Raw genomic sequence first — 53391 nt, forward strand, 5'->3', positions numbered from 1 at the left:
CACTGCCCCCACCCCCACAGCCGTTAATGTCGCATTGAGGGACTTCAAGTCCCTCAATGCGACATTCACGGACTTTCGCGGTTCAGCGGCGGCGCTTGATCAGCGTGTCGACGGCGTAGCGGCCCGGGCCGATCGCCGCGAACAGCAGGAAGATCCACGAGTAGACGGCGGCGGGCTCGCCCATGTTCTGCAGCGGCAGCAGGCCCATCGGCGCGTGCACGGTGAAGTAGGCGTAGGCCATCACGCCGGACAGCAGCAGCGCGGCGGCCCGGCTGGCGAGCCCGAACAGCAGCAGCACGGCGCCGGCGAGTTCGAGCACGCTGCCCCACCAGCCGGGGAACGAGCCGAACGGGACGCCGCCGCCCTGGCCGTCGATGCCACCGAAGAAGCCGAATCCCTGCAGGCCGTGGAAGCCGAACAGGAACGAGATCACGATCCGGCTCGCGGAGACGACGACACCGGTGACCGGGTTGGTCCTGGCCTGAGCGGTGGTGGCGGTGGTCTTGGGCGCGGTGGTGGTGGTCATCGTGGGGGTTCCTTCCCTGGGTTCCTTGCCTTCTGCCTACGCGTCGACCGGGCCCCGGCCGGATCGACACCCTCGCGAAAAAATCTTGGCCGGGTTTCGGCAGACTGGGTGGATGGCGGGTGAACATGGCGGGTAAACATGGCGGGTAAGCGCAGTGCCGGGCTCCTGGTCCACCGCGGGCGGGGCGACGCCGTCGAAGTGCTGCTCGGGCACATGGGCGGGCCGTTCTGGGCGAAGAAGGACGCGGCCGCGTGGTCGCTGCCGAAGGGCGAGCTCGATCCGGACGAGCCGCCGGAGCGGGCGGCGCGGCGCGAGTTCGAGGAGGAACTGGGCCTGCCCGCGCCCGACGGCGAGTACGTCTCCCTCGGCGAAGTGAAGCAGTCGGGCGGCAAGGTCGTCACGGCGTGGGCGGTCGAGGCGGACCTCGACCCGGCCGCGGTGGTGCCCGGGACGTTTTCGATGGAGTGGCCGCCGCGCTCGGGGAAGCTGCAGGAGTTCCCCGAGGTGGACCGCGTCGAGTGGTTCGATCTGGCCACCGCGCGGGAGAAGCTGGTGAAGGGCCAGCTGCCGTTCCTGGACCGGCTGCTGGCGCTGGTCAGCGGCTGAGCAGCGCTTCCAGCGGCTTCGCGGTGAACGACGGCAGCACGACGTCCGCCTGGCCGAAGTCGAGGCTTTCGGTGATCGCGTTGGGCACGGCGACGCAGGTCAGCCCGGCGGCCTTGGCGGCGGTGACGCCGTGCGGGGTGTCCTCGAAGGCGATGGCCTCGCCCGCGTCGGCGCCCAGCGCATCGAGTGCGGCGAGGTAGAGGTCCGGGTCCGGCTTGGCCCGGTGCCGGTCCCCGGTGAGGACGGCGTCGAAGTAGCCGTCGATGCCGAGCCGTTCGAGGTGCGGGTTCACCCAGGCCCCGGACGAACTGGAGGCGACGGCCAGCTTGAGGCCGTGCCCGGCCGCGGCCTCGAGGTAGCCGAGGACGCCTTCGCGGGGACCGAGGGCGACGAGGAGCTCCATGACCCGGGCTTTCGTGACCGGGCGCAGCGCCTCGGGGTCGATGCCCGGGGCGTACTCGGCGAGCAGCGCGAACATCGCGGGCGTGGTGTGCTGCGTGCCGATGACGGCGTACCAAGCTTCCAACGGCAGTTCGGCGCCGTGTTCGCGGAAGGTCTCCTGCCAGCACCGCAGGACGGCGGACTCGGTGTCGGCGAGCGTGCCGTCGAAGTCGAAGACCAGGGCGCGGGTGGGCACAACTGCACCCTGCCCGCTAGGTGATCGTTCAGGCAAGGGAGTTGTGACGAGCCCGAAAGGCCCGCATGGCGTCTTCGCCGCGTAGGGCGAAGACGACCTCTTCGATCGTGCCAGGTTCGGCTTCGGCGACGGCGGTGAGCGCGATCTCGGCAGCCGACTCCAGGGGCCAGCGGTAGATCCCGGTGGAGATGGCGGGGAAGGCGACGGTCCTGGCACCGAGCTCCCTGGCGACTTTCAAGGCGTTGCGGTGGCAGTCGGCCAGGAGCCCGGAGCGGTCCTCGGTCGTCGACCACACCGGGCCCACGGTGTGCACGACCCATCGGGCGGGCAGCTTCCCGGCAGTGGTGGCGACGGCTTGGCCGGTCTTCAGTCCTCGCCCGTAGTGCCCGGCCCGCAGCTTCCGGCAATCGGCGAGGATCTCGGGGCCACCCTTGCGGTGGATGGCCCCGTCGACCCCGCCCCCACCGAGCAGCGAGGAGGTGGCGGCGTTTACGACGACGTCGACCTCGAGGGTGGTGATGTCGGCGTCGACGATCCGGATGCGCATAGAACCGATGCTGCCGGAGATACTGGCTCGGTGCTGCTGGATTTCATCGCGGAGCTGGCGACCGAGGAATATCTCCTGGCACCGGCGGACCCGGGCGCCCAAGCGCGGCAGAACACCTGGCACCTCGGGTGGAATCGGCGCGACGGGCCGAAGTGACGACCGAACAGGTCGTCGCCGCCTTCGAAGCCGTCGCGCAGGCCCTCGACGTGCGCCTGCGCCCGGCCGGACCCGCGACTTTCTACGTCTGGCACGACGAGCAGGTCGGCGCCCTCAAGTCCTCGCTCTCGTCGCTCCGGCCCGACGAGTTGCTCTTCGGGGTCGGATACGAGCCGACCGGTGATCTGGCGTCGATCGTCGAGGCGTTCCTCGCCGATCCGAGCCCCGGCTTCGTGCCGTGGACCGCGCTCGAGCCGGTCGCGGCCTCCGAGCCCGAACCGCCGCCGCCGCGGCCCTTTCCCGTCTGGGTGCGGACGATCGCCGCCTAGCCGAGGAAGAACTCCGTCAGCACCGGGGCCAGCGCCGGCGCCTTCACGATGTGCGTCTGATCCGGCAGTGTCCGGTACTCCGCCGCGGGCAGGACCTTGGCCAGCGACGCCACGCTGTTGCGCATCCAGTCCGGGCTCCGGCCGCCGTCGATCGCCAGTGCCGGGATCTTGACCTCCGGCCAGGCGGCCGGCAGGGGACGGCCCGACTGGTGGTCGCCCATCACCGTCGTGTCGTACGGGATCGTGTGGGCCACCCGCTTGAGCTTCGCCCAGAACGGCATGAGCCGCATCATCGCCACCGTCGCCTTGCCCAGGCCGACGCCTTCGGTCATGAACATCTTGACCGCCTGGCCGCGTTTTCCTTGCTTCAGCGCCTCATTGAGCCGGGCCGGGTAGTCGGCCGGGACGCGGGGGCGGGTGTCGTCGACGATGAACGGCGGTTCGTACAGCGCCAGCTTCGTCACCGGGAGGCCATGGTTGACCGCTTCGAGCGCCAGCGCGGCACCCGAGGAGATGCCGAACAGGAACACCTCCCCGCCCGCTTCCTTGATGAGCGCGGCGAGGTCTTCGACCTCGCGCCCGACCGTGTACGGCCCGGTGTCGGTGCTTTCGCCGCGCCCACGGCGGTCGTAGGTGTAGACGGTGAAGTGCGTGGCGAGTTCCTTCGCCAGCGCGTCGTTGATCGACGAGCCGCGGTAGGACATCGCGCCGTCGACGAGGACGAGCGGGGGGCCGGACCCGATGCTGGTGTAGGCGATCTTCGTGCCGTCGGCGGAAATCATGGTGCTCATGGGAGTTCTCCTAATCAGGCGACGGCGCGCCGCGTCAGGTGGGCGGACGTCGTGGCGAGCCACGTCCAGGCGATCGCCACGGCCGCCCAGAAGCCGAGGGTGACGGCCGGGCTCGTCGATCCGGACGCTACGCCCGCGAAGCCCGCGAGGAACAGCAACGCGCTGATCCGCGAGTACCACGCCCGCGCGGGTGTCAGGTGCGAACCGATCGCGAAGCAGGCCGCGATCAAAGCCGCGAAACCGATGCCCCCGCAGACGAAGTGCAGCGTGCCGTGCCAGGTCACCGACGCCGGCGGCCCGGCGGGTGTGCCGAGAGGGAAGCCGTCCTGCGGGTCGGCGCGGAACACGCCCGCGCCGAGCAGGCTGAGGCCGTAGACGGCGAGCAGTCTCGGCCCCCACCGGCCGGGCAGCACCCGCCGGATCCCGGCCGCGGCGGCGATCGTGAGCAGGCCGGGGACCACGAAGTTCGTGATCTGGAGCCAGCCGAGGTCGCCGTTCGACAGGACGCTCGCGGGGTGCCGGGTGAAGTCGTAGCCGTCGCGGGTCAGGCCCTGGAGGACGCCGGTGAGGACGAAGCCGGGACCGGCGAGGATCCCGCAGGTCAGCAGGGTTCGGGTGGACGAGGTGGCGGGAGCGGGAAGCACGGTCGCGGTCATGCGGACAGCCTGACACCCGATGGTCAAAACTGTCAAGACAAAAAAATTTGTCGGTGGCTGGACCTCAGGAACGGCGCAGGGTGAGGAGCGTGATCTCGCTGGGCGCGAAGATCCGGAAGGGCGGGCCCCAGAACCCCGTGCCACGGCTGTTGTACAGCTGGGTCGGGCCGTGCCGGGTCAGGCCGGACAGCGTCGGCTGGTCGAACCGCACCAGGAAGTGGAACGGCCAGATCTGCCCGCCGTGCGTGTGACCGGAGATCTGCAGGTCGACGCCCGCCTCGCGGGCTTGGGTCACCTGCTTCGGCTGGTGCGCCAGCAGCACCACCGGGACGTCGGCGGGAGCGCCGTCCAGCGCGCGAGCCAGGTCGGGGCCGTGGCCGGGCAGGCCGGACGCGGTGCCGGTCGGGTCGTCGATGCCGGCGAAGAGGATGCGGTCGCCGCCGCGTTCGAGCAGCGTCGAGCGGTTGTGCAGGGTGTCCCAGCCGAGCGCGGCCATGTGGTCGAGCCAGGCCTGCGCCTCGCCGAAGTATTCGTGGTTGCCGGTGATGTAGAACCGCCCGAGCCCGGCCTGGACGCCGCCGAGCGGGTCGACCTGCTTGCGGCGCCGCGCCACCGAGCCGTCGGCGAGGTCGCCGGCGTGGCAGACGACGTCCGCCTCCAGGGCGTTCACCGCCGCGACGACGTTCTCCGACCACTTCGTCCGGTCGATCGGCCCGAAGTGGGTGTCGGTCAGCACGGCGACGCGCAGGCCGTCGAGGCCGGGGCCGAGGCGCGGGATGACGACGTCGACCGCCTTCACCGGCGGCACGCGCATGGCGACGCGGTTGCCGTGCACGAGCAGCGAGACGGCGACGAGCGCGGCCGCGCCCGCGACGATCCGCGACCGCGCCGGGTCGTCGACGCCGAGCAGCGCGACCCGGAGCACCAGGCTCAGCACGGACCAGCTGAACAGCACCCAGATCACGGCGAGGAGCGAGTCGCCGAGGCGCGCGGCGCCGTCGCGCTGGCGCTTCCCGTGGCCGCGGACCATGGCGACCGGCATGGCCACCAGGCCCAGCGCGAACAGCGCGGTGCCGGCGATCGTGCCCGCGACGCCCCAGTCCGGCGCGAGCACGAGCGTCCACCAGGGGACGGCGAACAGCAGGAGCAGCGCCAGGATCGGCACGACGACTAGTTGACCTCTCATCGAACCAGGTTACAGCCCATCGGGCTGTTACTGCGCCGTTCGTTACTGACCCGACCACAGCAGCAGCAGGAGTCCGGGAGCTCGCTGTTCGCCGGCTGCCTGCCGATGCTGCGGCAGCTGCCGTCGCGGCGGAACGGGCACTGCTACGGCGTGGCTCGTGAGCGGCGCCAATCCTCGACGGCCTCTTCGACGTCCACCAGCGCCACCGTGAGCGGCGGCCCGCCGAGGTGGGTGCGGTAGGCCAGGCGGATCCGCTCGTTGAGGTCCTCGACGAGCTCCCGCACCTGCCGTTCGGTGCGCTCCCCGGCGAGCCGTCCGGGCAGGTCCTGGACTTCGCGCTTGAGCGCGAGTGCCGGTGGCAGCAACTCCTTCGTGTCGTGGCCGCCGGCCCGGACCTGCCGGAGCACCCAGTCGGTCGCCGCGTCGTTGCCGGTGGGCTTCGGCAGCGGCTTCCCGGTGCCGGGCAGGTCGTCGAACTCGCCGCGGGCGCGGGCTTCGTCGATCTGCCGGTCGACCCACCAGCGGAAGGAGACCTTGGGCGGTTTGCGTCGGGTCATGCTTCCAGAGTGCCAGGTGGGGAGCCCTGTCCGGGTAGGATCGCCGGCGGAGGAGCGAGGGGAGCGCATGACCGTCGAACGCACTGGCGCCGAGGACGTCGACCGGACGCTCGCGTTGCTCTGGCGCGCCCGTGGCGGTTCCGCCGAACCGACGAGGGGCCGCCGGCCCACGCTGACGGTCGAGCGGATCGTCGCCGCGGCGATCGCGGTCGCGGACGCCGACGGGCTGGCCGCCGCGTCGATGCACCGCGTCGCGAAGGAACTCGGCGCCGGCACGATGACGCTCTACACCTACGTGCCCGGCAAGGCCGAGCTGGTGGATCTGATGGTCGACGACGTGCTCGTCTCCCGGCGGCTGCCCGGGCCGGGCGAGCCGCGGCCCGGGGACTGGCGCGAGCAGGTGGCGCTGTACGCCGAGCGGACCCGGGAGGCCTACCGTGCCCACCCGTGGCTGTGCGAGGTGTCGCGGGTCCGGCCGCCGCTCGGGCCCGGCCAGCTGGCCGGGCAGGAGTACCTGCTGTCCATCATGGACGATCTGGGGTTGCCGCCGCGGCAGGCGGTCGCGGCGGCCAACGGGATCGGCACGTACGTCGACGCGAACGCCGCGCTCGGCGCGGAGAACACCCGCCTCGAGCGCAGCACCGGCCAGTCGACCGACGCGTGGTGGCACCAGCGGTCTTCGTTCTGGGAGAAGTACTTCGTGGTCGACGCGCACCCGGCGATGAACCGGATCTGGCTCGGCGGCGGGTTCGACCAGAGCGCGAAGGCACAGGGTGACTCGGCGTACGAGTTCGGCCTGAACCGCATGCTCGACGGCATCCAGGCCATGGTCGGCTAGCGCCGCGTCGCAAGTTGTTCGACGTTCGGGCCGAGCGCCCCAATGTGGCGTTGGGTGCGTTGAGCGCACCCAATGTGGCGTTCGGTGCGTCAGACGCAACCAATGCCACATTGGGGCGCAACGTCGGGCCCTGTCAACGAACCTCGGACGCGCGCGACACTAGTGCCGGCTCCGCCACCGCGACCGGCGCCGCTCCTGCCTGGGCACCGACGGCACCGACGGTGCCGGCGGCTCGCCGCGCAGGATGTCCCGGCACACCGGGTCGAACCGGCCGGGCGCCTCGATCATCGGCGCCGCGAGCACCACGTGCCCGCACACCGCCCGGAACCGCCCGTCGTGCCGTCCCGCCGCGAACTCGTCCTCGGTGACGGCATGGGTGTAGCCGTCGGTGTCGCAGCGGATGTGCACCAGGAACGGCTCCACCGGGCTCACCCCGTCGGGCTGGTGGTCGTGGATTCGGTCGGGGAGTCCGTCGAGGCGGCGGGGGACGCCGCGGTCGACGTCGTGGCCGGCGGTGTGGTGCCGTCCGTGTTCGCCGGCGTCGTCGGGGTGGTCGGCGTCGTCGGAGTGGTCGGAGTGGTCGGAGTAGTCGGCTTGGTGGACGTCGTGGGCGTCGTGGAGCCCGGCGTCGACGGCGGTGTGGTGCTGCCCGGCGGCGTCGTCGTGCCCGGCAGCGAGCCCGGCGGCTGGACGACCACCGGCGGGGCCGGCGGTGCGGGCGGTGCGGGCGCGCCGACCGGGCCGCCCGCCGCGGCGGCGTCCGGGGCGTCGGGCGCGCCGATCGGCACCTCGCTGTCCGGCAGCTGGGCCACGCCGCCACGGTAGGCCGCGGCCCACGCCATCACGGTGTCCACATAGGACTGCGAGTTGTTGTAGCGGCGCACGGCGATGCGCTGGCCCGCGTCCGTCGAAAGGTCCAGTCCTCCCGAGCACAGGTAGCGCGCGGTGGCGAGTGCCTCGTCGTAGATGTTGTTCGGGTTCGACACGCCGTCGCCGTTGCCGTCGGAGGCGTAGCCACGCCATGTCGACGGGATGAACTGCGTCGGGCCGACCGCGCGGTCCCACCGGGTGTCACCGTCGTACTTGCCGCCGTCGGTGTCCGCGATCGCGGCGAACGCGCCGGCGCCGTTGAGCACCGGGCCGAGGATCGGCTCCAGGGTGTCGCCCGCCGCGTTGACGTAGCCGCCGCGCGCGTGGTTGGACTCGATCCGGCCGATGCTCGCGATCAGCGCCCAGTCGAGGTGGCAGTTCGGCTGCTCCTTGGCAATGATCTCGGCGGCGTTCTTGTACGCCCTGAGCATGCTCGCCGGGATGCCGAGCGGCCCGGAGATGCCCGCCGAGCCGGCCCGCCCGCCCGGCACGACCAGCGGCTGGGGCAGCGGCGGCTGGGGCAGGCTGCCGTCGACGGCGATCGGGGGCATGACGATGTTCGGCTGCTGCGCCGGAGCGGCTTGGTCGGGCAGGGCGGTCCCGGTCCCGGCGTCGGCGACGACGACCGGCGCGGGCAGGCCCGTGGTGGTCAGCGTGGGCAGCACGACGAGCGCCCCACCGGCGAGCGCGGCCGCCGTCCGGCGGACCGAACGCGTGCTCCTGCGACGTGGCCGATGTTTCGGCATGCTCGTCCCCGCTTCCCTCGATCTCCGCTGATCGCCTCACCCGATCGGCCTCACCCACCGGTACTGACCGGTAGGAGCAAGCTATCCGATGGAACCGAACTTTGGCGAATGGAACAGGGAAATCGAGGCGTGACGAAGAAGTTCATCCCAATGGCACAAAACCTTCGGTTGAATCTGTCACATTCACGAGGACTTGACGGTACGCTCAGCTCGCTTCGCCCAAGCGACGCCGGGGACGGCGATCCCCGCGGCGCGTCCCGTCCGGAGAATACCGCCGGACGAGCGGATCCGACGGCGTCGCGCTGAAAGTTTTGCCGGGACGCGGTCACGCGGGCCTTCGACGCCAAGGCGATCGGGCCGCTGACGCCTGCCGAGCACCTCGGCCCGTGGTGGCCGGCTCGGTTGACGGTGGTGAACGAGCCTTTACACGAACCTGAACGATTCCTATGATCTGCCGACCGGACGCGCCGCCGACGTCCGGTCGGCCCAAGGTGGAGGGTTTGATGGCACGTACGGCTCCGCGCCGAGAGCAAGTCACCGTCGCCGAGCTGCTGGGCCGGTCGGCCGCGCCGCGCGACCGTTTCGGCTCGGAGGACACGCTGGTGCTCCCGCGGGCGCGGCACCGGGAGAAACCGCAGGTCCTCCGTTCTCTGGCCCGGCTGCGGGTGATCTCCGTGGTCGCCGGCGCGCTGGCACTGACCGGCGGGGTCAGCGCGGCGGTGTCGATGCCGGTGGAGCGGAGCGCGGGCCCGGCCCGGCCGCCGGCGGGTCTGGAACCCCTGCCGGTCGCGCTGGTGCCGTTGCCGGCGGACGTCGTCATCCCGCCGGCCAAGGTGACTCCGGAATCCGTAGCGCCGTCCGCCGAACCGCCCGTTATTACCCCGGCCGTCGTAGATCCGGAAACGAATTCCGGAAGTTCCCCGGGTCGTCGCGGGAAACTCGCGAGGGCGGTCCAGGTCGTGGGCAAGGCCAAGGCGATGGCGAAACCGAAGCCGCCGCGTGCCGCGGCGCCTTCGGTGCGGCACGAGATCCCGGAGGTCCCGATGTGGTCGCGCGGGCGTCCTGCCGTCCCGGACCACCAGATGACCTTTTCGGGCCGCCGCCCGGCCGGGTTTCCGGGCGGTGGGCACCACGGCTGTGGCGGTGGCCGTCACCGCCGCTGAGGCTACGACTCGAGCGGGATCTGGTACTGCATGAACCCCTTGTCGAGCGCGACCTGGTCGTAGAGGCGCCGCGCGGTGGTGTTCGACGTCTGCGTGTGCCAGTAGACGCGAACGCATCCCCGCGCCCGCGCCCAGTCGGCGACGGCTTCGATCAGGGCCCGGCCGACGCCCTGTCCGCGAGCCTTGGTGTCGGTGAAGAGGTCCTGCAGGTAGCAGACGTCGGCGGAGGTGGTGCTGACGTGGGTGAAGAAGTGGACGATGCCGACGAGTTCGCCGTCGAGCCGCGCGCCCAGCGCGTGCATCCGCTCGCCGCTCCCGAACTCCCGCCACGCGCGGTCCATCCACTCCGGTGCGAGCGTCCTGCCGTAGAACGTGTTGTAGCCGGCGAACAGGTTTTCCCAGGCCGCGCGGTCTTCTGTGACGAGGCCCCCAATAGTGATCACGCGACGAGGCTAACGTGCGGGTTGACCGGTTCGATGGACAGACCGGACACAACTGGCCAGTAAGGGTGACGAACCCGAATCCGATTCATAGGATCGAGGTCCCGGCCGGCCGAAACACGTGGAGGTTCCCGATGGCGCGCACGGCGCACCGTGCCAGTGGCAGGCCCGTCACGGTGGGGGAGCTGATGCTCCGGCCGGATGTCCACGGCAGGCGCCGTCCCGAGGACCTCGAGGTGCTCGAACTCGCCTATCGGATGCGCCGCCGGATCGGCCCGGAGCCGGCTGCCGCGCGCGTCCCGTCACCGCGTGCCCGCGCGTTGGCCGTGGTCACCGGGCTTTGGCGGCGCAAGCACCGGTAGGCCCGTCGACTTACCCCGAACGAGAAGAGCGGCAGGAAACCGGAATCGGCGCTGCCGACCACGACCACAAGCAATCACAGCGGCACCGATTCCCCACACCGCGGCGAAGCCGAATCTTTGCACCCAGCGGAAACTCAGCGATGAATGGCGACCGCGAGTGCGGTGGCCAGCGCTCGATGCCCAGCAGCGGTGGGATGAACATCGCAGCCACCACCAGGCAGCTTGATCAGCAGCCCGGCCGCGCACGGGTCACCACCAGCGCGCAGCGAAGCCAGCCAGAAAGCGGTGAAGCCGTCGGCGACAGTGCCGCGGTAACGACGCGTCACCCCGGCCACCGCGGCATCGATCGCCTTCACCCGGGTGACCTGCGCGGGATCGCGGTAGTCGAGCGAGTAGTAAGACACGAGTACCAGTTCACCGCGGTAGTGCGCGCGTTCGCGCACCGCGCCGAGGATCGCGGCGAGGTTCCGGCTCACCTGGCCGAGCGCGGCCTGGAAGTCCGGCCCGGTGCAGTGGTCCGGCGTGGTGTTCTGGCACAGGAACATGTCATTGGCGCCGATGGTCAGCGTGACCAGCCGGGTGTCGGGGTGCGCGCGCAGGTACTGCACGGCGTAGTCGATTTGCGTGCCCGCGTAGGCGACGTGCAAGGGGAACAACGTGCGGTACCCGCTCGGGGAGCCGAGGGAGTTCTCGCAGCCGTTGCTCTGCGCGCCGGCGGTCAGCATGCTCGCCGTCGTCTCGCCGGGGCAGGACGCGTTCGCGAGCCGAAGCTTGCGTAGCGCCGCGTACTTCTCCGCGTAGCCGCTGAAGTTGGCCGCGTTCAGGTAGTCCGAAGGAGGTGTGACGGCGCCGGGGCGGTAACCGAACGCGACGGAATCGCCGAGCGCGAGGTACCGGCCGTGATAGGCGGTCGCCTCCGCGGGCGCCGTCAGCAGGGTGCTCACCGCGACGGCTACCGCCGCGCCGGCCAGGAATCGGCGGAAAGTCCTGTGCCTGAACCGCATGTCCGGATCCCCTTCCCCGCACCGTCGCGTGGCCGAAACCGATTGTGCCCCAGGCACCCCGGTTCCGGCCACGCTTTCGGGCGTCAGAAGCCGATCGTCGACGGCGGTTTCGGTCCGGCGATCCGGGCCTGCGGAGTGCCCGGCTCGACCGCGGCGCAGTGCGTGCCCTTGGCCGGGAGCTTGCCGCTGATCAGGTAGTCGTCGGTCGCCTTGGTCACGCACTGGCTGTTCTTGAAGTACGCGCCGTGGCCCCAGCCGTCGTAGGTGAGCAGCGTGCTGCCGCTCTGCCGGGCCGCCGCCTGCGACCACGCGTACGGCGTCGCCGGGTCGTGGCGGCTGCTCACCATCAGCAGCGGCGGTGCGCCGTGCACCTGGAGCGGGTGCTGCGGGTTGCTGGTCCGGTTCGGCCAGCCGATGCAGCCGGTGACCGCCGCCCAGCCCAGCGAGTTGATCTTGACGTCCGGCGCGAGCGCCGCGGCCGCCCGGCGGTAGGTCTCCAGTTCGGCGAAGTTGTGCACCGGCAGGCGCCAGTCGTCGCAGAAGACGCTCTGGAAGACGTTGTTGACCGGGGTGTCCGCGCTCAGCTGCGCCGAAGTTCCGGTGCCGTCCGCGAAGGACTTGAACACCGACGCGAGCCGATCCCAGCTGGGGCCGTAGAAGCTGCCCTGGATGATCGAGGCGAGGGTCAGCGGCGTGACCGGCTCGCCGCTCCGCGGGTCCTTCAGTTCGCCGCGCGCGGCTTTGTCCTGCAGGTCACGTGTCACCTTGGAGACGTCCTGGCCGTGCAGCGCGCAGCTCGGCGTCCGGTCGCACCAGGCGGTGAACTCGCGGAACTCCGCCTGCACCGACTGGGTTTCGCTGTTGAGGAAGTCCCACGCGGTGAACTGGGAGTGGTCCATGTTGCTGTCGAGCACGAGCGCGCGGACCTTGTCCGGGAACTGCTCGGCGTACTGCTGGCCCATCAGCGTGCCGTACGAAACGCCGTAGTAGGTCAGCTTCCGTTCGCCGAGCGCGACGCGGATGGCGTCCATGTCCCGCGCGACGCTCTTGGTGTCGCCGAAGTGGGCCAGCGGCCCGGTGATCCGGTCGCAGCTCTCGCCGAGTTTCCGGTTGTACGCCGCGAGCTGCTCGAACTCGGCCTGGTTGCGCGGCACCTCCGGGTGATCGGCGATGAGTTCGTCGAGCCCGCACTGGATCGGGGTGCTATCCCCGACGCCACGCGGGTCGAAGCCGACGGTGTCGAACCGCTTGGTGATCTCGGCCGACAGCGTCCAGCCGGCCTTGACCTCACCCGCGCCCGGCCCGCCGGGGCCGCCCGGGTCCATCAGGATCGAGCCGATCCGGGCCTGCGGGTCCGTCGCCTTGCGCCGGGCGAGCGCGATGGTCGTGGTGCCCCGGTCCGGGTGGGCCCAGTCGATCGGCACGGTGACCGTGCCGCAGTCGACGCCGGGCGCGTCGGCGCACGGCTGCCAGTTGACGGACTCCGCGGCCGACGCGGGCGCCGCCGTCAGCAGGCTGCCCAATACCGCCGTTGCCGCCGCGGCCGTCAGCAGCCGCTTGTGTACCCCCAGCATCGCCAGCCCTTCCCCGCACCGACAGTGGTTGACCGGCTCCAGCAAATCACCATTCCGGTGATCCCGCCAGGTTCCCAGGTGAATCACGCCCTGACGTCCACTGTGGACGAACGTTCCGCCCGCCGGAGCCACGGGGTGGCCACCGAGCCGAGCGCGCACACCGCGCCCAGCACGCCGGAGGCCCAGCCGAACCCGGTCGCCGGGTCCACGGTGCGGCCGCGGGACAGCAGCCGGCCGGCCACGAGCGCGAACACCGTCGTGGCCAGTCCCATCGGCGCGAGCATGACACCGGCGTCCGCCTGCTGCCGGCCCTTCTCGCGCAGCCAGTCACCGTCCACAGTGGTCACAATGTCGATGCCGCGGCCCTCGACGCCCTTCGCGAAGCCGTCCTGGCGCTCCTTGGCCGGGGTGGATCCGGCGAGCCGCGGATCTCGGCTGAAAGTGCCGGGTTCAGCGGGTCGAGCTGCCGCGGACGATGAGCTGCGCCGACAGCGTCGTCGTGGTCGCCGGGCGGGCACCACGCTCGCCGATGCGGTCGAGCAGCAGGCGGGCCGCCAGCTGGCCCATCGCGTGGGCCGGCTGGGCGACGACCGTCAACGCCGGCGAGATCAGCGTCGCCCACGGCGCTTCGTCGAACGACACGATCCCGACGTCGCGACCCGACCGCAGGCCCCGTTCGGCCATGGCCCGCAGGACGCCCACCGACATCGGGCTGCTGGACACCAGGAGCGCGTCCGGTGGCTCGGGATCCGTCAGCAGCCGTGTCGCGGCCTCGTGGCCGCCGATGTCCCGGAATTCGCAGCGGTGCACCAGGTTCGCGAAGTATTTCCGGCCCGCCGTGCGCAGTCCGTCGCGGTAACCGTCGAGCCGATCGTCGGCCGTGGTGATGCCCGGCGGGCCGGCGACGCAGCCGATCCGTTCGTAGCCCTGTGCGGCCAGGTGCAGCACGGCTTCGCACGCCGCGGCGCGGGAGTTCACGAGAACCGCGTCGCAGTCCGCCGAGCCGAGCCGCCGGTCGACGGTCACGATGGGCGTCCGGTGCGCGGTCAGCGGCCGGACGTCACTGTCGCCGGTGGTCGGCGACAGAATCACGCCCGCGAGCCGCTCCTGCGCCGCGACCTCGACGTACCGGTGCTCCTTGGCGGCGTTCTCGTCGGAGTTGCACAGCATCACCGAGAAGCCGGCGGCCTGCGCCGTGTCCTCGGCCCCGCGCGCGATCGCGGTGAAGAAGGGGTTCTCGACGTCGGAGATGATCAGCGCCAGTACCGCGGTCTCGCGGCGGCGCAGGCTGCGCGCCAGGCCGTTCGGCGTGTAGCCGAGTTCGGTCACCGCCCTGGCCACGCGTTCGGCCAGCACGGGGTCCACGGTGGACTTGCCGTTGAGTGCTCTCGACACGGTCGCGGTCGAGACCCCGGCCAGCGCCGCCACATCCGAGATCGTCGCCACCCGCGTCCTCGTTCACTTGAGTCGTCGACCGTGCTTCCGGAACACCATAGCGTGTCGGTAATCGATTTCCCGCGATTTGCCCTGACCGATGGGTGCTGCTATGCATGAGTAATGCATGAAACGCGGCTGGCGAACCTGCTCGGCGCGGCGGTGCTGAACCTGTCCGACCGGATGACGGGCGCCGCCGCGGCGGCGGCCGGAGTCAGCCTGAGCGGCACCGCCGCGCTCGTCACGCTCACCGAGTTCCCCGGGCTCGGCGGCACCGAGCTGGCCCACCGGATCGGGCTCAGCCAGCCGGCCTGTGCCCGCATGCTCGACCAGCTCGAGGCTCGCGGCCTCGTGCGGCGGCAGGACAAGACCGGCCGCGCGGTCGCCGTCGTGCTCACGCGGGCCGGGCGGGCCGCCGCGGCCCGTTCCCTCCGGGCGCGCCAGGACGTGCTGGTCGGCGCCCTGCGGACGGTGCCGGACCGGTCCGCGCTCGAACCGCTGCTGGAGCAGCTGCTGCGCGGCCTCCACGCCGACGTCCGCTCGGGCGACCTGATGTGCCGGCTCTGCGATCGCGCCGGCTGCGTCGCGCGAGAACGGATCTGTCCGGTCGGGCAGGCCCAACGCGAACTCGGGAGGTCATGATGGGCAACGTCCTCGCGCTCGTTTCGGCCCTCTGCTTCGGGGTCACGCACTTCGTCAGCGGGGTGGTGTCCCGCCGGGCGCCGGGCATGACCGTGTCGCTGTACGCCCAGGTCGCCGGCACGGTGGTGACCGTCCCGTTCGCCGCGTTCGCCGGCTCCGGCACGCCCACCGCGGCGGCGCTCGGCTGGGGCGCGCTGTCCGGCGCGGGCACCGGGGTGGGCGTCGCGTTCCTCTACCGCGCGCTGGGCAAGGGGCCGATGAGCCTGGTCGTGCCCGCGAGCGACGTCGCCGCGGTGGTCCTTCCGGTCCTCTTCGGACTCCTCCTGTTGGGGCAACGGCTTTCGCCCGCCGCGCTGGCCGGCGTCTGCTGCGCGGTCCCGGCGCTCTGGCTGGTCTCCCGCTCGCGGGGGGCGGGCCGGACGGCGGCGGGCATCCCGGACGCCTTCGTCGCCGGCCTCGGCTTCGCCGCGCAGTTCGTCGCGCTGTCGCGGATCCCGGCCGAGGCGGGGTTCTGGCCGGTGGTGCTCAGCCGCGCGGTGTCCGTCGTCGCCATCGCGGGCCTGGTCGCGGCGACGCGGGCGCCGTGGCGGCTGCCGCCCCGGCTGTTCGGGCCGTCCGCGTTCGCCGGAGCGTGCGGCAGCGCGGCGATCGTGCTCTACCTGCTCGCCGCGCAGCACCAGCTGCTCGCGATCGCGACGGTGCTCGCCGCGCTCTACCCCGTGGTGCCGGTGGTGCTGGCGCTGGTCTTCCTGCGCGAACGGCTGAGCCGGACGCAGGTGGCCGGGCTGCTCGGCGCGGGTGCGGCGATCGCGCTCCTGTCACTGGGCTGATCAGCACTCGGCTGATCAGCCCTAGGCTGATCAGCGCAGCCGGACGGCGGCGCCGCGCCACCGGCGTCCGGCGGCCATTTCCCGGTAGTGCTCCAGTGCCGTCACGGACTCGATGGCCTGCTCGAAGGTGGGCAACGCGCGCATGTTGGCCACCAGCGTCATGTCCTTGCGCGCGATCTCGACGAAGCACACCTCGACGCCGGACCGTTCGGCGTGCTCGGCCACCTGACCCTGCCAGGTGGGGAGATCGTATTCGTCGCCGAGCCATTCGTGCAGGTAGACGCACCACTTGCCGCGCGACAGCTCGCCCGCGATGGCTTCGAGCCCGACCAGGTACGGCTCCGTCACGCGGTCGGCCATGACCGTTCCCCGGAACACCAAGGCACTGCTTCCCTCCTGCACTCCGGCGGCGACCCATACCAGCCGGAAAGCGCTATCTCGGCAGGGCCTTCCCCAGTCCCGCCGAGCAGCACGAACCCCGACGACCGATGATCGAGCACCTGGGGCGTCGCCAACATACCGGCGGAATTGACCGGTAGCAACCGTTCAGAGGACGGCGACGGTCGCGGAGAAAGCGCGTGCACCATTCGCGTGCGAATGCACGTGCCGATCAAGAAAGCGGTTTCCCTGAAACTTTCATCGCAGGTGCGTGCGCAGCAGGTTGGGGGAACCGCCGAAGTACGCGCCGTCGGTGACGTACAGGTCGTCACCGCGGACGGCGACCGACGTCGGATTGGCCAGACCGTCCGATGTGGACAGAATGGTCCTGGTGCCGTCGCGGCCGACCGTGACGACCCGGTTCTCCTGGTTGATCGCCGCGACGACGGTGCCGCCGTGGAAGGCGAAGTCGTCGACCGGCCCGAGGTCCGTCGCGACGACCCGGCCGGGTGCGCCGGTGAGCGGGAACCGGACCAGCGTGCCGCGGTCCAGGTTGGACACCCAGACCGCGCCGTCGTGGACCTTGACGCCGTTGGCGCCGAAGCCGCTCACCGGGGCGAGCAGCTCACCGGTCGCGAAGGCGGTGACCCGTCCGCTGCGGGGCGAGACGCGCCAGACCGCCGAACCGAACGAGTCGGCGACGAAGAGGTCGCCGGAGAACGGGTCGCGGGCGACGCCGTTCTGGAAGCCGGACGGCGGGAGCGCGGCCACCTTGACCGGCGCCGCACCCGGCCGTACCCGGTAGAGGCCGGTCGCCGCGGTGCCGGTCGAAACGGCGACGTACAGGTCGCCGCCGGGGGCCCGCACGATGCCGCCGAGGAACAGCTTCCGGTGCACCACCGGAACGTCGCCGTCGGCGGGCGCCGGAATCCTGGCGAGGATGCTCACCTGGCCGCCGGGCGTGACCTGGCCGATCTCACCGGTCCAGGCGAAGGTCAGGTCGGCCGAGCCGTCCGGCTCCAGGGCGATGTTCTCCGGCTGCTGCCCGGCGGCGAGGTCGAGAGGAACGATCCTCGGCGCCGCCTGTGCGGGCGCGGCGGGGAGGGCGAAGACGGCGGCCGCGGCCAGCGCGACGCCGATCTGCTTGATGCGCAAAAGGAACTCCGTCTTGGTCGGGAACGGCGAAATGAACCCCAGATCGCCGTGCCTTCGACGGTAGGCCCGGTGGGCCCCCGGTCACCAATAGCTCAGGTTGGGGTGGCCATCGGAAACCTGATCACAGGTCGCGGGCGAAGCAGCGCGACACCGGTTCGCCGACGTAGGGCCCGTAGGCCTCGGTCGGTTCGTAGCCTTCTCGCTGGTAGAAGCGGATCGCGTCCGGCTGCCCGGCGCCGGTCTCCAGCAGCAGCCGGGTGACGCCGAGGCCGCGCGCGTGCTCTTCCAGCGCGCGCAGCAGGGCGGCCGCGACGCCGGTGCCGCGGGCCGCCGGCTCGACGTACATGCGCTTGATCTCGCCCGAACCCGGGCCGAGCGGCCGGAGTCCCCCGCAGCCGACGGCGGTGCCGGACCCGTCCCGTGCCACGAGGAACACCGCGACGGTCTCGGCGGTCGGGAGCGCGCCGGGCTCGTGGTCGTCGGTGCCGTAGCGGGCGTCGAGCTCGGTGCGCTGGGCCGCGCGCAGCCGGACGGCGGCGGGATCGTCCCAGCTCACGGCCGTGATCTCGATCGTGCGGTGGTCGGTGGCCACGGGCACTCCTTTCCGTAACAAGCGTTACCGTAGCAGCTGTTACGCTTCCCGGGAAGGAGGCGTGATGCCGAAGCAGCGTGATGTGCGGGCGCAGCGGGACCTGCTGTCGAACGCGACCTGGCAGGTGCTCGCCGGCAGCGGCCTGCCGGGGCTGACCTTGCGGGCGGTCGCCGAGCGCGCCGGTTGCACGACCGGCCTGGTGATGCACGCGTTCCCGACCAAGAAGGCACTGCTGCTGCACGCGCGCGACCTGCTCTACGAGCGCACCGCCGTCCGGGCCGACGCCGCCGAAGCCGCGAGCCGCGACGCTTTCGGCGCCCTGGAGGCGGTGCTCGGCCAGGCGATCGACCTGCCGCACGGCCACCACGAGGAGTCCCGGGTCTGGGTCGGGTTCCTGGCCGCGGCACTGGCCGACGACGACCTCGCCGAACGCCACCGCGCGGCGAACCACTCGTTCCTGGCCCGGATCCGGCGGCTGGTCGCGGCGTGTCGTCCGGACTGGCCGGACGAGCGGCTCGAACTGACGACCAAGAGCCTGGTGGCGTTGGTCGAAGGCATGAACGTCCTGGCCGCGGCCGACCCGGTGGCCTACCCGGAGCGGCTGCAGCAGGAGGCGCTGGCCGCCGCGTTGGCGGAGGTCACGCCGCCGGGCCGAAGCGGCGGCGGTAGGCGCTCGGGCTGAGGCCGGTGTGGCGGCGCAGCTGCAGCCGCAGGTTCGCCGCCGTGCCGAAACCACTGATCTCAGCCACCCGGTCGAGGCGCAGTTCGCCGCGTTCGATCAGGCGGCAGGCCAGCGTCACGCGTTCCGTCGTCAGCCACGCCAGCGGCGTCGTGCCGAGTTCCGCGCGGAACCTCCGGTGCAGCGTCGCCGGGCTGGTCGCGGCGCGCGCGGCGAGGCCGGCGACGGTCAGCGGGGTGTCCAGCCGCTCGAGCGCCCACGCGAGGACCGGCGCGAGCGACGTGTCCGGCACCGTGGGCACCGGGCGGGCGATGAACTGCCGCTGGCCGCCGTCGCGATGCCCGGTGAACACCAGCCGGCGGCTCACGGCGTTGACGACTTCGGCGCCGTGGTCCCGCCGGATGAGGTGCAGCCCGAGGTCGAGGGCGGCCGCGCTGCCCGCCGAGGTGAGCACGTCGCCCTCGTCGACGAACAGCACGTCGGGTTCCCAGCGGACCCGCGGAAACCGCTTGGCGAACTCCGCGACCCACTGCCAGTGCGTGGTCGCCCGCCGGCCGTCGAGCACGCCCGCCTCGGCGAGCGCGAACGCGCCGGTGCAGAAGCTGACCAACCGCGCGCCGCGGCCGGCGGCCCGCCGGATCGCGGCGGTGACGGCGGGCGTGGTCGGCACCCGCGTGTTCGGCCGGGCGGGCACGATCAGCGTGTCGGCGGCGTCCGCGGCTTCGATGCCGGCCACCGCGGAGAGGGTGAACATGCCGAGGTTCATCCGCACCGACGGCGTCGCCGCGCAAAGCGTGAAGTCGTACCAGGGCCCCTCGAGTTCCGGTCGCCGCAGCCCGAACAGCTCGGTGGCGACCCCCATCTCGAAGGGGTTCGACTCCTCGGTGACGATGGCGACCACCCGGTGCGAGAATTCTTGCGGCATGTGCGATTCCTAGCACTCGCGCCGGCGAAACACCAGGTCGATGCTGGAACGCATGAACCCGATCGACCTGACCGAAGTCCTGGCGAGCTTCGACGCCGCCTGGAGCCCGCGGATCGTCACCCGCGTCAACGACTACGACATCCGCCTCGCCCGGTTCGACGGCGAGCACGTCTGGCACGTCCACGACGACACCGACGAGTTCTTCCTGGTCCTGGACGGGGAGATCGAGATCGGTCTGCGCGATCCGGCGGAGCGGGTGGTGACGCTGTCGCGCGGGCAGGTGTTCGTCGTGCCGAAGGGCACCTTCCACAAGCCGTCGTCCAAGGAGGGCGCGAGCGTGCTGCTGGTGGAACCGGCGGGGACGCTTTCGGTCGGCGACGCGCACGACGAAGTGCCGGACCACGTCGACGTCACGACCGGTCACCTGGTCTAGCTTCGGGGAATGGTGACTGTCGTACCCGTGGACCAGGCGTCCTGGGCGGACCTGCAGGCGATCTTCGGCGAGCGCGGGGATCCGGCGCGCTGCCGGTGCCAGTACTTCAAGGACACCCCTGCCGAGTGGCGGTCGGGGACCGCGGAGGAGCGCGCCGAGCGGCTCCGGGAGCAGACTTCCGATCAGGCGACCGGGCTCGTCGCCTTCCTCGACGGCGAGCCCGCCGGCTGGTGCGCGGTCGAGCCGCGCACCGCCTACCGGCGCCTTCTCGGCAGCCGGCTGGTCTGGGCCGGCCGCGACGAGGACCCGGCGGACGACGGCGTCTGGGCCGTGACGTGTTTCGTCACCCGCAAGGGCTTCCGGCGCCGCGGGGTGAGCACCGCGTTGGCGAAGGCGGCCGCGGACTTCGCCCGCGATCGCGGCGCCCGGGCGGTCGAGGGTTACCCGATGGTGGTCGAACCGGGGCAGAAGCTCGCCTGGCCCGGCGAACTCTTCGTCGGCACGGCCGGGGTCTTCGCCGCGGCGGGGTTCACCGAGGTCAGCCGTCCGACCGCGCGGCGGGCGGTCATGCGGCTGACCTGCTGAGTCTCTTTCCCGAACGGCGTACTCTCGGCGGCATGAAACGGACGTCGTTCGCGCAGTGGCCGTGCTCGATCGCGCGCACCATGGATCTGCTTGGCGACTGGTGGACCCCGCTGGTGCTGCGTGACGCCTTCTACGGCGTGCGCCGCTTCGGCGAGTTCCAGCAGGCGCTCGGCATCGCGCGCAACACCCTCGCCGACCGGCTCAAGCGGCTGGTCGACGAGGGGTTGCTGGAGAAGGTGGCCTACCAGACCGAGCCGGTGCGCTACGACTACGTGCTCACCGAGAAGGGCCGCGACTTCTACCCGGTGCTGCTCGCCATGACGCGCTGGGGCGACAAGTGGCTCGCCACGGAGGCCGGTCCGCCGATCACCGTGCACCACCTCGCCTGCGGCCACGAGACGCACGCCGAGATCGCCTGCGCCCGGTGTGGGGAGCCGATGACACCGGACGACACGCGGATGCGCCGCGGCCCCGGCTTCCCGCCCCGGCTGGCGCAGCGCCCGGACGTCGAGGAGCGCTTCGCCCGGCAGGAGTGACGTTGACAGGGTAGGTCTATCTACGCAACTATCGTGGTCAGAACCCTCTTCGAGAGGAGCGCGACCACGATGGAGTGGACCGGGGCGAGATACGCCGACCTGCCGACCGCCGAGGTCTCGACGTGGATCGACGCCGCGCCCGAGGACGTCTGGCCGGTCGTTTCGGACATCTCGCTGATGCCCGAGATGAGCGCGGAACTGCAGTCCGTCGAGTGGTGCGAAGCCGGCCGCAAGTTCGTCGGCCGCAGCAAGCACGACGCCTTCGGCGAGTGGGAGACGACGTCGTACGTCGTCGAGTGCGAGGCGCCGCGCGTGTTCGCCTGGGCCGTGCAGGACCCGGACCGGCCGAGCGCGGTCTGGAAGTTCACCCTCGAGCCCGAGAACGGCGGCACCCGCCTGAGCCAGTGGATGCGGATGGGGCCCGGCCGGTCCGGGTTGTCGTTCGCCATCGACCGGATGCCGGAGAAGGAGCAGAAGATCGTCTTCGTCCGCATGCGCGAGTTCGAAGCCGCGATGGCGGGCACGGTCGCCGCGATCAAGGACCGGATCGAGCGCCGATGAGGACCGCCACCACGGTCGAGTTCTCCCAGGACTCACGCACGACGCTGGACTTCGTGCTGGAGGCGGAGAAGCTCGGCCTCGACGTCTGCTGGGTCGCCGAAGCCTGGGGCTCGGACGCGCCGTCCGCGCTCGGCTACCTCGCCGCCCGCACCGACCGGATCCGGCTCGGCTCCGGGATCATCCAGCTCGGCACGCGCACGCCGGTCGCGATCGCGCAGGCCGCGTTGACGCTGGCCGATCTGTCCGGCGGCCGGTTCTCCCTGGGGTTGGGCCCGTCCGGGCCGCAGGTGATCGAGGGCCTGCACGGCGTTCCGTTCGCGAAGCCGCTGACGCGGATGCGGGAAACCGTCGAGATCATCCGCCAGGCTTTCGCGGGGGAGAAGATTTCGTTCTCCGGCAAGGCGTTCGACGTGCCCCTGCCCGGCGAGGCCCGTCCGATGCGGCTGTCGACCGCGCCGAACCCGGACATCCCGATCTACTTCGCGACGCTGTCGCCGAAGCTGCTGGAGCTCACCGGCGAGGTCGCGGACGGCTGGCTCGGCACCAGCTTCGTCCCCGAAGGCGCCGACGCGTACTTCAGCCACCTCGACGCCGGGCTCGCGAAGTCGGGGCGGACGCGGAAGGACATCGACGTCTGCCAGGGCGCCGAAGTCGCCTTCGCGGACAACGAAGACGAACTGCGCGTCCTGGTGGGCAGCCGCAAGAAGGAGCTCGCCTTCAGCCTCGGCGGGATGGGCTCGGCCACCACGAACTTCTACAACAACGCCTACAGCCGTCAGGGCTGGGCCGACGTCGCGGCCGAGGTCCGCGAGCGCTGGCAGGCCGGCGACCGCGACGGCGCGGCCGCGCTCGTCACCGACGAGATGGTGCTCGGCACGACGTTGATCGGCACCGAGGAGATGGTGCGCGAACGGCTGCGCGTCTGGCGCGACACCGGGATCGACACCGTCCGGCTGTACCCGGCCGGCGAAACGCTCGAAGCGCGCCTCACGACTTTGGGGCGCGCCCTCGACCTGTTGTGAAGGGAACGCCATGGGCGAGTGGCAGCGCACCGCGTGCAGCCTCTGCTACCTCAACTGCGGGCTGGAAGTGCGGCTCGAGGGGCGGCAGATCACCCGGGTCCGCGGTGACAAGGCGCATCCGCGCTCGGGCGGCTATCTCTGCCAGAAGGCGCAGCGGCTGACCTGGTACGGCGACCACGAAGACCGGCTGACGACGCCGCTGCGCCGTCGGCCCGACGGCACGCACGAGCCGATCGGCTGGGACACCGCGCTCACCGAGATCGCCGGGAAACTGCGCGCGATCCGGGACGCCGACACCGAAGCCGGCCGGCCCGGCTCGTTCGCCTACGTCGGCGGCGGTGGCCAGGGCAACCACTCCGGCGGCGCGTACGGCGCGTCGCTGCTGAAGTGGATGAACTCGACGCGCCACTTCAACGCGCTGTCGCAGGAGAAGACCGGCGACTTCTGGGTCAACGGGCAGCTGTTCGGCTCGACGACCGTGCACACCGCCGAGGACGTCGAACACTGCGACCTGCTGGTCGTGCTCGGCTGCAACCCCTGGCAGGCCCACGGGTTCACCAACGCCCGCCACACGCTCAACACGATCAAGAACGACCCCGCGCGCAAGCTGATCGTGATCGACCCGCGGCGCACCGAAACCGCGGAGATCGCCGACCTGCACCTCCCGCTGCGCCCGGGCACCGACGCCTACCTGCTGGGCGCGATGCTGGCGCTGATCTTGGCGCGCGGCGGCGAGGACGCGGACTTCCTGGCCGCCCGTGCCGAAGGGTTCGACGAGGTCGCCGCGGTGCTGGCGAAAGTCCCGGTGGACGCCTGGATCGCGCACACCGGAGTGTCCCGTGTGGACGTCGAGCGGGCGGTCGACTTCATTTTGGCGGCGAGCGCGATGACCGTGCGCGTCGAGCTGGGCATCCAGCAGGGCCGGCACTCGACGCTCAACAGCTACCTCGAAAAGCTGCTCTACCTGCTCACCGGGCACTTCGGCCGCCGCGGCACGAACAACCTGCACTCGTGGCTGCTGCCGCTGTGGGGGTCGACGACCGGGCAGCGCTCCGAGGTCACCGGGTTCGAGTACATCGGTGGCCTGCTGCCGGCGAACACCCTGGCGGAGGAGATCCTCACCGACCATCCGAACCGGGTCCGCGCGGTCTGGGTGGAGTCGTCGAACCCGGCGAACACCTTCGCGGGCACGCGGGACGTCGAACGGGCGCTGCGGGCGGCCGAGCTGTCGGTGGTCGTCGACGTCGCCTTCACCGAAACGGCCGCACTGGCGGACTACGTGCTGCCCGCGGCGTCCCAGCACGAGAAGTGGGAGTTCACGCTCTTCACTTTCGAGTGGCCCACGAACTACTTCCAGCTGCGGCGGCCGTTGCTGGACCCGCTGCCGGGCACGCTCGTCGAGGCCGAGATCTACACGAGGCTGTTCGACGCGCTCGGCGTGCTGCCCGCGTCCGACGTCCTCGCTTCGCTGGCCGCCGGCCCGCGTGCGGAGCTGCGGTCCGGGATCGCGGCGCTGGTCCAGGCGATGCCGGAGCGGGCGGCGATCCTGCCGGTGCTGCTCTACCGCACGCTGGGCGCGTCACTTCCCGACGGCGCGGCGTCGATCGCGCCGCTGTGGGTGGGGTGTCACCGGGCGGCGAAGTCGATGACCGTGCCGGTGCAGCGCGCGCTGGGCAGCGACGCCACCGGGTCGCGGCTCGGGGAGGAGCTGTTCTCGCGGATTCTGGCCGGTCCGACACCGTTCTCGGCCCACGAGCAGGACGAGGTGTGGAGCCTGCTGCGCCGCTCGCGAGTCCGGCTGGCGGTGCCGGAACTGCTCGACTGGCTGGTTTCCCTGGACCCGGCCGCCGAACGTCCCGATCCGGCGTTCCCGTTCTCCCTGCTCAACGGGCAGCGCCGGGCGCACAACGCGAACCAGATCCTGCGCGACCCGCGCTGGCGCCGCACCGATCCGGACGGCGCCCTGCGCGCGCGTCCCGAAGAGCTCGCTTCGATCGGCGCCGCGCCGGGTGACTGGGTCGCCGTCGTGACGCCGGCCGGGCGGGTGGTCGTCCGCGCCGAGGCGGACCCCGGGCTCCGGCCGGGCCAGCTCGCCCTGCCGCACGGCTACGGCATGGCGCACCCGGACGCCGGCGGCCGCCGGGTCGTCAGCGGCCCGCGGATCAACCTGCTGACGGACGCGCTGGACCGCGACCCGATCGCGGGCACCCCGCACCACAAGGACGTCCCGGCGCGCCTGGAACCCGCGACGGAGGACGAGCGGGCGCGGGCGGAGGCGGACAGCGCGCGCGTGCGCGAGGCCGTCGCAAGTGGACGGTCATAGCGTTTCGCCGGGTTTATAGTGGGACGCCTACCGAAGGGTGCCCATGCGCAAGATCGTCTCGAACCTGTTCATCTCGCTCGACGGCGTGGTCGAAGCGCCCGACAAGTGGTCATTGCGGTACTGGAACGACGAAATCGGTCAGGCCGTCGGCAGCGGAATGGCGGCGGCCGACGCGATGCTGCTCGGGCGCGTCACCTACGAAGGGTTCGCCGAGGCATGGCCCGGCCGGACCGTCGAGGACGACGAAGGCGCCGCGTTCATGAACAACGCGCGCAAGTACGTGCTGTCGTCGACGTTGTCGGAGGTCACCTGGAACAACTCGACGCTGCTGACCGGCGACCCGGCCGAGGCCGTCCGGGCCCTGAAGGCCGAGCCCGGTGGCGACATCATGACGAGCGGCAGCACCACGGCGGTGCGCTGGCTGCTGGCCGAAGGCCTGGTCGACGAGCTGAACCTGCTGCTGTACCCGATCGTCGTGGGCCACGGGAAGCGCCTGTTCCCCGAGGAGGGCGCTAGTTTCCCGCTGGTGCTCAAGAAGTCCGCCACGTTCGGCAACGGTGTCGTCCAGCTGACCTACGTGCCGGCGTGATCACGCCGTCGTACACTAGCGCTTGAATCCCTTCGGGTCAGCGAGATAGCGGTCCAGGTCGGGATCTTCGTGCTGCTCGAGAAACCTGTCCTCGACCTCCCACCCCGGTCCCAGCTCGGCGCGCAGCCGGGCCAGCACGGCCCGGACGTCGGCGTTGAACCGCGCGCACCGCGCTTCCCGCCACGGTCCCGGATCCGGCGGGTAGTCCCAGTTCATCGACTCGTCGTACTGCGCCGCGAGGCCGTCCAGCTCCGCGCGCAGCGAAGGGCTGATCGGCAGCCGGTCCAGGTCGGCCGGACCTTCGGCCCCCGTCCACAGCACCGTGCCCGAACCCGCGTCGAAGAAGAACCGCAGCTCAGTTGACCTGCCTTGACTGCCCTTTCCAGTACGGCTCCCGGAGCTTGAACTTCTGGATCTTGCCCGTGGCCGTCCGGGGAAGCTCATCCAGGAACTCTATCCGCTTCGGGCACTTGTACCCCGCCAGATACTCCCGGCAGTGCTGGATCAGCTCGTCGGCCGTGACGTCCGCTTCCACCACGACCAGCGCCGTCACCAGCTCTCCCCACTTCTCGTCCGGGATGCCGATCACCGCGACCTCCCGCACCGCCGGGTGCGAGTTCAGCGCGTCCTCCACCTCGATCGACGACACGTTCTCGCCGCCCGAGATGATCACGTCCTTCTTGCGGTCGGCGATCGTCAGGTATCCCTCGGAGAACGAACCGCCGTCGCCGGTGTGGAACCAGTTGCCCTCCTGCACCCGCTCGGTCTCCGCGGGGTTCTCCCAATAGCCGTCGAGGTTGTGGTTCGACCGCGCGAGCACCTCGCCGTCGGTGTCGACGGCGATCCGGACGCCCAGCGCCGGCGTGCCCGCGCGGCCCAGCAGGCGGGCCTGCTCGTGCGGGTCGAGGTCCGCCCATTCGCTGCGCATCCGGTTGACCGTCAGCAGCGGCGCGGTCTCGGTGAGTCCGTAGATCTGGATGAACTCCCAGCCCAGTTCGGCCCGGACCCGCTCGATCGTGCGCGTCGGCGGCGGCGCGCCGGCCACGACGATCCGGACGCGGTCGCGGCCGGGGATCTCGCCGTCCCAGGTCGCCGCGCCGTCCAACGCCGCCGTGACCACCGCGGGCGCCGCGCAGAGGATGGTCACGCCGTGGTCGGCGATGCGCCGCAGGATCTCGGTGCCGTCCACCTTCCGCAGCACGATGTGCCGCCCGCCGAGCCCCGTCACCGCGTACGGCATCCCCCAGCCGTTGCAGTGGAACATCGGCAGCGTGTGCAGCAGGACGTCGTTGTCGGTCAACGTCGTGTGCAGGCCGAACACGGCCGCGTTCAGCCAGATGTTGCGGTGGGTGAGCTGCACGCCCTTCGGCCGCGCGGTCGTGCCCGAGGTGTAGTTGATGGTCGCCGTCGCCGACTCGTCGCCGTCCCACGGGCGCGGCGACCCGTCGCCGCCCCAGATCGCCTCGTCGTCGCGGCCGAGCACGAAGACGTGCTTCGCCGTCACCGTGTCGAGGAGGTGCTCCAGCTCCGGGTCGACGATCAGCACCTCCGCGCCGGAGTGCTCGACGATGTACTCGACCTCGGCCGGGGCGAGCCGGAAGTTCACCGGCACCAGGATCCGGCCCCAGGCGGACACGCCGAAGAACGACACGAGCAGGCGCGCGGAGTTGTGCGACACCATCGCGACGCGCCCGCCGGGTGGCACGCCCAGCGCGTCGAGGTTGGCGGCCTGCGCGCGAGCCCGGCGCGCCACCTCGCGGTAGGTGAGCGAACCCCAGCTCGGCGCGGGCTGGTTCGGCTCGTCGACCACCGCCACGCGGTCCGGGTACACCGTTTCCGCACGATCGAGGAAGTCCAGGACACTCAGATCGAAGAACACGCGCCTTCCCTTCGTCGTCCCCGACCTGATGATGACGGTTCGCAGGTGCTCTCACCAGTCCGATGTGGTTCGCTGGAGCACGATGGACTTCGACACGGTGGCCGGCGAGCTCTACGGGGGTGACCTCGCGGAGTTCGTCAGCGCGCGCAACGCGGCGGCGAAGGCCGCGAAGGCCGAGGGGAACGCCGAGCTCGCGGCCCGGATCCGCGACCTGCGGAAGCCGACCACGGCGGCGGCGATCGTCAACCGCCTGGCCAGGGACGATCCGGACGAGCTGCGCGAGCTGGCGGAGCTGGGTGACGAGCTGCGGGACGCGCACACCCGGCTGGCCGGTGACGACCTGCGGGCGCTGACCCGGCGCCGCGGCGAACTGGTCCGGCGAATCGTCCACGAGCTGCCCTCGATGAGCGACACCGTTTCCCGCGAGGTGGAGGCGACCCTGGAAGCCGTCGCGGCCGATCCGGGCGCGGCGGCGCTCGCGCTCGCCGGCCGGCTGACCTCGGTGGCGCACCAGGACGCCGACCAGTGGTTCACCCTCGCCGCGAGCGTCCCGCCGTCGACCGGCAAGCGGCCGGCGAAGCTGGTGGACAAGGCCGAGCCGGCGAAGCCGAAGCGCGACCACCGGCGCGAAGAAGAGGAGCGGGCGAAGGCCCGCGCGGAACGCGAACGCCTGCGCAAGCAAGCCGCCGAACTGGCCAAGGAGCGCGCGGTGGCCGAGCGCGACCTGGTGCGCACCGAACGCGCGGCCGAGCAGGCGAACGCCCGCGTAGAAGACCTGCGCGCCCGCCTCGCCGAGGCCGAGGAACGCGCCGAGCGCGCGACGGCGGAGTTCGAGAAGGCCAAGGAGACCTACGAACAAGCCGACGCGGCCGCCGTCGAAGCGGAGAAAGCCGCCGACGCCGCCCGCTGAATCCTGTGCTACTGTGCGGATGCGCCCCGGATGGGCCTACGCACGGAGGTAGTGGCTACTCAGCCCCCTTGAGATCGACACGTCGGTGTCTCTCGCATTCACTTTCCCATTCCCAGGCGGAAGTGTGCCCTCCTCCGTGTCGGCTCACGGCCTCCGGTGATCACTTCATCGGAAAGGACCACAGAGCTTGATCCTGCTCACCACCACCGGCGCCCGTACGGGCCGGCAGCACCGGGTTACCTTGGGAGTCTTGGACATCGACGGCCGTCTGGTCGTCGTCGCGTCGGCGATGGGCTCGCCTAAGCACCCCGCGTGGTACCACAACATCCGCCACAACCCTTTGGTCACCGTGGAAACGGAAGACGAGACGTTCGAGGCGATGGCCGCGATCGCGCCCGACCGCGACGCGTTGTTCGCCAAGATCGTCGAGCGGGAGCCGGGGTTCGCGCAGTACCAGGCGCGAACGACCCGGATCCTGCCCGTCGTCGAGCTGCACCGGCTCGACCGCGTGCGCCGGATGGGCGACTGGCTCACCGAAGTGCACGACTGGATGCGCACCGAGCTGAAGGAACTGCGGGGCCGGCTGGACGCCGGTGGCTCCCTCGAGTTCCGCAGCCGGTGCCTGGGTTTCTGCACGGCGCTCACGCGGCACCACACCGGGGAAGACATGGCGATCTTCCCGCAGCTGGCCGCGCGGTTCCCGGCGCTCGCGCCCACGTTGACGAAACTGGGCGAGGAGCACGTCGTCGTCGCGCGGATGCAGGAGGAGATCCAGCGGCTCGTCGAAGAGGAAGGCGATCCGGCCAGGCTGCGCACGGAATTCGACCGGCTGGCGTCCTTGTTGGAGGGTCACTTCTCCTACGAGGAGCAGGCGGTGGTCAAGGCGCTGAACGCCCTGATGCCCGCACCCGACGTCGGCTGAGCACCGCGGGATCTCGGCGAGTCAACGCAGCCGCTGCTGGACCCGGCGTAGCTCGACGAAGGTGTCGAGGACCGCCGGGTCGGTTTCGGCCGCGCCCGGGCGCACCGACCGGTAGCCGTCGAGCAGCGCCTCCCGCAGTTCTTCCCGCTGCGGGAGGCGCGCGAGCCCGCTGATGGTGACCGCGAGGTCGTAGGCGTAGTGGCCGAACCCGCAGTCGTCGAAGTCGATCGCCCGCACCCGGCCCCGGTGGAACAGGTAGTTCTCCTGGTGCAGATCGCCGTGCACCAGCCCGAAGACGTCGGCGCCGCACCCCAGCTCGGCCCGCACGGCGCGGGCGCGGGCCACCGCGGCGCGGACCCGTTCGTCGCCGCCGGCCCGCGCCACCGCGCGGTCGACGACCGCCGGGGAGAAGCCGTCCACCTGCGAGCGGCCGAACTCGGTGAGGTCGTCGACCCGGCCGCGGTCGAGCCCGTTCATCCGCGCGCCGTGCAGGTGCAGGCGGGCGGTGAACTCGCCCACCGCGTACAGCTGCGGCGCGCTGAGCCGTTCGTCGACGAACCGGCCCTCGACCCAGTGGCAGAGCACGCAGGTGCGTGGTTCGGGCACCGCCGGGTCGGCGACCACGGTGGCCAGGTCCCGCCGGCGCGTCGGCACCGGTTGCGGGACGACGAGGTCGGTTTCGCGGCGCAGCGCGGCGAGCCAGGCCATCTCGGACCGCACCCGCGCGACGCCCGGCCCGTCCGGCCGCTGCACCCGCAGCACGTACCGGTGGCCGTCCGCGCCGTCGACGCGGAACGTCGTGTTGAGCCCGCGCGCCAGCGGCGTCAGCCGGGCCACCGGCACGTCGTAGGCGGTGAGGGCCGCTTCGGCGAGCCGGCGCAGGCGTCGTGTGCGGCCCGAGGGGTCGAGTTCGGCGAACGGCCGGTTGTTCGCCGCGAAGTCGGCCATCGCCCAGGTGCTCAGCTGATCGACCGTTCCGGCTCGCGGGCGTGTGAAACCAGCTCGATCGGTGGCGAGTGCCGGCCACCGCCCAGCCGCTCGACTCCGCGCAGCCCCTCGACCAGCCGCTCGACCTCGGTGTCCGGCCGCACCCCGAAGCGCATGAACTGGCTGGTCATGCCGATCTTGTTGCCGCACTGGCGGACCAGCAGGTGGTGTTCGGCGAGCAGGTAGTCGCACAGCTCGGCGCCGTCGACCGAGCCGGGCAGCTTGACGAGCAGGAAGTTCGCCTGCGACGGGAACACCGTCAGCTCCTGGAACTGGCCCAGCTGCGAGTTCATCATGAACCGGTCGAGCGCGAGCTTCTTCAGGCTGTCCTCGTACTCCGCGCGGCGCTCGGCGAGCATGAAGATCACGGTTTCGGCCAGCGAGTTCAGGTTCCACTTCGGCAGCGCGGCCGACAGCTTGCGCGTGAGCGCCGGGTTCGAAACCTGGTAGCCGAACCGGATCCCGTGCAGCCCGAAGTTCTTCCCGAGGCTCTTCAGCACGATGACGTTCGGCCGCACGACGGCTTCGGCGGCCACCGACGGGTTCATCTCGACCTCGACGAAGTCGATGAACGACTCGTCGATCACGACCAGGTCGAGATCCTCGAGGGCGTCCATGAACCGGATCACCTCGCGGCGCGGCAGATACCCGCCGTCGGGGTTGTTCGGGTTGCACAGCACCGCGACCCGCGAGCCGCGGCGCTTGATGAAGTCGATGTACTCGTCCACGCGCAGCTCGAAGTTGTTCGCCTCCTGCAGGAGGAACATGTCGACGCGCTTCCCGCTCTCCAGCGGCTGGTCGGTCCAGCGGCCGAACGTCGGGATCGGCACCGCGATGCTCGAGTCGATCAGCAACTGGTCGATCCAGGTGATCAGCTCGGTCGAGCCGTTGGCCAGCGAGATCGTCGACGGGTTGAGCCGCAGCACGCTCGCCAGCTGCGCGGTGATCGCGCCGGCGTCGCTCGGGTAGAACTTGAGGATGGTGCGGAGGTTCCGCTCCAGCTCGCCGAACATCTCGTCGGTCGGGAAGTACGGGTTGCAGGGAATGCAGAAGTCCGCGAGGTCGTCCGCGTGCTGGCCCATCGCCCTGACCACGGAGAAGAACGACGGGCTGTGGGCCGCGCTCTGCTGGAAAAGGCCTCTGGTCGTCATACCGTGCCGCACGCGTGGTCTCCGTCCGCCGTTTTACCGGCCCCTTGCCTTCCCACTCGGGATACGTACGAATCGGATGGCGGGTTCAATGCCGGACACCGCGTAGAGCCCGGTTCCGGCCAGCACCGCCGCTGCCAGCGCGGACACCGCCAGCACCGGTGCCGGGGCGGCGAACGGCGAGACGTCCGTGAACGACTCGATGCCGATCACGGCGGTCAGCACGGCGTCGGCGGCGACCGCGATCTTCACGACCAGCGTCCGGTGCGCTTCGGGCCACCGCGTGAGACGTAGCACCCAGGCCAGCGCGGGCAGCACGAGGATCGCGTGCATCGCCACCGCGTGCAGCGGCTTGAGCGCGCCCGCGGTCGTGTAGGCCAGCTGTGGGTCGCCGCCGCGGGCCGCCACCACGCCGCGGCCGATCATCACCGCGCCGGTCGCCAGCGCGATCAGCAGCACGACCAGGCCCGCCCGCACGGCCAGGCGCAGGCTCGGCGCGTCCGGGCCGGGCTCCACGAGCGCGGCGGCCGTGAAGCCGACGACGGTCAGGATGATCACGCCGCCACCCGCGGCGAGCGTCATCGAGACCACGTTGTCGAACGCCGTCTCGAAGTTGAAGTGCGACGGCACTCCGCGCCAGGCCTGCATGCTGACCAGCACGACCTCGACGACGCTCGCCGCGGTGAACGCGCCGAGCAGGACGGTGCGCCACCGGAGGCGGAGGGTGAGGAACGATGTCGCCCAGGCGACCGACGCCAGCGTCAGCCCGAACGACAGGCCGAAAGTGACGGCCTTGCGCATCGACAGCGGTCCCAGCCACGAACCGCCGGTGGCGATGAGCACGATCGCGTGCCCGGCGCCGCTGAGGAACAGTGCCGCGCCGACGGCGTAGGCGACGCGCTCGGCTCGCCTGCCGTCCTGCCAGATCCAGGTCAGTGCGTTCATGCCCCGAGTCTCGCCCGCGGACGGCGCTCACCGCGTCGGCCCGGCGTCGACACCGCGGCGTACGCCGACGTACGTACGGCAATCACGGAGAAGTCGAGAAAGCGGGGCGTAAAGAATTCGCCAAAATCCTTGACTCGGATATTGCCGAAAATGGTGCCCGGCGACACTCGCCAGGAGGATGCGGTGCGGCCTTCGAAGTCCTACCATCGAGCCATGTACATAGCATTGCTGACCTACACAGCGCCCGAAACAGAAGTCGACTACGCGCTACCGGACCATTCGGACTGGGTGCGCAAACAATTCACGAAGGGCATCTTTCTCGTTTCCGGAAAGTGCGCCGGCGCGGCGAACCAGGTGATCCTGACCCGCTCGGTGCTGCGCGGCAAGCTCGACGCCGTGCTCGCCAGCGATCCGTTCGTGGTCCGGCGGCTCGCCCGCTACGACGTCATCGAGTTCACCGCCACGCGCACCGCGCAGGAACTGCTGGCGATCAACGAGGCCATCGCCTCCTGAGGAGTCCGTCCACGGCCGGGTGGCCCGGCGACGTTGCCCCGCCACCTGCCGGCGAAGAACGCTCATCCGCTGGTCCGCGCCGCGCTCGCCTATGATCGCGACGCACGGATGTCCAGCAGGGAGAGTGCGATGAAGACCCCCGACCTCGTTTTCCGGGGCCGCCGGTTGAGCAGTGACCGCGCGCTGGTGCTGGCCGCGGTCCCGGCGCTCCCGTCGGCTCGGGACGTCGTCCGGGCCGCCGCCGCCGACGGCGCCGACCTCGTGAGTTTCGCCGGAACCGGCGTCGAACCCCTGGTCGCGTGGACGCGCGAAACTTTTCCCGGCCTCGTCGTCGGAGTGGACACCGCGGATCCCGCGGTGGCCGCGGCCGGTTGCGAAGCGGGGGCCGACCTGATCCTCGCCCGGGCGGACCTCGCCGAGGTCGCGGCGCGGTTCGGTGCCGGTTACGCCGGCCCTTCGGTGCCCGGCGCGGCCGGCTTGCCGGTCGACGGCGTCGTCCTGGACGCGGGGGTGCTGCGGACGGCGCCGTCGCTGCCGGAGGACGTGCCGGTGCTGGTCGAGGTGGCCGGAGACGGGACGCCCGCCGGTCTCGCGCTGGCGGCGCTCGCGGCGTCGGCCGGGGCGGCGATCATCCGGACCACGCACGTGCGCGAGACGCGGCACGTGGCGGAGATGGCCGCGAGCATCGCGGGCGTCCGCCCGCCGGCGAAGGCGGTCCGATGGGAGTGATCCGGCAGATCTGGCCGGTCGAGCGCGGCCTCGACGACCACGACCTCGAGCAGCTCTACAGCTACCCGGCGGACCCCCGGTGGCTCGCGGTGAACTTCGTGTCCAGCACGGACGGCGCGATCACGGTCGAGGGCCGGTCGGCGGCCTTGTCGACCCCGGCCGACCGGATCGTCTACCGCCTCGGCAACGACCTGGCCGACGTCGTCCTGGTCGGCGCGGGCACGGCGATGGCGGAGGGTTTCGAGGGCCTCCGCCCCGACGAGCGCACGGCCGACCGGCGGCGCCGGTTCGGGCTGGCCCCGATCGCCCCGGTCGCGGTGGTGACGACGGGGCGTTCGCTGCCCCCGGACGCCCCGGTGATCACGAAGGCGGCGGTCCCGACGATCGTCTTCACGTGCGCGGTGGCCCCCTTGTCGTTGCGCGACGCGTGGGCGGCGAACGGCGCTCGGGTCTTCGTCGTCGGCGAGCAAGAGGTGTCGGCCGAGCTGGTGGTCGCGACGCTGGTGGCCGAGGGGCTGGGCCGCATCGATTGTGAAGGCGGGCCACGGTTGTTCGGCTCGTTGATCGAGGCCGGGGTGATCGACGAGTTCCGCCTCACGGTGGCGCCGTTCCTGGTCGCGGGAACCGCGACCCGGGCGGCGGTGGGCGGGGCGGTCGATCCGGCCGAGCTGGAGCTGGCTTCGGTGCTTACGGACGGGGCCAGTGTGTTGCTGAGGTATCTGAGCCGGCGGTAGATCCGGTTCTTGTCGGTGGCTTCCGGTAGCGTGGAAATCGAGGGCTGCTCCGGCCGGTCCGCCGCCGTTTCCCTTGCCCCGCAACGGAAATCGCGCATCACCGAGTCCCGCGGGGTTTCACCCGATTCAGCGATGATCTTCGCACGTGTGTTCGGTAGCGTTCGTGGTGTGACTACTTCGACTCTTTCCCTGGCCGGTCACCGAAGACCGGCTCCGCACCCCCGATCAGAGCAACCGCCGGAAATGCTGCGGCAGCTCCAGTTTCCGAGCCTCGGCCACCGTCAGCCAGGCGAAGTCGTCGTGCTCGGCGGGGTTGAGCACGACCTCGCCGAGGCCGTCTTCCGAGGCCTGGTAAACGAAAGCGTGGATCCGCAGCGCCCGCCCCGCGACGTCCGGCCACGAGTCGCGGGACACCTCTTCCGTGACGCGGACCGTCAAACCGGTCTCTTCGGCCACTTCACGGACTGCCGTGGCCTCGAACGGTTCGCCCGGCTCGACCGTCCCGCCGGGCAGTTCCCACCGGCCGGCGAGGAACACCCCGGGCGCGCGGCGGAGGAACAGCACCCGGTCGCCACGGGCGATCCAGCAGTAGGCCAGGTGCTTGTGCGCGATTTCCGTCATGCGCGCGATTCTCGCTCAGTTGGTCTTCGACGTCGGCAGGTGGGCGCCCAGGTACCCGACGTACACCGTGCCCGTGCGGTCCGTGTCGTCGAGGAAGTGCAGGCGCGGCGCCGGCGACTTGAAGCGCTCCAAGGCGATGTGGGCGCCGAAGTAGTCGCGGCCCGCCGGGTTCGTCCGGGGGTCGACGCGAAACGTGCGGGCCTGGCGGAGCCGTTCGTTCGTGGTCACCGTGTCCGACTCGGCCAGGGCGATGATGTTGGCGCTGATCAGCGAACCCGGCTGGCCGGTGCGGGCGAACGCGAGCACGTCCGACAGTTCGGGCCCCGGGTCCTGGCCCGCGCCGAGCAAGGACGTCCGCGCGTCGGCGTACGCGTCCAGGGTGCGGAGCGCGTCCCACGCCTTCCGGCGCCAAGCGGCGGCTTTCGGGTGGTGGTCGAGGATCGCGGCCGGCCCCGGTTCGGCCGTGATCGCGAGGTGCTTGAGCGACGCCGTCGCGGCGCCGATCAGCTCGGCGAAGCTGGGGAACTCCTCCGGCGGGCGCTCGGCGTCGGCGATTTCGTCGTCCGCGCCGTGGTGGCGGGCGAGCCTGCCCGCCAGCAGCCCGTTGACCCGCCTGAGCTCGTCGCGCTCGGCCTCCGTCTCCTCGAAGGCGCGCGCGTAGTCGTCCACCTCCTCCTGCAGGTGCGCGAGCTGCTTCCGCAGGTACACGACGTCGGTCGCGGACACGTCCTCGAGCCGCCGGCGGAGCACCTTCACTTCGCCGGCGTGGCGATCCCGCTCCTCGGCGTGGGCTTTCGACTTCTTCCGCAGGATCGTGATCACGCCCCGCGCTTCGGCCAGTTCGCGTTGGGCGCGGCCGAGTTTCTCGGCCAGTTCGGCGTCGGGCTCCCGCTTCGGCGAGGCGAACGGATCCGTCTCGTACCAGGTTCGCACGCTGGGCACCTCCGCCCACTCTTCGGGCAACGGCGTCCGGCCGCGCGTCTGGATGAGCCGCGTGATCGCGCCTTCGAGTGCTTCGCCGGACACCGGGCTGCCGGTTTCGACGAAGTCCGGGAGCTGGTCGCAGGGCGGCACGTACAGCCGCGCGCCCTGGGGCATCGCGCATCCGAGGGGCAGATGCCGGTTGAGGGTGCGGCGAAAGCGGTCGTCGACGTCGAAGACGTTGACCAGGCCCGGCCAGCCCTCCACCGGCACCGTCGGCGGCTCGGTGAGCACCAGCACCGCCGACGTCCGCCACGGCGCCACCAGTGCCTCGCCCAGCAGGTCGGCGACGCGGTCGCATTCCTTGCGGGACCAGCCGCGCATCGCCAGCACCGGCGTTTCGATCGGGATTTCGTCGCTGCCGCTCGCGCCGAGCTCCTCCAGCCCGATCCGCTGCGCCGGCGCTTCGTGGCAGCTGCGCCACGGCCGCGTGCACGCCGCGGTCAGCAACCACGCCACCCGGTCCTCGCCGGCGTGGTAGCACAGCGAAAGCAATACCTGAACGGAGTAGCGGCCCCTGCCGCCCGCCCACGCGAACTTCAGATCGCACCGGCGCGACCCGCCGTCGTCGGACGAGCCGAGATCCGTGACCGTGTAGTCGTCGTGCTGCCGCTGGCGCGTGATCAGCCTGCTGCGCAACGCATCCAGAGGGCGTTTCCCCTCGGTGGGGACCAGTCCGTGGTGCCAGATCCGGTGCGCCCCCACAGGACTCAACTCCGTTCGCCGGGAACAGGACCGCAGCCGAACATAGCGGATCCTGTGACCGTTCGAACGCGGGCCGTCACCTCACGCGCTCGTCCACAAGCAGAACGGGTGCCCGGCCGGGTCGAAGCACACGCGGACGTCGTCCTGCGGCTGGAAGTCCGCGAGCGTGGCGCCGGCGGCGGTCGCGACCGCCGTCGCCGCCGCCAGGTCGTCGACCTCGATGTCGAGGTGCAGCTGCATCTGCTGAGCACCCTCGACTGGCGGCCACGCCGGCGGGACGTGCCCGGTTTCCAGCTGGAACGACAACCCGGCGCTGCCGTCGTCCGGGCGCAGCGTCACCCACTCCGGTTCGTCGGTGCGGATCGGCCAGCCGAGCAGCTTCGAGTAGAACTCGGCGAGCGCACGGGGTTCCGGCGTGCCGAGCACGGTGGAGGTCAACTTCATGAACCGGTGGTACCCGCTCGGCGGGATCTCTACCGGGGTGGGACGGTCCCGGTGTCGAAGTAACCGACCGGCGGGCCGACGTGCCGCCACGACGTCGTCGCGAACACCGCGGCACCCGACAGCGCGAGCAACACGGTGACGACGGCGAGCGTGGCGCCGATCCGGCCCTGACCGGGCCGGGTGCGCGCTCCGGCGCAAAGGCCGAAGACCAGGGCCAGCACGCTGATCGGCAGCAACGCGAACCACAGCGCGCCGAGGACGAGCACGAACGCCTGCGCGACCCAGGAGTGCGCCCACGCCGACACGACCTGCGGCCGGACGATCAGCCACGCCGCCCAGGTCGCGACCGCGAGTGTGAGGCCGGCCGCGCCGATCGCGAGCGACGCGATCGCCAGGCCACGAGCGGGCCGCGTGGTTTCCGCACTCTCGGAGTCGAGCTCGGCTGCCCCCATACTGGGAACATCAGGCCCGGACGCCTTGGCGTTACTAACCCGGCCAAAAGCAGGCCGACCCCCGCGCGGCACGCAAACGATCGGCTCAGTAGGTGGAATTCAGTACGTGGAATATCGCGCCGCCGCACGGGTTGACTCCTCGCGCAGGCGTAGAAATCACTGAGGGAGCCGCCATGTCGTCCGAGCACATCCAGGGGACCGTCGCCGACGGGTTCGAATCCGTCCGTGCGGAGTTCGCCGCCGTCGCGGCCGGCGAAGGCGGTGACTACGCCGCCCAGCTCGTCGCGCACGTCGACGGTGAACGCGTCGTCGACCTGTGGACCGGCCCCGAAATCACCGGCGACTCGCTGACCGGTGTCTTCTCCTCGACCAAGGGGGCGGCGCACCTGGTGGTCGCGCTGCTCGTCCAGGACGGCGTGCTCGACCTCGACCAACGGGTCAGCCACTACTGGCCGGAGTTCGGCGCGGCGGGCAAGGACCGGCTGACCCTGCGGGACCTGCTCGCGCACCGCGCCGGTCTCGTCGGCGCCGACGACGGGTTCACGGCCGAAGAGCTCGCCGACGACCGCGTCATCGCCGAGCGGCTCGCCCCGCAGCGGCCGTACTGGCGGCCCGGCACCGCGTTCGGCTACCACGCGCTGGTGATCGGCGCCCTGACCGGCGAGGTCGTCCGCCGCGTGACCGGCCGGAGCATCCAGGAGCACTACGAGGAGCGCGTCCGGAAGCCGTTCGACCTGGACTTCTACCTGGGGTTGCCGGAGGAGCTGGAGCCGCGGTTCCTGACCACGCAGCCGATGCTGCCGACGCCGGAGCAGCAGGCCCAGCTGGAGGCGAACGCGACCGGGCCGGCCAGCCTCACCGGGATCGCCTTCGACCGCAACCACCCGAAGGCCCCCGAGCTCTGGGAGCTGCCGAATCTCAGGCTGGTCCGGCAGCTGAGCCCGGCTTCGGTCGGCGGCGTCGCGTCGGCGCGCGGGCTGGCCGGGATGTACGCGGCGGCGATCAGCGGCCCCGAGCCGCTGCTGCGCCCGGAGACCGCGGCGGAGTTCGCGCAGATCCACTCGATCGGCGACGACCTCGCCACGCGCCTGCGCAATGCGTTCGGCCTCGGTTTCGCGATCGTGTCGGACGACTACCCCGTGCTGGGCCAAGGCGCGTTCGGGCACAGCGGAGCGGCCGGGTCGCAGGCATTCGCCGACCCGCGCAGCGGCCTCGCGTACGGCTACAACCGCCGCCGGTTCGCCTTCCCGGGCGGAGCGGCACCGGAGAACGTCCGGCTGGTCCGCGCGCTCCACACGGCGGCAACGGCCTAGCCGTCCACAAAGGACGCTCCTGGCCGGGTGGTCCGAACCGCCCGGCCGGGAGCGCCGCCGTGCCGAAAAGGTCACGGTCGGTACGCGGGGTAACACGTGACCCCGGACGGTCTGGCGGCCGTTCGGACAGATGGTGGCATGCACGTCCGCAGGAGACGTCGTTACAGAGTTCACCCGTTAGGACGTTTCCGGCGGCAGATTCGGCCTGTTCACGCAGGTTGGACTGACTTTCAGTAGCTAAAACCTCCCGATCATTGCTCCGTTGTGGAACTATTGGGCCGTTCGCGGGGAGAGGGCCTCGCGAGGGGGACTCACTGTCACGGTCAGCGTCCCCATGCAGATCCCCAGGGGAGAGGAGATCGACCATGTCGACGCCCACGGAAACCAAGCCGGAAGAGACTCCGGAGCCGATCGAGAAGGCCGGCCCGGTGGTCCCGCACCCGGAGCCCGACGAGCACGGCTGGGTGCACATCGACCACGAAATCCCGAAGGGCGGCCCGATCATGACGCCGGACTGCGGGAACCCGTGCTACCAGGTGGTCAAGCCCTGACCTTCACCGATTCGTGATCGCCCGCCTGCCGATCTTCGCCTGGCAGGCGGGCTTCTTTCTGCGACTTGCTGTGATGTCATAGGAGTGTGCCTGTGACGAACCTGGACCCGACCGAAGTCATCGAGACGGTCCGTGCCCTTCAGCGACAAGCCGCTGAAGGATCGTGCCTGAAGCACTACCGGGAGGGAGTCCGGCTGCTGCGGCGCGGTATGACGATGCTGGACTCGATCCATCCGGTGGCCGCGCAATACCGCACCGACTGGCTGGTCACCCGGATCCGGCTGGCCAGCCTCATGGCGGCACTGTCCTCGGAGATCAGTGGTGACCTCGCCGCGGGCTTGGCGGGGCTCGACGATGTCCGGCTGCTCATCAGCGCGGTACCGGACCTCGTCCTCCAAGCCGAACTCAACGGGGCGCTCAACCACAACTACGCTGCCCGGTTGATGAGTGTCGGGCGGAACGAGGAAAGCCTGACCTCGTTCGACATCTCCGTCGAGCACCAGGAGTACCGGCTGGCGAACGGCCCGGCTGCCGAGACGAGGATGGGCGCGTTCGTGCAGACCCTGTCGTCGCGCGCGTGGGTGCAGATCCGCCTCGGCAACGTGCGCGGTGCTCAGGAAGACCTCAATCGTTCGCTCGAGCTCGCCGAGAAGTACGAACTGCGCAGGGTAGCCGCCGACATGCGGCGCACCATGGGCATGCTCGCGCTGCGGACCGGCGATGTTCCCGAAGCTCTCCGGCTGTACGAGGTGGCCGAGCGGAGCTACCGTGCGTTGGACTTGGAGGTTCCGCAGGGACTGCGGTTCGAACAGGCGGAAGCGTTGCTGGCGGCCGGGCTCGCCGAAGAAGCCGGCGCTCACCTCGACGAGGTACTGCCGAAGCTGGTCGCCGAACAGAGCATCACCCGTGAGGTGGCGCGAGCGGAGCTGTACCGCGCCTCGGCGGCATTGATGACCGACGAGGTCGAACTCGCGCGGCAGATGGCAGACTCCGCGCGCCGCAAGATGCTGCGGGTCGGCTGCCAGACGTGCGTCGCCAACGCCACCTTGGCCGGTTTGCAGGCCGATACCCGTGACGCCCTGTGCTCGGGCGACGTTCCCGGCGCTCTGCCGACACGGGCGCTCCGGCTCGCCGCCAAGATGCCGGCTCCCCAGTTGGCCGAGCAGGCCGCCATCGCCCGGATGCTCGCCGTCCGGCTCGATATCCGGCGCGGGAACCTCAAGCGCGCCGTCGAAACCCTCCGCAAGGTCCCCCGCCCCGGGCAGCTGACCCCCATCGACTACCGGATGCTTCGCCGTCTCTGCCGGGCCGAGCTCGCCGTCGCTCGGGGGAACCGGGTCAAGGCGCTCACCGAGATCCGGTCCGGGCTCTCCGAACTGGATGCCGTGCGGGACCGGATGGGTGGTCTCGACCTTGTTTCCGGGACCGCGCTCCACGGCCAGGAGCTCGCCGACCTCGCCGTGAAGCTCGTGCTGGACCGCAGCGACGCGCGGCGCCTGTTCGTCTGGCTGGAGCGGACGCGCGCCCAGACCTACCGCTACGAACCGCTGTCCGCCGGGACCGATCCCGAGCTCGCCGCGCGCGTCGCCGAGGTGCGGGGGCTTGGCCAGGCCATCCAGGAGGCCCAGCACGACGGGCACCCGATCGCCGGCCTGCGCGCCAAGTACAACGAACGGCTGCGGGAAGCCCAGCGCCTCGGCTGGCACACCGGACGGTGGGGCCGGCCGCGGCCGCTGGCCGGGCTCGGTGAGGTCGTCGCGCGGCTCGGCGAACGCGCCCTGGTCAGCTTCGCCGCTTCCGGCGACGAGCTCGTCGCCGTCGTCGTCGCCGGGGGCGAGTGCCGGCTCGTGCGGCTCGGGTCGGCCGAATCCGCCGCCGAGTCGGCGCGAGTGCTGAACGTCGACCTCGACGCGCTCGCGCCGGACAACCTGCCGGAGCGGCTGGCCGAGGTCGTCATGGCGTCCGCGCGCAAGCAGGCCGACAAGCTCGACGCGCAGCTGATCCGCCCGCTGGCCGAGGTGTTCGGCGACCGGGAGCTGATCATCGTCCCCACCGGGCCGCTCTACGCCGTGCCGTGGGGCGTGCTGCCGGGCCTGCGGGGGCGCCCCACCGTCGTCGCGCCGTCGGCGACCGCGTGGCTCGCCGCCGAGCTGACGAAGTCGTCGCGCGCCCGCAAGATCCTGCTCGTCCGCGGGCCGGGGCTGGCCGGCGCCCGCGGCGAGCTGGAGAAGCTGACCACGCACTACCGCACCGCGACGACGATGACCGGCGCCAAGGCCACGGTGAAGTCCGTGCTGCGCGCGATGGACGGCGCGAAGCTCGCGCACTTCGCCGCGCACGGCGCGCACGAGCCGGAAAACGCGCTCTTCTCCCGGCTCGAGCTGGCCGACGGCGCCCTGTTCGGCCACGAGATGGCCGGGCTGCGGCAGCCGCCGCGGCAGGTCGTCTTCGCCGCGTGCGAGCTGGCGCTGAACCGGATCCGGCCGGGCGACGAGGCACTCGGGTTCGCCAGCGCGCTGCTGGCCAGCGGCTCGCGGACGGTGATCGCGCCGCTGTCCCGCGTCGGCGACCTGGCATCGGCGGCCGCGATGGACGACTACTACCGCGCGCTGGCCGTCCGGGACAGGCCGGCGCTGGCGCTGGCCGACGCGATCGCCGTCGACCCGTTCCGCCGCCCGTTCGTCTGCCTCGGCGCCGGTTAGGACGGCTCCGGATCCGAGAATTCGCTCCGGGGGGAAGGCAATCCCGCCCTGTGCTGCCCCGGTGGCGCTGAACCGGTCCGGTAGTCGCCCAGTAGGGTGGCGCCTCGGGCGCGGTTCCTCCAGGTGACGCCGACAGGGTGGAGGTCTTTCGATGGCACGCACGGGCGGTGAGGGCGAGCTCCCCTCGGTCGCCGAACTGGTGAACCTTTCGCAGACGAAGCCGCTGGTGATCCGGGGCGAACTCGACGCGAAGCTCGCCAGGGAAGCGGCCGCCGAATCCGCGCCCGCTCCGGACCTCTTGGCTGTGCTCGACGCCGAACTGGCGGCCGCCGAACCTGATGACCGCCCGCGGGAAGCCCCGCCCGCGGACCGGTCCCGCCGCGCGCGCCCGTACGTCTTCGCCGCGGTCGCGGTCGTCGCGCTCGGGCTGGCCGCGGTCGTGCTGTTCCAGCCGCAGCGGATCGGCGGAACGGCCGTCCCGCCGCCCGGGGCGCTCGCCCCGGCCCCGGCCCCGCCCCCGGCCCCGCCGCCGACCTCGAGCGACGAGGTCGAGACGATGAGCGCCTCGGCGGCCCCGCCCCCGGCCACCGCCGAGGTCCAGGACTCCGCGGTCCGGACCACGAGCGCGCCGGCCGCCGCGGGGCGCAAACCCGCGTCCCCCACGCCGACGTCGACGCCGGGACAGCCGGACGACCAGTGGCGTGCGTACGTGAGCTCGGTGATCAGCTCGTGGCAGCACGGCCACGGCGGCCGGAACCGCTGATCGGCGGTGCGCAGCCGCCGACATGCCGAAGTACTGAAACGCGCTACCCCCGGTGGGACCGGTTTCGCGACCGGTGCCGCTAGGGTGATCGTCTGGCCATGGCAGCCGAACGGGAGACACCGGTGACCGCCGCGCACGACTCGACGTGGGAGCCTGGCACCCGCTTGCGAGTGCTGCTGATCGAAGACGACGACGGCGACGCGTTGCTGGTCGAGGAGATGCTGGCGGACACGGCCGTGCCGGTCACGCTGGAACGCGTCGTAACGCTGGCCGCCGCGCTGGCCGGTCCGCTCACCGCCGACTGCGTCGTGCTCGACCTGCAGCTGCCCGACGCCATCGGGCTCGGCGGGCTGACCAAGCTCGGCCAGCACGCCCCCGGCGTCGCGGTGGTCGTCCTGACCGGGCAGCACGACCAGGCCACCGGCGTCGCCGCGGTCGCCGCCGGCGCGCAGGACTACCTCGTCAAGGACCAGGTGGACGGGCCGCTGCTCGTGAAGGCGCTGCGCTTCGCCCGCGAACGCAAGCGTGCCGAGCAGGTCGAGCAGCAGTTCCTGCAGCAGCAGCTGCTCGCCAGGGAGAACGCGCGGCTCGAACGCGGCCTGCTGCCCAGCCCGCTGCTGCGCGACCCGCACCTCGACCTGGCCTCGCGGTACCGGCCCGGCCGCAACGGTTCCCTGCTGGGCGGCGACTTCTACGACGCGATCGAGCTCGGCGACGGCACGGTCCAGATGATGATCGGCGACGTCTGCGGCCACGGCCCGGACGAGGCCGCGCTCGGCGTCGCGCTGCGGATCGCGTGGCGCGCGCTCGTGATGGCCGGCCTGCCGATGTCCGACGTGCTGACCATGGTCGAGCGGGTGCTGGTGCACGAGCGGATCGAGCCGCTGTTCGCCACCGTCTGCATGGTCGTCGTCGCGCCGGACCGAAGATCCCTGCGCCTGTCGCTGGCCGGGCACCTCCCGCCGCTGCTGCTCACCCCCGGCGACGGGCACCTGCTCTCCGGCGAACGCCTCGGCGTCCCGCTCGGCGTCGTCGAAGGCGCCAAGTGGGACGCCCTCGACGTTCCGCTGGACCCGGGGTGGTCGCTGCTGCTGTACACCGACGGCGTGTTCGAAGGCCGCGTCGGCGCCGGATCCGAGCGGCTGGGCCACGAACGGATGGCCGCTCTCATGCTCGAGATCCGGCACGAGACCGGCGCCGACGGCCGGGCCCTGCTCGACGAGCTGATCACCCGCGCCGAACGGCTCAACTCCGGCCCGCTCGACGACGACGTCGCCCTCGCCCTGCTCAGCCACGACCCGAGGAGCACGGCCCGATGAGCGCTGACGCACGCGGCTGGTCGATCGGCCGCTGGCTGACCGTGATCGCGATCGCCGCGGCCGTGCTGCTGCTCGCCGTGCTGGTCAGCGGGGGGATCACGCTGAACAACCTCACTGGTGCCCGCAACCGCCTGCTCGACGTGATCGGGCCCCAGCGGCTCGGTGCCATCCAGCTGGAAACCGCGCTGCTGAACCAGGAAAGCGGCGTCCGCGGCTACCAGCTCGGCCGGCAGCCGGAGTTCCTCGCGCCCTACACCGACGGTGTCCGCTCGCAGGCCGACGCGGTCACGCAGCTGCGGAAGGCCGGCGCGGTGCCGGGCACCCAGATCGGCGACGACCTCGAGGCCGTGCTGCGGGCGGCCGCCACCTGGCAGGCCGCGGCCGCGCCCACCATCGCCCCCGGCGCGCCGCCGGTCACCCCGGCCGAGGTCGAACGCGGCCGGATGCTGTTCGACGCCGTGCGGGCGGCGCTCGACGCCCAGCTCGACCACCTCGCCGCGGTCCGCGACACCGGCCGCGCCGAACTGGACACGGCGGCGAGCTTCCTGAACGCGATGGCGGTGGCCGTCGCCGTGCTGGTCGTGCTGCTGTTCGTGGTGCTGTTCCTCGGCCTGCGGCAGGTCATCACCCGGCCGATCCTGCGCCTGGCCGGCCAGGTCCGGGAGGTCGCCGACCACGACGTCCACCGCCCGGTGCGGGGGAGCGGGCCGCGCGAGATCGCCCAGCTCGGCACCGACGTCGAGGCGATGCGGCAGCGCATCCTCGACGAGGTCGCCGAGCTCGAACAGGCGCACGCGCTCCTGGACCGGCGGACGCGCGAGCTGGAACGGTCCAACGCCGACCTGGAGCAGTTCGCCTACGTCGCTTCGCACGACCTTCAGGAGCCGCTGCGGAAGGTGGCGAGCTTCTGCCAGCTGCTCCAGCGGCGCTACCAGGGCCTGCTCGACGAGCGCGGCGAGCAGTACATCGAGTACGCCGTCGACGGCGCGAAGCGGATGCAGGGCCTGATCAACGACCTCCTGGCGTTCTCCCGGGTCGGGCGGCGGCCGGGCGAGCACGTCGTGGCCGACGCGGGTGTGCTGGTCGACGACGCGCTCGCGAACCTGGAGGTCGCGCTCTCGCTGAGCGGCGGCAAGGTCACCCGCGGCGACCTGCCCGAGGTGCGCGTCGAGCCGGCGCTGATGACGGCGGTGTTCCAGAACCTGATCGGCAACGCGCTGAAGTTCAAGGGCGAGACGCCGCCGGAGGTGCGGGTCACCGCGGAGCGCGACGGTGACGACTGGGTGTTTTCGGTGTCGGACAACGGGATCGGCATCGACGCCGAATACGCCGAACGCGTCTTCGCGTTGTTCCAGCGGCTGCACACGCGCAACGCGTACCCGGGCACCGGCATCGGCCTTGCCCTGTGCCGCCGGATCGTCGAGCACCACGGCGGCCGGATCTGGCTCGACACCGAGGCGACGGACACGACGTTCCGGTTCACCCTCCCGGCTCGCGAGGATAATGGGGACGTATGACGCAGGCGCCCGCCCCGATCGACATCCTGCTCGTCGAGGACGACCCCGGCGACGTGCTGATGACCCGGGAAGCTTTCGAGCACCACAAGATCCGCAACGCACTGTACGTCGCGAGCGACGGCGTCGAGGCGCTCGAATTCCTGAACCGCGAGGGGCGCTTCGGGGCGGCGCCGCGGCCGGGGCTGATCCTGCTCGACCTCAACCTGCCCCGTAAGGACGGCCGGGAGGTGCTCGGCGAGATCAAGCAGGACCCGCGGCTGCGCAGCATCCCCGTGGTCGTGCTGACGACGTCCGAAGCGGACGAGGACATCCTGCGCAGCTACGACCTGCACGCCAACGCCTACGTCACCAAGCCGGTCGACTTCGAGAGGTTCGTCGAGGTGGTCCGGAAGATCGACGACTTCTGGGTCAAGGTGGTGCAGCTTCCGCACCGGTAGCCGTTTGGCGGTGAGTCGGGCACGATAGGGGGTCGTGACGCCTTCATCGAAGGACCTTCCCGCCGCCGAGCTGGCGGTGACGCTGGACTGGCGGGGCAGAGCCGCGGTGTTGCGCGTGGCTGGGGAGATCGACCTGCTCAGCGCGCCGGAGTTCGAGGACGTCGTCGGCGAGGTGCTGGCCGACGGGCCGGAGACGCTGGTGGTCGACCTGCGCGACGTGACGTTCTTCTGCTCGGCGGGCCTGCAGGTGCTCGCGCTCGCCCACCGCCGGCTGGCCGAGCGCTCGCTGCGGGTGGTGAGCGATTCCCCGGTGACGTCGGGGCCGCTGAAGACCACCGGACTGGACACGTGGATCGGCATCCACCCGACGGTCGACGAAGCGCTCAAGTGAGGCGGGCCCCGATGCAGGAATCCGCCGCCTCGTTCCGCCGTCACGGCGTGCCCGCGGCACCGGAGGCCATCCGCCGGCTCCGCCACGACCTGACGGCATGGGTCCTGGCCGCCGGCGTCGACGAGGACCGGACCGGCGACATCGTGCTGGCGAGCTACGAAGCGCTGGCGAACGTGGCCGACCACGCTTACCGGAGTTCAGGGCCGGGGGTGGTCGACCTCGACGCGTCGGCTTCTCCGGGCCGGATCGAGGTCGTGATCACGGACCACGGCCGGTGGCGGACACCGGTGCCCGATCCACGGCCGGTCTCCGTGCGGGGCCGGGGTTTGCTGCTGCTGCGGGCGAGTGCCGACCAGGCCGACATCTCGTCCGGGGAGACGGGGACCGTGGTGACGTTGGCTTGGGATCTGGAGCCGGTCCGCCCCTGACCCGGACTGAAGCGCCCCAATGTGGCGTTGGTTGCGTCCAACGCACCCAATGTGGCGTTCGGTGCGTCCAACGCACCCAACGCCACATTGGGGCGTTCGGGACCCACTAGCCCTGGACCACCGCTCCGGTCTTGGGGTCGAGGGCGACTCGCTTCGCCTGCGGCCGCCAGAAGTCGAACATGCCGTTCGTGTCCGCGCGGCTCGACCGGTTGGCCGGGATCGTTGCCGGTAGCGGCTTTGATCGTCGTGTCACGGGAACTGAAAGTGCCGGCCAAAACCATTTCCGCGGTGTCAGCGGAACCGGATCACCGTGATTCCGGCGAGCACGAAGAAAACGAGAATGACCAAGGTGCCGGTTTGTCCGCCGGAAGATCGGGTGACGATCTGGTCGACGGCGCCGGTGAGTCGCACTCCGCATTCGGCGACGACGGTGTGCCGTCCCGCCTCGATGCGGGTGAATTCGACCGGCGCGGTGAACGCGCCGGTGCTGTCGGTGTAGGCGGTGCCGACCTCGGCGCCTTCGGACATCAGCGTCACCGTCCGGCTCGGCAGGCAGCCCTTGCCCGACGCCGACAGCGTGTCGCCGGGCTGGATGCTCGGCCGGTCGAGCACCAGCTCGCCGGGCTTCGGCTCGGTGGTCGTGGTCGTCGGCGTGCCGGGCGTGGCCGGCTGGGTGGACGTCGGCGGCGTGGTCGTGGTCGGCGGCGGGGTGGTCGTGGTGCTCGGCGGGGTCGTGGTGGTGCCGGGCCTCGTCGGGCGCGTGGTCGTGGCCGGTGGGGGCGGGGTGGTCGGCACGGGTCGCGGGGGCGTGGTGGTCGGTGTGCCGGTCACGGTGAAGGTGGCGCTTCCGGTGAGCGGGCCCCCGGTTCGTGCGTTCGTGCAGCTTCCGGTGACCGCGTAGCCGCCTGGTTTGAGGCCGCTCGGCACGGTCGCGTTCACCGTGCCACTCAGCACCTGCGGAGAAGCGGCCGCGGAGCCGATCTGCGTCCCGGTCATCGTGAAAATCACGTTGCCTTTGCAGGGGTAGAAATTCCAGGAAATAGTGAAGGAACTCCCGGCGACTCCGCTCGACGGTTTCAAACCAACTACAGATGTGTAAGGTGATTGTGCGTTGGCGTTACCCGCGAACGCGAGCAGCAGCAACGTTCCGGCCACGGCGCCGAAAAACAACCGAACGACGAATCGCATTGGGACGTCCTCCCCGGTGTGTGCTCGCTGTAGCATTCCGGACCAGTCGGATAACGCAAGTAGGGGATGCCCAATGGGACGTGTCATCGCGGCGGGGGTTGCGTTGGGCTTGTGCGCGGTGCTGCTCGGCGCACCACCCGCGTCGGCGCTCTCGTCAACAGCGCTCTCGGCAACGGCGCTCTCTTCAACGACGCTCTCTTCAACGACACAGTCCGGTTCGCTCGGCCTGCAGGTGTCGATCGACCAGCGCCCGATCGACGGCGCCACGGTCCCGATCGACCCGGCGAACCAGGTCGAGCTGCTGGTCGTGGCCACCAACCCGGGCACCGCGCCGGTGAAGGTCCGCAGCGTGCGGCTCTCCGGCGTCGCCCTCGCGCTCACCTTCTTCGCCTACGACACGACGGCGCCGTTCGAGGTGCCGGCCCGGGGCACCGTCACCCGGACGTTCGTCCTCGATCTCGGCGACCTGGCCGGGCAGGCGACCGGGCTGCTGCCGTCGTCGGTCGAGCTGCTCGACGCCCAGCGCGCCACGCTCGGCGAGGCGACGACGGTCGCCGACGTCCGCGGCTCCTTCTGGTCGGTGTACGGCGTCTTCGGCCTGGCGATGCTCGTGCTCACGGTCCTCGCCTGGCTGACCGCGCTGCTCGCGCTGGCCCGGCACCGGCTGGCGCCCAATCGCTGGCGCCGCGGCCTGCGCTTCCTGCCCGCCGGGTTCGGCACCGGCTTGGTCGCGGTGATCAGCCTGTCGGTGCTGCGGCTGGTCCCGCCGGAGCCGGCGATCGAAATCCCGGTGGTGCTCGGCGCCGCGGCGATCGCGTTCCTGCTCGGCTACCTGACCCCGCACCCGGCGCCACCCGCCACGCCCGCCGAGGACGGCTCCACCGTCCGGCTCCCGGTCCCGTCCACACGGGAATTCCCCCGATGAGCGCACCGGCCGAGCTGGTCGCCGCCCTGCCGCAGTACGACATCGGGGCCGAGATCGGCGAAGGCGGCATGGGCGTCGTGTTCGCCGGCACGCACCGGACGCTGGGTCGCAGCGTCGCGATCAAGCAGCTGCCGTGGGACGTGCTCAACCACACCGCGAGCAGCGAGCTGTTCGACCGCGAGGCCCGGGTGCTGGCCAGCCTGGACCACCCGCACATCGTGCCGGTGTACGACTACGTCCGCACCGGCCGCGAGCACCTGCTGGTGATGGAACGGCTCGACGGCGGCACCGTGCACAGCCGGTTCCACGGCGGCGGCGTCAGCGGCGAGCAGGCGTGCGCGATCGGGCTGGCGACGCTCGCCGGGCTGCACGCGGCGCACCGGGCCGGCGTGCTGCACCTCGACGTCAAGCCGCGGAACCTGCTGTTCAGCACGCGGGGGGTGATGAAGGTGGCAGACTTCGGGATCGCGCGGGTGATCAGCGAAGGCGCCACGCTCGTCACGCACGGCGGCGAGATCCTCGGCACCCCGGCCTACATCGCGCCCGAGCAGGCGATGGGCAACGCGCTGAGCCCGGCGGCCGACGTCTACGCGGCGGGCACCGTGCTCTACGAGCTGCTGTCCGGGCAGCTGCCGTTCGACAACACCCGCGGCGCGATCAGCATGATGCGCCAGCACATGTTCACCGATCCGAAGCCGATCCCCGGCGTGCCGGCGCCGATCGCCGGGGTGATCATGCGCAGCCTCGCGCGTGAGCTCGAGGCGCGCTACCGCGAGGCCGAATCGTTCGCCGCCGACCTGGCCGCGGCCGCCACCGCCGCGTACGGCCCCGGCTGGCTCGAGCGCTCCGGCGTGCCGGTGCTGCACCTGACGCCCCGGGTGATCGCCGGGCTCAACTCGGCGACCGCGCCGTCGCCGCCGATCGACGCCCGGACCCGCCCGGTCCGGCGCCCGGCGACGCCGGAGCCGACGCTGGCCGCGACGAGCGGCCCGCCGGGACCGGCACCGGATCCGGCGGGCGGGCCCCGGACGCCGTCGTCGGTCTGGTGGCTCCGGATCGGCGCGGCCATCGCCGCGCTCGCGCTGGTCGTGCTCGCGCTGCTCACCCCCGAGCGGCTGCCGCACCCGGCGTCCTCGACGCTGAACCTCGGCGGGCTGGCCGTCTCGGCGCCGGTCGAGGTGGACCTCAGCAAACCGCTGACGCTGACCGGCCCCGGCAATCCCGGCGGGGTCGCGCTGGACCTGTCCGCGGCCGGGATCCCGCTCGGCTCAGCCGAGGCCCAGGCGAACCCCGACGGCAACGGCTTCACGGCCCAGCTCACGATGCCGGGCCTCGCGCGGTGGATCGTCGGCGGCGCGGTCACCGCGACCGTGCGGACCGGGGCGGTCACGCAGACGTTCACGCTGCGCACCAGCCAGCATCCGCTGGCGAGCGCGATGGGCGCGGGCAGCCTCATCCTGGCGCTGTTCGCGCTCGCCTACCTCGAGTCCGGGCTGCGGACCATCCGCAACGGCCACCGCTGGCGGGGTGCGGCGGTCGGCGGGCCGGTGCTGGGCGTCCTGTTCGGCGCCGCGGTCTGGCTGTGCGTGTCGGTGCTGCGCGTGCACGAGCCGTCGCCGGGGTTCGGCGCCGGGTGCGCGGTGGCGGGCGCGGTCGCGGCCGGGCTCGTCGTCGCGGCGGCGCGGCGCCGGTCCACCGCGAGGCTTGTCCGGCCGTCGGCCGCCACCTGACTTCTGCCAGGGACACCTGGCCGGACAGGGTGACCCCGACCCGGCCGCCCGCGCCCGTGAGTGTCCAACCGAGACAGAATTCCCGGACCGTGAGAACCGCGTCCCCCGGCGGGTGACCCGATGGTAAAGGAACCATTACCTTCGGCGGGGCGTTGACGGGGCATGAGTGAGCCCACCGTCATCGAACTCGGGCCACGCGACATGCTCGTCGTGGCGGGCCTGCCCGGTGCGGGCAAGACGACCATGCTCCGCCACGCCGCCACCGGGCTGCCGGTGCTGGACTCCGACCAGGTCCGCGACCGGCTGGGTGCGGTGGTCCCCGCGGTGCCGTACCGGTGCTACCGGCCGGTGGTCCACGTGTGGCACCGGCTGCGGGTCGTCGGGCGGGCGCTCGCGGCCGACGGGCCGATCGTGGTCCACGAGCCGTCGACGCGGGCGTCGACCCGGGCGCTGCTGGCCCTGGTCGGCGCGGCGACGAGCCGCCCGGTGCGGCTGTTGTTCCTCGACGTCACCGCCGAGCAGGCCCTGGCCGGGCAGCGCAGCCGCGGCCGGATAGTGCGGCCGCGGTCGTTCGCCCGGCACGTCCGGCGGGCGGGCAAGTGGCGAACGGAACTGCTGGCCGAGCAGATTCCGCCGGGCTGGCGGAGCGTCCAGGTGATCAACCGGGCCCGGGCCGGGCGTACCCGGGTGGTCGCCAAGGCGCTGGCGGGGCGCTGACCGAGCCGGTCGGCGAACGCCCTGCCGTGAGCGCGGTGGTATGCCCGGCCGGTTCGGTGGGGCACACTGCCTGACGTGGGAAAACCTGCACAAGGCGAGCCTGTGCTCTCGCGCGTCGTCCGCATCTTCGAGACGTTCGGACCCGACACCCCGGCGCTGCGCGTCACCGACATCGCGCGGCGCAGCGGGCTGCCCGTCGCGACCGCGTCCCGGCTGGTCGAGGCGCTGGTCGGGCACGGCTGGCTGCGGCGCGATCCCGACCGCCGGGTCCGGGTGGGCGTCCGGCTGTGGGAGCTGGCCTCCCGCGCCTCGCCGACGCTCGGGTTGCGGGAAGCGGCGATGCCGTTCATGGAGGACCTGCACGCCGTCGTCGGGCACCACACCCAGCTCGCGGTGCTGGAGGACCGCGAAGTGCTGTTCGTCGAGCGGCTCTCGGCGCCCGGCGCGGTCGTCAACGTGACGCGCGTGGCCGGGCGGCTGCCGCTGCACGCGTCGTCGTCGGGGCTGGTGCTGCTCGCCCACGCGCCGGCCGAACTGCAGGAACGGGTCTTGGCCGGTCCGCTGGGCGCCTTCCGGCGCACCACCTTGACCGAACCCGCGCGGCTGCGCCGGTTCCTCGCCGACGTCCGGCGGGACGGCTACGCGTTCTGCGTGGGCTTCATCGACGAGGAGACGACGGGGATCGCCGTCCCGCTGCGGGGGCCGGGCGGCGAGGTCGTCGCGGCGCTGTCGGTGATCGTGCCCAACGACCGGACCGCGCGGACGCAGATCCCGGCGCTGCGGGCCGCGGCGCGCGGCATCTCGCGGGCGATGGGGAATCTCTCTCTCACTGAATGAGAATGGCGTGGTGTGGGCGCCGGGTGCGTCCCATGCTCGGGCTCTCCGTGTGAAAGGACGTTCCCGTGCGCACCCAGGTCGTCATCATCGGCGCCGGCCCGGCCGGGCTGCTGCTGTCCCACCTGCTCGGCCTCGAAGGCATCGACTCGGTGCTGCTCGAACGGCAGACCGCGGAGTACGTCCAGGCCCGCATCCGCGCGGGCATCCTCGAGGCGGGCACGGTCGAGCTGCTGCGGGACGTCGGCGTCGGCGCCCGGCTCGACGTCGAGGGCATGGAACACCGGGGGATCCACCTGCAGTGGCCGGAGAACCGGCACCACGTGGACTTCGCCGGCCTGATCGGCCGGTCGGTGACGGTCTACGGGCAGACCGAGGTCACCAAGGACCTGATGGCGGCGCGGGAAAAGGCGGGCCGCCCGGCGTACTACTCGGCGGCCGACGTCACCCTGCACGACGTCACCGATCGGCCGTACGTGACCTTTGTGGACTCTTCCGGGGCGGCGCGGCGGGTCGACGCGGACGTCGTCGTCGGCTGCGACGGTTTTCACGGGCCGAGCCGGGCGGCCATTCCGGACCTTCAGGTCTGGGAGCGGACGTATCCGTTCGCGTGGCTGGGCGTGCTGGCCGACGTCGCGCCGTCGACGGACGAGCTGATCTACGCCTGGCACCCGGACGGGTTCGCGATGCACAGCATGCGGTCGCCGCGGGTGAGCCGGTTCTACCTGCAGGTGGCGCCGGACGAGAACATCGCGGAGTGGAGCGACGACCGGATCTGGACGGCGCTGTCCGCCCGGCTGGGCGTCGCCGGCTGGACGCTGGAGACGGGCCCGATCACGGAGAAGAGCGTGCTGCCGATGCGCAGCTTCGTCACGACGCCGATGCGGCACGGAAACCTCTACCTGGCCGGGGATGCCGCCCACATCGTGCCGCC

64 protein-coding genes (1 of these 64 cut by a window edge) are annotated in these 53391 nt (G+C 71.6%); 35 read left to right on the forward strand and 29 right to left on the reverse strand.

Going from position 1 to position 53391, the window contains the following annotated elements:
• Positions 1-82: 82 nt before the first annotated feature.
• Complete coding sequence (locus AB0M82_RS15440) at positions 83-526, reverse strand: DoxX family protein (protein WP_364721851.1); 444 nt, start codon at positions 524-526, stop codon at positions 83-85.
• A 138-nt stretch (positions 527-664) separates the two neighbouring features.
• Between AB0M82_RS15440 and AB0M82_RS15445 the strand changes: the two genes are divergently transcribed.
• A complete protein-coding gene (locus tag AB0M82_RS15445; protein ID WP_364721853.1) occupies positions 665-1132 on the forward strand; it encodes an NUDIX domain-containing protein in 468 nt (155 codons plus the stop codon).
• Here the strand turns inward: AB0M82_RS15445 and AB0M82_RS15450 are convergent.
• Together AB0M82_RS15450 and AB0M82_RS15455 are read right to left on the reverse strand one after the other, a co-directional pair.
• Positions 1122-1769, reverse strand: coding sequence for an HAD family hydrolase (locus AB0M82_RS15450; protein ID WP_364721855.1), 648 nt, complete (start codon positions 1767-1769; stop codon positions 1122-1124). The two genes, AB0M82_RS15445 and AB0M82_RS15450, sit on opposite strands and share 11 nt — an antisense overlap.
• A 28-nt stretch (positions 1770-1797) precedes the next feature.
• Entirely contained in the window at positions 1798-2316 is a 519-nt protein-coding gene (locus tag AB0M82_RS15455) for an O-acetyl-ADP-ribose deacetylase (RefSeq protein WP_364721857.1), read from the reverse strand.
• A gap of 30 nt (positions 2317-2346) precedes the next feature.
• On the opposite strand from AB0M82_RS15455, the gene AB0M82_RS15460 reads away from it, so the two are divergent.
• Positions 2347-2472: a hypothetical protein gene (locus AB0M82_RS15460; protein WP_364721859.1), complete on the forward strand. Its 126-nt coding sequence runs from the start codon at positions 2347-2349 to the stop codon at positions 2470-2472.
• Complete coding sequence (locus AB0M82_RS15465; protein ID WP_364721861.1) at positions 2469-2801, forward strand: hypothetical protein; 333 nt, start codon at positions 2469-2471, stop codon at positions 2799-2801. The genes AB0M82_RS15460 and AB0M82_RS15465 overlap by 4 nt, the downstream gene beginning before the upstream one ends.
• Here AB0M82_RS15465 and AB0M82_RS15470 read toward each other — a convergent pair.
• The 4 genes from AB0M82_RS15470 to AB0M82_RS15485 all read right to left on the reverse strand — a co-directional run bounded on the left by AB0M82_RS15470 (position 2798) and on the right by AB0M82_RS15485 (position 5991).
• Positions 2798-3592, reverse strand: a complete 795-nt coding sequence (locus tag AB0M82_RS15470) for an alpha/beta hydrolase (RefSeq protein ID WP_364721863.1) — start codon at positions 3590-3592, stop codon at positions 2798-2800. The two genes, AB0M82_RS15465 and AB0M82_RS15470, sit on opposite strands and share 4 nt — an antisense overlap.
• A gap of 14 nt (positions 3593-3606) precedes the next feature.
• Positions 3607-4248: a DUF998 domain-containing protein gene (locus tag AB0M82_RS15475; protein WP_364721865.1), complete on the reverse strand. Its 642-nt coding sequence runs from the start codon at positions 4246-4248 to the stop codon at positions 3607-3609.
• 64 nt (positions 4249-4312) lie between these two features.
• The gene (locus AB0M82_RS15480; RefSeq protein WP_364721867.1) at positions 4313-5434 is read right to left on the reverse strand and encodes a metallophosphoesterase; all 1122 of its coding nucleotides are present in this window, start codon (positions 5432-5434) and stop codon (positions 4313-4315) included.
• A 143-nt stretch (positions 5435-5577) separates the two neighbouring features.
• Positions 5578-5991, reverse strand: coding sequence for a DUF1992 domain-containing protein (locus AB0M82_RS15485; protein ID WP_364721869.1), 414 nt, complete (start codon positions 5989-5991; stop codon positions 5578-5580).
• A gap of 67 nt (positions 5992-6058) precedes the next feature.
• Here AB0M82_RS15485 and AB0M82_RS15490 point away from each other — a divergent pair, with 67 nt between their 5' ends.
• A complete protein-coding gene (locus AB0M82_RS15490) occupies positions 6059-6829 on the forward strand; it encodes a TetR/AcrR family transcriptional regulator (protein ID WP_364721871.1) in 771 nt (256 codons plus the stop codon).
• A gap of 159 nt (positions 6830-6988) precedes the next feature.
• Here AB0M82_RS15490 and AB0M82_RS15495 read toward each other — a convergent pair whose 3' ends face one another.
• Together AB0M82_RS15495 and AB0M82_RS15500 are read right to left on the reverse strand one after the other, a co-directional pair.
• Complete coding sequence (locus AB0M82_RS15495; RefSeq protein ID WP_364721873.1) at positions 6989-7252, reverse strand: hypothetical protein; 264 nt, start codon at positions 7250-7252, stop codon at positions 6989-6991.
• Between the two features lie 5 nt (positions 7253-7257).
• Positions 7258-8445, reverse strand: a complete 1188-nt coding sequence (locus tag AB0M82_RS15500; protein WP_364721875.1) for a lytic murein transglycosylase — start codon at positions 8443-8445, stop codon at positions 7258-7260.
• Between the two features lie 503 nt (positions 8446-8948).
• Here AB0M82_RS15500 and AB0M82_RS15505 point away from each other — a divergent pair.
• Positions 8949-9608 carry a hypothetical protein gene (locus AB0M82_RS15505; protein WP_364721877.1) on the forward strand — a complete coding sequence of 220 codons (660 nt, stop codon included), beginning with the start codon at positions 8949-8951 and terminating at the stop codon, positions 9606-9608.
• Positions 9609-9610: 2 nt separating this feature from the next.
• Here AB0M82_RS15505 and AB0M82_RS15510 read toward each other — a convergent pair whose 3' ends face one another.
• Positions 9611-10051, reverse strand: a complete 441-nt coding sequence (locus AB0M82_RS15510; protein ID WP_364721879.1) for a GNAT family N-acetyltransferase — start codon at positions 10049-10051, stop codon at positions 9611-9613.
• A gap of 131 nt (positions 10052-10182) precedes the next feature.
• Between AB0M82_RS15510 and AB0M82_RS15515 the strand changes: the two genes are divergently transcribed.
• Positions 10183-10410 carry a hypothetical protein gene (locus tag AB0M82_RS15515; protein ID WP_364721881.1) on the forward strand — a complete coding sequence of 76 codons (228 nt, stop codon included), beginning with the start codon at positions 10183-10185 and terminating at the stop codon, positions 10408-10410.
• Positions 10411-10544: 134 nt separating this feature from the next.
• Here AB0M82_RS15515 and AB0M82_RS15520 read toward each other — a convergent pair whose 3' ends face one another.
• The 4 genes from AB0M82_RS15520 to AB0M82_RS15535 all read right to left on the reverse strand — a co-directional run bounded on the left by AB0M82_RS15520 (position 10545) and on the right by AB0M82_RS15535 (position 14434).
• Positions 10545-11414, reverse strand: a complete 870-nt coding sequence (locus AB0M82_RS15520; protein WP_364721883.1) for a GDSL-type esterase/lipase family protein — start codon at positions 11412-11414, stop codon at positions 10545-10547.
• 83 nt (positions 11415-11497) lie between these two features.
• Positions 11498-12988, reverse strand: coding sequence for an alpha/beta hydrolase (locus AB0M82_RS15525; protein WP_364721885.1), 1491 nt, complete (start codon positions 12986-12988; stop codon positions 11498-11500).
• 83 nt (positions 12989-13071) lie between these two features.
• Complete coding sequence (locus AB0M82_RS15530; protein WP_364721886.1) at positions 13072-13335, reverse strand: hypothetical protein; 264 nt, start codon at positions 13333-13335, stop codon at positions 13072-13074.
• Between the two features lie 103 nt (positions 13336-13438).
• On the reverse strand, positions 13439-14434 hold the full coding sequence (locus tag AB0M82_RS15535; RefSeq protein WP_364721888.1) for a LacI family DNA-binding transcriptional regulator: 996 nt from the start codon (positions 14432-14434) through the stop codon (positions 13439-13441).
• A gap of 111 nt (positions 14435-14545) precedes the next feature.
• Between AB0M82_RS15535 and AB0M82_RS15540 the strand changes: the two genes are divergently transcribed.
• Both AB0M82_RS15540 and AB0M82_RS15545 read left to right on the forward strand, forming a co-directional pair.
• Positions 14546-15064: a MarR family transcriptional regulator gene (locus AB0M82_RS15540; protein WP_364721890.1), complete on the forward strand. Its 519-nt coding sequence runs from the start codon at positions 14546-14548 to the stop codon at positions 15062-15064.
• Positions 15061-15894 carry a DMT family transporter gene (locus AB0M82_RS15545; protein WP_364721891.1) on the forward strand — a complete coding sequence of 278 codons (834 nt, stop codon included), beginning with the start codon at positions 15061-15063 and terminating at the stop codon, positions 15892-15894. Before AB0M82_RS15540 ends, AB0M82_RS15545 begins: the two co-directional genes overlap by 4 nt.
• Before the next feature lie 30 nt (positions 15895-15924).
• Here AB0M82_RS15545 and AB0M82_RS15550 read toward each other — a convergent pair whose 3' ends face one another.
• The 3 genes from AB0M82_RS15550 to AB0M82_RS15560 form a co-directional block, all read right to left on the reverse strand.
• The gene (locus AB0M82_RS15550) at positions 15925-16254 is read right to left on the reverse strand and encodes a hypothetical protein (RefSeq protein ID WP_364721893.1); all 330 of its coding nucleotides are present in this window, start codon (positions 16252-16254) and stop codon (positions 15925-15927) included.
• Between the two features lie 276 nt (positions 16255-16530).
• Positions 16531-17427: a hypothetical protein gene (locus AB0M82_RS15555; protein ID WP_364721895.1), complete on the reverse strand. Its 897-nt coding sequence runs from the start codon at positions 17425-17427 to the stop codon at positions 16531-16533.
• A 121-nt stretch (positions 17428-17548) separates the two neighbouring features.
• Positions 17549-18019, reverse strand: a complete 471-nt coding sequence (locus AB0M82_RS15560; RefSeq protein ID WP_364721897.1) for a GNAT family N-acetyltransferase — start codon at positions 18017-18019, stop codon at positions 17549-17551.
• A gap of 64 nt (positions 18020-18083) precedes the next feature.
• Between AB0M82_RS15560 and AB0M82_RS15565 the strand changes: the two genes are divergently transcribed.
• Positions 18084-18701, forward strand: coding sequence for a TetR/AcrR family transcriptional regulator (locus AB0M82_RS15565; protein ID WP_364721899.1), 618 nt, complete (start codon positions 18084-18086; stop codon positions 18699-18701).
• Here AB0M82_RS15565 and AB0M82_RS15570 read toward each other — a convergent pair.
• Complete coding sequence (locus tag AB0M82_RS15570) at positions 18658-19623, reverse strand: helix-turn-helix domain-containing protein (protein ID WP_364721901.1); 966 nt, start codon at positions 19621-19623, stop codon at positions 18658-18660. The genes AB0M82_RS15565 and AB0M82_RS15570 overlap by 44 nt on opposite strands.
• A gap of 52 nt (positions 19624-19675) precedes the next feature.
• On the opposite strand from AB0M82_RS15570, the gene AB0M82_RS15575 reads away from it, so the two are divergent.
• The 7 genes from AB0M82_RS15575 (at position 19676) to AB0M82_RS15605 (ending at position 25672) form a co-directional block, all read left to right on the forward strand.
• A complete protein-coding gene (locus AB0M82_RS15575) occupies positions 19676-20056 on the forward strand; it encodes a cupin domain-containing protein (protein WP_364721903.1) in 381 nt (126 codons plus the stop codon).
• A gap of 9 nt (positions 20057-20065) precedes the next feature.
• Entirely contained in the window at positions 20066-20641 is a 576-nt protein-coding gene (locus tag AB0M82_RS15580; RefSeq protein WP_364721905.1) for a GNAT family N-acetyltransferase, read from the forward strand.
• A gap of 32 nt (positions 20642-20673) precedes the next feature.
• Complete coding sequence (locus AB0M82_RS15585) at positions 20674-21177, forward strand: helix-turn-helix domain-containing protein (protein ID WP_364721907.1); 504 nt, start codon at positions 20674-20676, stop codon at positions 21175-21177.
• Positions 21178-21246: 69 nt separating this feature from the next.
• Positions 21247-21738: an SRPBCC family protein gene (locus AB0M82_RS15590; RefSeq protein WP_364722031.1), complete on the forward strand. Its 492-nt coding sequence runs from the start codon at positions 21247-21249 to the stop codon at positions 21736-21738.
• On the forward strand, positions 21735-22760 hold the full coding sequence (locus tag AB0M82_RS15595; RefSeq protein WP_364721909.1) for an LLM class flavin-dependent oxidoreductase: 1026 nt from the start codon (positions 21735-21737) through the stop codon (positions 22758-22760). Before AB0M82_RS15590 ends, AB0M82_RS15595 begins: the two co-directional genes overlap by 4 nt.
• A gap of 10 nt (positions 22761-22770) precedes the next feature.
• Positions 22771-25083, forward strand: a complete 2313-nt coding sequence (locus tag AB0M82_RS15600) for a molybdopterin-dependent oxidoreductase (protein ID WP_364721911.1) — start codon at positions 22771-22773, stop codon at positions 25081-25083.
• A gap of 43 nt (positions 25084-25126) precedes the next feature.
• Positions 25127-25672, forward strand: a complete 546-nt coding sequence (locus AB0M82_RS15605; RefSeq protein ID WP_364721913.1) for a dihydrofolate reductase family protein — start codon at positions 25127-25129, stop codon at positions 25670-25672.
• Between the two features lie 15 nt (positions 25673-25687).
• Here AB0M82_RS15605 and AB0M82_RS15610 read toward each other — a convergent pair whose 3' ends face one another.
• A complete protein-coding gene (locus tag AB0M82_RS15610; protein WP_364721915.1) occupies positions 25688-25993 on the reverse strand; it encodes a hypothetical protein in 306 nt (101 codons plus the stop codon).
• A 34-nt stretch (positions 25994-26027) separates the two neighbouring features.
• Complete coding sequence (locus AB0M82_RS15615; RefSeq protein ID WP_364721917.1) at positions 26028-27551, reverse strand: AMP-binding protein; 1524 nt, start codon at positions 27549-27551, stop codon at positions 26028-26030.
• An 82-nt stretch (positions 27552-27633) separates the two neighbouring features.
• On the opposite strand from AB0M82_RS15615, the gene AB0M82_RS15620 reads away from it, so the two are divergent.
• The gene (locus tag AB0M82_RS15620; RefSeq protein ID WP_364721919.1) at positions 27634-28461 is read left to right on the forward strand and encodes a hypothetical protein; all 828 of its coding nucleotides are present in this window, start codon (positions 27634-27636) and stop codon (positions 28459-28461) included.
• Positions 28462-28648: 187 nt separating this feature from the next.
• On the forward strand, positions 28649-29383 hold the full coding sequence (locus AB0M82_RS15625) for a nitroreductase/quinone reductase family protein (protein WP_364721920.1): 735 nt from the start codon (positions 28649-28651) through the stop codon (positions 29381-29383).
• A gap of 21 nt (positions 29384-29404) precedes the next feature.
• Here the strand turns inward: AB0M82_RS15625 and AB0M82_RS15630 are convergent, their stop codons facing one another.
• Genes AB0M82_RS15630 through AB0M82_RS15640 form a run of 3 tightly spaced genes read right to left on the reverse strand, consistent with a single transcriptional unit; the run spans position 29405 to position 32463 of the window.
• Positions 29405-30331, reverse strand: a complete 927-nt coding sequence (locus AB0M82_RS15630) for a phosphotransferase (RefSeq protein WP_364721922.1) — start codon at positions 30329-30331, stop codon at positions 29405-29407.
• An 11-nt stretch (positions 30332-30342) separates the two neighbouring features.
• Entirely contained in the window at positions 30343-31521 is a 1179-nt protein-coding gene (locus AB0M82_RS15635; protein WP_364721924.1) for a histidinol-phosphate transaminase, read from the reverse strand.
• Positions 31522-31554: 33 nt separating this feature from the next.
• On the reverse strand, positions 31555-32463 hold the full coding sequence (locus tag AB0M82_RS15640) for a hypothetical protein (RefSeq protein ID WP_364721926.1): 909 nt from the start codon (positions 32461-32463) through the stop codon (positions 31555-31557).
• A 213-nt stretch (positions 32464-32676) separates the two neighbouring features.
• On the opposite strand from AB0M82_RS15640, the gene AB0M82_RS15645 reads away from it, so the two are divergent.
• From AB0M82_RS15645 to AB0M82_RS15655, 3 genes are all read left to right on the forward strand, one after another.
• Complete coding sequence (locus AB0M82_RS15645; protein ID WP_364722033.1) at positions 32677-32976, forward strand: hypothetical protein; 300 nt, start codon at positions 32677-32679, stop codon at positions 32974-32976.
• Between the two features lie 129 nt (positions 32977-33105).
• A complete protein-coding gene (locus tag AB0M82_RS15650) occupies positions 33106-33705 on the forward strand; it encodes a dihydropteroate synthase (RefSeq protein ID WP_364721928.1) in 600 nt (199 codons plus the stop codon).
• The gene (locus AB0M82_RS15655; RefSeq protein ID WP_364722035.1) at positions 33702-34439 is read left to right on the forward strand and encodes a dihydrofolate reductase family protein; all 738 of its coding nucleotides are present in this window, start codon (positions 33702-33704) and stop codon (positions 34437-34439) included. The genes AB0M82_RS15650 and AB0M82_RS15655 overlap by 4 nt, the downstream gene beginning before the upstream one ends.
• Positions 34440-34664: 225 nt before the next feature.
• Here the strand turns inward: AB0M82_RS15655 and AB0M82_RS15660 are convergent, their stop codons facing one another.
• The 4 genes from AB0M82_RS15660 to AB0M82_RS15675 form a co-directional block, all read right to left on the reverse strand.
• Entirely contained in the window at positions 34665-35060 is a 396-nt protein-coding gene (locus tag AB0M82_RS15660; RefSeq protein WP_364721930.1) for an NUDIX hydrolase, read from the reverse strand.
• A gap of 15 nt (positions 35061-35075) precedes the next feature.
• Positions 35076-36680: a hypothetical protein gene (locus AB0M82_RS15665; RefSeq protein WP_364721932.1), complete on the reverse strand. Its 1605-nt coding sequence runs from the start codon at positions 36678-36680 to the stop codon at positions 35076-35078.
• 147 nt (positions 36681-36827) lie between these two features.
• Positions 36828-37190, reverse strand: a complete 363-nt coding sequence (locus tag AB0M82_RS15670; protein ID WP_364721934.1) for a VOC family protein — start codon at positions 37188-37190, stop codon at positions 36828-36830.
• A 29-nt stretch (positions 37191-37219) separates the two neighbouring features.
• Positions 37220-37642: a hypothetical protein gene (locus tag AB0M82_RS15675; RefSeq protein ID WP_364721936.1), complete on the reverse strand. Its 423-nt coding sequence runs from the start codon at positions 37640-37642 to the stop codon at positions 37220-37222.
• A gap of 173 nt (positions 37643-37815) precedes the next feature.
• On the opposite strand from AB0M82_RS15675, the gene AB0M82_RS15680 reads away from it, so the two are divergent.
• From AB0M82_RS15680 to AB0M82_RS15720, 9 genes are all read left to right on the forward strand, one after another.
• Positions 37816-38955: a serine hydrolase domain-containing protein gene (locus tag AB0M82_RS15680; protein ID WP_364721938.1), complete on the forward strand. Its 1140-nt coding sequence runs from the start codon at positions 37816-37818 to the stop codon at positions 38953-38955.
• A gap of 365 nt (positions 38956-39320) precedes the next feature.
• Entirely contained in the window at positions 39321-39506 is a 186-nt protein-coding gene (locus AB0M82_RS15685) for a hypothetical protein (protein WP_364721940.1), read from the forward strand.
• Between the two features lie 92 nt (positions 39507-39598).
• On the forward strand, positions 39599-42208 hold the full coding sequence (locus AB0M82_RS15690) for a CHAT domain-containing protein (protein ID WP_364721941.1): 2610 nt from the start codon (positions 39599-39601) through the stop codon (positions 42206-42208).
• Between the two features lie 151 nt (positions 42209-42359).
• Positions 42360-42971 (forward strand): hypothetical protein, encoded by a 612-nt coding sequence (locus AB0M82_RS15695; RefSeq protein WP_364721943.1) that lies wholly within the window; start codon positions 42360-42362, stop codon positions 42969-42971.
• Between the two features lie 122 nt (positions 42972-43093).
• The gene (locus AB0M82_RS15700; RefSeq protein WP_364722037.1) at positions 43094-44290 is read left to right on the forward strand and encodes a SpoIIE family protein phosphatase; all 1197 of its coding nucleotides are present in this window, start codon (positions 43094-43096) and stop codon (positions 44288-44290) included.
• A complete protein-coding gene (locus AB0M82_RS15705) occupies positions 44287-45807 on the forward strand; it encodes an ATP-binding protein (protein ID WP_364721945.1) in 1521 nt (506 codons plus the stop codon). The genes AB0M82_RS15700 and AB0M82_RS15705 overlap by 4 nt, the downstream gene beginning before the upstream one ends.
• Positions 45804-46244, forward strand: coding sequence for a response regulator (locus AB0M82_RS15710; RefSeq protein ID WP_364721947.1), 441 nt, complete (start codon positions 45804-45806; stop codon positions 46242-46244). Before AB0M82_RS15705 ends, AB0M82_RS15710 begins: the two co-directional genes overlap by 4 nt.
• Positions 46245-46278: 34 nt before the next feature.
• On the forward strand, positions 46279-46635 hold the full coding sequence (locus AB0M82_RS15715) for an STAS domain-containing protein (protein ID WP_364721948.1): 357 nt from the start codon (positions 46279-46281) through the stop codon (positions 46633-46635).
• Positions 46636-46646: 11 nt separating this feature from the next.
• A complete protein-coding gene (locus AB0M82_RS15720; protein ID WP_364721950.1) occupies positions 46647-47063 on the forward strand; it encodes an ATP-binding protein in 417 nt (138 codons plus the stop codon).
• A gap of 106 nt (positions 47064-47169) precedes the next feature.
• On the opposite strand, the gene AB0M82_RS15725 is transcribed toward AB0M82_RS15720, so the two are convergent.
• Complete coding sequence (locus AB0M82_RS15725) at positions 47170-47316, reverse strand: hypothetical protein (RefSeq protein WP_364721952.1); 147 nt, start codon at positions 47314-47316, stop codon at positions 47170-47172.
• Between the two features lie 38 nt (positions 47317-47354).
• Positions 47355-48518, reverse strand: a complete 1164-nt coding sequence (locus tag AB0M82_RS15730; RefSeq protein ID WP_364721954.1) for a hypothetical protein — start codon at positions 48516-48518, stop codon at positions 47355-47357.
• On the opposite strand from AB0M82_RS15730, the gene AB0M82_RS15735 reads away from it, so the two are divergent.
• The 5 genes from AB0M82_RS15735 to AB0M82_RS15755 form a co-directional block, all read left to right on the forward strand.
• Positions 48484-49176, forward strand: a complete 693-nt coding sequence (locus AB0M82_RS15735) for a hypothetical protein (protein WP_364721956.1) — start codon at positions 48484-48486, stop codon at positions 49174-49176. The genes AB0M82_RS15730 and AB0M82_RS15735 overlap by 35 nt on opposite strands.
• Positions 49173-50906 (forward strand): serine/threonine-protein kinase, encoded by a 1734-nt coding sequence (locus AB0M82_RS15740; protein ID WP_364721958.1) that lies wholly within the window; start codon positions 49173-49175, stop codon positions 50904-50906. The genes AB0M82_RS15735 and AB0M82_RS15740 overlap by 4 nt, the downstream gene beginning before the upstream one ends.
• A 162-nt stretch (positions 50907-51068) precedes the next feature.
• On the forward strand, positions 51069-51623 hold the full coding sequence (locus tag AB0M82_RS15745; RefSeq protein ID WP_364721960.1) for an AAA family ATPase: 555 nt from the start codon (positions 51069-51071) through the stop codon (positions 51621-51623).
• A gap of 75 nt (positions 51624-51698) precedes the next feature.
• Complete coding sequence (locus AB0M82_RS15750; RefSeq protein ID WP_364721962.1) at positions 51699-52460, forward strand: IclR family transcriptional regulator; 762 nt, start codon at positions 51699-51701, stop codon at positions 52458-52460.
• Positions 52461-52525: 65 nt separating this feature from the next.
• Positions 52526-53391 carry the 5' portion of a 4-hydroxybenzoate 3-monooxygenase gene (locus tag AB0M82_RS15755; protein ID WP_364721964.1) on the forward strand. Its footprint extends 286 nt past the window's final position, so only the first 866 of its 1152 coding nucleotides appear in the window; its start codon is at positions 52526-52528; its stop codon lies beyond the right edge, outside the window.

The sequence above is a fragment of the Amycolatopsis sp. NPDC051128 genome, assembly GCF_040682715.1.
Classification (GTDB): domain Bacteria; phylum Actinomycetota; class Actinomycetes; order Mycobacteriales; family Pseudonocardiaceae; genus Amycolatopsis.

Excerpts from the sequence above, each read along its gene's own strand:
- AB0M82_RS15440 (WP_364721851.1), bottom strand. The coding sequence starts at position 526 with ATGACCACCACCACCGCGCCCAAGACCACCGCCACCACCGCTCAGGCC.
- AB0M82_RS15445 (WP_364721853.1), top strand. The coding sequence starts at position 665 with ATGGCGGGTAAGCGCAGTGCCGGGCTCCTGGTCCACCGCGGGCGGGGC.
- AB0M82_RS15455 (WP_364721857.1), bottom strand. The coding sequence starts at position 2,316 with ATGCGCATCCGGATCGTCGACGCCGACATCACCACCCTCGAGGTCGAC.
- AB0M82_RS15470 (WP_364721863.1), bottom strand. The coding sequence starts at position 3,592 with ATGAGCACCATGATTTCCGCCGACGGCACGAAGATCGCCTACACCAGC.
- AB0M82_RS15475 (WP_364721865.1), bottom strand. The coding sequence starts at position 4,248 with ATGACCGCGACCGTGCTTCCCGCTCCCGCCACCTCGTCCACCCGAACC.
- AB0M82_RS15480 (WP_364721867.1), bottom strand. The coding sequence starts at position 5,434 with ATGAGAGGTCAACTAGTCGTCGTGCCGATCCTGGCGCTGCTCCTGCTG.
- AB0M82_RS15485 (WP_364721869.1), bottom strand. The coding sequence starts at position 5,991 with ATGACCCGACGCAAACCGCCCAAGGTCTCCTTCCGCTGGTGGGTCGAC.
- AB0M82_RS15490 (WP_364721871.1), top strand. The coding sequence starts at position 6,059 with ATGACCGTCGAACGCACTGGCGCCGAGGACGTCGACCGGACGCTCGCG.
- AB0M82_RS15500 (WP_364721875.1), bottom strand. The coding sequence starts at position 8,445 with ATGCCGAAACATCGGCCACGTCGCAGGAGCACGCGTTCGGTCCGCCGG.
- AB0M82_RS15505 (WP_364721877.1), top strand. The coding sequence starts at position 8,949 with ATGGCACGTACGGCTCCGCGCCGAGAGCAAGTCACCGTCGCCGAGCTG.
- AB0M82_RS15515 (WP_364721881.1), top strand. The coding sequence starts at position 10,183 with ATGGCGCGCACGGCGCACCGTGCCAGTGGCAGGCCCGTCACGGTGGGG.
- AB0M82_RS15520 (WP_364721883.1), bottom strand. The coding sequence starts at position 11,414 with ATGCGGTTCAGGCACAGGACTTTCCGCCGATTCCTGGCCGGCGCGGCG.
- AB0M82_RS15525 (WP_364721885.1), bottom strand. The coding sequence starts at position 12,988 with ATGCTGGGGGTACACAAGCGGCTGCTGACGGCCGCGGCGGCAACGGCG.
- AB0M82_RS15540 (WP_364721890.1), top strand. The coding sequence starts at position 14,546 with ATGCATGAAACGCGGCTGGCGAACCTGCTCGGCGCGGCGGTGCTGAAC.
- AB0M82_RS15545 (WP_364721891.1), top strand. The coding sequence starts at position 15,061 with ATGATGGGCAACGTCCTCGCGCTCGTTTCGGCCCTCTGCTTCGGGGTC.
- AB0M82_RS15550 (WP_364721893.1), bottom strand. The coding sequence starts at position 16,254 with ATGGCCGACCGCGTGACGGAGCCGTACCTGGTCGGGCTCGAAGCCATC.
- AB0M82_RS15565 (WP_364721899.1), top strand. The coding sequence starts at position 18,084 with ATGCCGAAGCAGCGTGATGTGCGGGCGCAGCGGGACCTGCTGTCGAAC.
- AB0M82_RS15570 (WP_364721901.1), bottom strand. The coding sequence starts at position 19,623 with ATGCCGCAAGAATTCTCGCACCGGGTGGTCGCCATCGTCACCGAGGAG.
- AB0M82_RS15575 (WP_364721903.1), top strand. The coding sequence starts at position 19,676 with ATGAACCCGATCGACCTGACCGAAGTCCTGGCGAGCTTCGACGCCGCC.
- AB0M82_RS15580 (WP_364721905.1), top strand. The coding sequence starts at position 20,066 with ATGGTGACTGTCGTACCCGTGGACCAGGCGTCCTGGGCGGACCTGCAG.
- AB0M82_RS15585 (WP_364721907.1), top strand. The coding sequence starts at position 20,674 with ATGAAACGGACGTCGTTCGCGCAGTGGCCGTGCTCGATCGCGCGCACC.
- AB0M82_RS15590 (WP_364722031.1), top strand. The coding sequence starts at position 21,247 with ATGGAGTGGACCGGGGCGAGATACGCCGACCTGCCGACCGCCGAGGTC.
- AB0M82_RS15595 (WP_364721909.1), top strand. The coding sequence starts at position 21,735 with ATGAGGACCGCCACCACGGTCGAGTTCTCCCAGGACTCACGCACGACG.
- AB0M82_RS15600 (WP_364721911.1), top strand. The coding sequence starts at position 22,771 with ATGGGCGAGTGGCAGCGCACCGCGTGCAGCCTCTGCTACCTCAACTGC.
- AB0M82_RS15605 (WP_364721913.1), top strand. The coding sequence starts at position 25,127 with ATGCGCAAGATCGTCTCGAACCTGTTCATCTCGCTCGACGGCGTGGTC.
- AB0M82_RS15620 (WP_364721919.1), top strand. The coding sequence starts at position 27,634 with ATGGACTTCGACACGGTGGCCGGCGAGCTCTACGGGGGTGACCTCGCG.
- AB0M82_RS15630 (WP_364721922.1), bottom strand. The coding sequence starts at position 30,331 with ATGGCCGACTTCGCGGCGAACAACCGGCCGTTCGCCGAACTCGACCCC.
- AB0M82_RS15635 (WP_364721924.1), bottom strand. The coding sequence starts at position 31,521 with ATGACGACCAGAGGCCTTTTCCAGCAGAGCGCGGCCCACAGCCCGTCG.
- AB0M82_RS15640 (WP_364721926.1), bottom strand. The coding sequence starts at position 32,463 with ATGAACGCACTGACCTGGATCTGGCAGGACGGCAGGCGAGCCGAGCGC.
- AB0M82_RS15645 (WP_364722033.1), top strand. The coding sequence starts at position 32,677 with ATGTACATAGCATTGCTGACCTACACAGCGCCCGAAACAGAAGTCGAC.
- AB0M82_RS15650 (WP_364721928.1), top strand. The coding sequence starts at position 33,106 with ATGAAGACCCCCGACCTCGTTTTCCGGGGCCGCCGGTTGAGCAGTGAC.
- AB0M82_RS15660 (WP_364721930.1), bottom strand. The coding sequence starts at position 35,060 with ATGACGGAAATCGCGCACAAGCACCTGGCCTACTGCTGGATCGCCCGT.
- AB0M82_RS15670 (WP_364721934.1), bottom strand. The coding sequence starts at position 37,190 with ATGAAGTTGACCTCCACCGTGCTCGGCACGCCGGAACCCCGTGCGCTC.
- AB0M82_RS15675 (WP_364721936.1), bottom strand. The coding sequence starts at position 37,642 with ATGGGGGCAGCCGAGCTCGACTCCGAGAGTGCGGAAACCACGCGGCCC.
- AB0M82_RS15680 (WP_364721938.1), top strand. The coding sequence starts at position 37,816 with ATGTCGTCCGAGCACATCCAGGGGACCGTCGCCGACGGGTTCGAATCC.
- AB0M82_RS15685 (WP_364721940.1), top strand. The coding sequence starts at position 39,321 with ATGTCGACGCCCACGGAAACCAAGCCGGAAGAGACTCCGGAGCCGATC.
- AB0M82_RS15695 (WP_364721943.1), top strand. The coding sequence starts at position 42,360 with ATGGCACGCACGGGCGGTGAGGGCGAGCTCCCCTCGGTCGCCGAACTG.
- AB0M82_RS15705 (WP_364721945.1), top strand. The coding sequence starts at position 44,287 with ATGAGCGCTGACGCACGCGGCTGGTCGATCGGCCGCTGGCTGACCGTG.
- AB0M82_RS15710 (WP_364721947.1), top strand. The coding sequence starts at position 45,804 with ATGACGCAGGCGCCCGCCCCGATCGACATCCTGCTCGTCGAGGACGAC.
- AB0M82_RS15720 (WP_364721950.1), top strand. The coding sequence starts at position 46,647 with ATGCAGGAATCCGCCGCCTCGTTCCGCCGTCACGGCGTGCCCGCGGCA.
- AB0M82_RS15740 (WP_364721958.1), top strand. The coding sequence starts at position 49,173 with ATGAGCGCACCGGCCGAGCTGGTCGCCGCCCTGCCGCAGTACGACATC.
- AB0M82_RS15745 (WP_364721960.1), top strand. The coding sequence starts at position 51,069 with ATGAGTGAGCCCACCGTCATCGAACTCGGGCCACGCGACATGCTCGTC.